Below are 55,257 nucleotides of genomic sequence, written 5' to 3'. Positions count from 1 at the left end.
CCGTCGTCGAGGCGGCGGCTGCCGAGCCGGTCGCCGAGGCGCCGGTGCGCGAGGAGTCCTCCTACGACCGTCCGCGTCAGCAGCGTGACGACCGTGGCAACTACGAGCGCCGTGACCGTCGTGACGACCGTGGCGGTGACCGCGGTGGCCGTTCTTTCGAGCGTCGCGATGACCGTCCGTCCGGTGGTTTCCGTGGTGGCAACGACCGTGGTGGCCGTTCTTTCGACCGTGACCGTCGTGACGACCGTCCGTCCGGTGGTTTCCGCCGCGACGACCGTCGGGACAACGACCGTCCGTCCTCGGGCGGCTTCCGTCGCGACGACCGTCCCTCGGGCGGTTTCAACAACGACCGTGGCGGCGACCGCGGTGGCCGTTCTTTCGACCGTCGTGACGAGCGCCCCTCGGGTGGCTTCCGCCGGGACGACCGTGGCGGCAGCAACGACCGCGGTGGCGACCGTGGCGGCCGTTCTTTCGAGCGTCGTGACGACCGTCCGTCCGGTGGCTTCCGCCGCGACGACCGTGGCACCGGCAACGACCGTCCGGCGTCGGGCGGCTTTCGCCGCGACGACCGTCCCGCGACCGGTCACCGGGGCAGCGACCGCCCGTTCAACCGTGACCGCCAGGGCGACCGCCCCGGCTTCCGCGCCGGCGGCCACGACCGTCCGGGCCACCGCGGCACGACCGGTACGGGCACCGGCACCGGTACCTTCGGCCGCCGCGACGACAAGCCCCGCTGGAAGCGCAACGGCTGAGGTCACGTGACCTGACGTAGTGGAGTGGCCCCTGCCCGGGAGATCGGGCGGGGGCCGTTTTCTGTGTGGCTCCCGGCGATTTCTGGCCACATCGAGTCCTTATCGATTCCTTAAGTGGCGCATGTCACGCCCGCGGTGAGGGAATCGCTGGGGGCATGACAGATGACGCCATAGCGAGTGGGCTGTCAAAGGGAGACGCTCCCGGTCTCTCCGACGAGGAACGCCTTGCCCAGCTCGGCTATACGCAGGTTCTCGCCCGCCGCATGTCGGCGTTCTCCAACTACGCGGTCTCCTTCACGATCATCTCGGTCCTGTCCGGCTGCCTGACCCTCTACCTCTTCGGCATGAACACGGGCGGCCCGGCCGTGATCACCTGGGGCTGGGTGGCCGTAGGCCTGATGACGCTGTTCGTCGGCCTGTCGATGGCCGAGATCTGCTCGGCCTACCCGACGTCGGCGGGCCTCTACTTCTGGGCCCACCGCCTCGCGCCTCCGCGCACCGCGGCGGCCTGGGCATGGTTCACGGGCTGGTTCAACGTGCTCGGCCAGGTCGCGGTGACCGCGGGCATCGACTTCGGCGCCGCGTCCTTCCTGGGCGCGTACCTGAACCTGCAGTTCGACTTCAAGGTGACGCCGGGCCGCACGGTGCTCCTGTTCGCAGGCATCCTCGTGCTGCACGGCCTGCTGAACACGTTCGGCGTGAAGATCGTCGCGCTGCTCAACGACATCAGCGTGTGGTGGCACGTGGTGGGCGTCGGCGTGATCGTGGGCGCGCTGACCTTCGTCCCCGACCACCACCAGTCGACGAGCTTCGTCTTCACCAAGTTCGTGAACCACACGGGCTGGGGCGGCGGGGTTTATGTGGTGTTGCTGGGCCTCCTGATGGCGCAGTACACCTTCACCGGCTACGACGCCTCCGCCCATATGACGGAGGAGACGCACGACGCGTCGACAGCGGGCCCGAAGGGCATCGTCCGCTCCATCTGGACGTCGTGGATAGCCGGCTTCGTCCTCCTCCTCGGCTTCACGTACGCGATCCAGTCCTACGACGCGGAGCGGAAGTCACCGACGGGGGCGCCCCCGGCCCAGATCCTCCTGGACGCGCTGGGAGCGACCACGGGCAAACTGCTCCTCCTGGTGGTGATCGGCGCGCAACTGTTCTGCGGGATGGCGTCGGTGACGGCCAACAGCCGCATGATCTACGCCTTCTCACGCGACGGCGCACTGCCGTTCTCCCGCGTCTGGCACACGGTGAGCCCGCGCACCCGGACCCCGGTCGCGGCGGTGTGGCTCGCCGCGGCGGGCGCACTGCTCATGGGCCTGCCGTACCTGATCAACTACACGGCCTACGCGGCGGTGACGTCCGTCGCGGTCATCGGCCTCTACATCGCGTACGTCATCCCGACGCTGCTGCGGCTGCGGAAGGGGGACGAATTCCAGCGCGGGCCGTGGCATCTGGGCCGGTGGTCGCGGCTGATCGGGGTGGTGTCGGTGATCTGGGTGGCCGTGATCACGATCCTGTTCATGCTGCCGCAGGTCTCCCCGGTCACCTGGGAGTCGTTCAACTACGCACCGGTCGCGGTGCTGGTGGTGCTCGGCTTCGCGGCGGCCTGGTGGATGGCCTCGGCCCGCCACTGGTTCCTGAACCCGGAACACGCCCGCACGAAGGCGCGGGAGGCGGCGCGGGCGGGGGCGCCTGAACCGGTGGATCCGTGACGATGCCTGCATGGGGCTAGGCGAGGGAGGGGGGAGGAGGGCGGCGCGTTCCGGCTTGCCCGAACCGGTAGATCCGTAACACTCCGGACCCGCTCGGCCGCCTTCCCTTCATCTGGCACGGCCGTGTCCCCGATACCCGATCGGAGACACGGCCACGTCCCGCTATGCTCGGGGAGGCAACATCGCTAGGACCCTTAGCTCAATTGGCAGAGCAGTGGACTTTTAATCCATTGGTTGTGGGTTCGAGTCCCACAGGGTCTACGGATGTAGGCGAGGGGAAACCCCTTCTGACCTGCTGTGCAGCGCCTGAGTCGGCTTCGGTCGGGTCGGGCGTTGTGGCGTTTTCGGGCCCGTGCGTGAGCGATGCGTGAGCGGATGTGCCCGTGACGGCTGTCTGCCCGGCTAGCGCGGTGCCCAGGAACGGAGGTGGCGGGAGGAGCTAAGGCGGCCTCACCCTCTTCGGCCTCGTACTCCACCCCGTCCAGCACCTCCTCCAGCAGGGCGGTGGCCCGCTTCCACAGGTCCGGATCCGCCACGTACTTGTTGCCCTCCCCGGGCAGCGACAGCCGGTACCAGGCGGCCCGGATGCCGAGGTCGGCGTAGGCACGGCGGATGAGGTCGAGCGCGGCATGAGCCTCGTCCACGGCCTGCTCCAAGGTGCAGAAGATATGCGCGCCGTTGAGCTGGATGGCCCGTACGCGGGTGAGGCCTCCGAGCACACCGGACAGCTCTGAGCGGTACGGCCGCCCAACTCGGTCATCCTCAGTGGCAGTTCGCGATAACTGTGCGACCGGGAGCGGTAGATGAGAGCGTGGTGCGGACAGCGGCTGGGCCGCAGGACCGCCCCTTCGCTGCCCAACTCCATGGGCGGGAACATGTCCTCGCTGTAGTGACCCCAGTTCCCCGAGATCTCGTACAGCTCCCGTTTGCCGAGCACGGGCGAGGACACATGCCGATACCCTGCGGCCTGCTTGGCCTCACGGATGTACTCCTCCAGGGTGTGCCGTACGACGGCCTCGTCGGGCAGCGAGTACGGCAGCCCCGCGCCCATCAGCGGGTCGGTGTCGAACAGGTCTAGCGGTGGTTTGTTGACGGCGGGTCAGGGCCGCAGTAGGCCAGTAGCAGAGGAACGTTGCCTCGCCGCCTGGGAGCTGTGGTGACCCGCCGTGTGCCATGTCCGCCCGCTCCGGGCCCGCTGGAAGCCTACGCCGGACGCTTCGATGACCTGTTTTCCACGCTGGCACAGCGCCGCAGGTTCCGCGAGTACCTCGCGGGGCTGCTGCTGCCGCGAGACCGCAACAAGACGCTGACATGCCTGGCCGGCACCGAACCCGTCGTAGGTGCCCACCATGCTTCGGTGCAGCGGCTGCAGTTCTTCCTGTCCGAGTCGACGTGGGACCACGAGCAGGTCAACGCCCGCAGGGTGGCACTGCTGCTGGCCGATCCCGCGACCTCGCCGCACCCTGGCGGGGTGCTGGTGATCGACGACTCGGGAGACCGCAAGGACGGAAAAGCAACCGCGCACATCGGTCGGCAGTGGCTGGGCCGGCTGGGCAAGACCGACAACGGCATCGTCACCGTGACCACCTGCTGGGCCGACGAGAACCTCTACTACCCGCTGCACGCCGTGCCCTACAGCCCCGCCCATCACTTTCCCAAGGGCAAGCGCGACCCCGGTTTCCGCACGAAGCTGCAGATCGTGGCTGAACTGGCCCGCACAGCCAAGGCCGCCGGAGCGACCTTCCGAGCCGTGGCCGCCGACTGCGCCTACGGCGACCAGGACGGCTTCCGCAGACAACTCGCCTCGGCGGGACTGCCGTTCGTCATGGCCCTCAAGCCGAGCCACGGCACCTGGGCCTACGGCAAGGACGCCTACACCCCCGCCGACGCCGCCCGTGCCCTGACCTGGACGGACCCCGAGTACCCAGGCGACTGGACCGCCGTCGAGCGGACCTTCCACGACGGGCACACCGAGACCTGGTGGGCCGCCGACGCACACCTCGGATGGTGGGGACCCGACGGAAACGTCCGCCTGGTCGTGGCCACAGCGGACCCGGACACACTGCCCGCGCAGGCCACCTGGTACCTGGCCACCGACCTGCCCCGCCCCTACGGCCCCCGAGAGGCCGACAGCCCCGAACCCGCCGCCGACTTGCACGAAGTCGTACGGATCTACGGCATCCGACACTGGATCGAACAGAGCTACAAGCAGGTCAAGGACGAACTCGGGTGGGCCGACTTCCAGGTCCGTTCCGACACCGCGATCCGCCGCCACCAGACCCTGGTCACCTGCGCGTTCACGTTCTGCTGGGACACCTGGTTCGCCCGACCCCCAGAACGCGAGCCCGTCGTCGTCCCCACGGTCCCGCCGACCGCCGGAGCGGCTGAGAGGGGGCCCAAGCGAAACCCACCAGCCCCATCCAGCCAGCTGGCCCAAGGCGATCCGCGCCGTCCGCGCCTGGCTCGACCCCTGGACCACCCTCCAACGCTGCTGGCGAGCCTGGACCAACGCACCCCCGCCACCCGAACTCCAAGCCCTGATCAACGCCGTCGGCGCAGGCCACCCACTTGATCTCTACTCCCCGGTCTAACAAACCACCGCTAGCGCGTGAGGGTGCCGAGGACCTTCCCGAGCGTGATGGCCACGTCGAAGTCCCGATCCCATGTGAGTGCGACGAGGTCGTCGAACTCCGCCTCAGGGCGGAGCAGATTGAGGACGTCGGCTTCGAATACTGAGCCCGGTTCTGCGAGGGCGAGCGCCTCGTCGTGGAAGCAGCGGTACGTGTTGCGTGACCGGAACATGACCGAGTACCCACCGTCTACGAGCTCTCCCACGGAGACATCCCATTTCGCTTCAAGCGCCTGCAGTGTGCCGGCGACGCGGTCGGCGTTGAGCGGCTCGGTCAACAGATCCACTCCCACCGCTTCTCGGGCCGAATCCAACGGAAGCGTCTTGTCCCAGAGCACCGAGAGGTGGCGCTCGAAGCCGATGTCCTCGCGAACTGCTTTGTCGAACTCCAGGTAGTCGGTGTCCAGACTCGTACGCATCCAGCGGGCGATCCAGAGGATCGGGGCGTCGATCAGATTCGCCCGCAACGAGCGATTGCCTTCACCGTAGACAGATTCACGGATGCTCGTCAGCAGCTCTTCGCAGTGGTAGTCCTTGCAGAACCGGAACAAGTGAGCCGACCGCCGTGGCAGACCGTCCCAGCGCGAAGACTGAGGGAGGGGGAAATCAGCCAGAATCGTCTCCAGCTCGCGTTGGAGTCCCTGCTTGGCGGCCGACAACACGAGAGCGTCGTCGTTCTCGTCCCACCGCCCGGCGCCCTCATAGTCGAACTTTGCCTTGCACGAGGCATACACAACGGCTTGAGCACACGTATTGAACAGCTCCGTGCTCACCCGGTACGCAACCTCGCAGTGATAGTTGAGGTTGAATCGGTCGAGCTCTCCGTCGGCGACCCGCTCGAAGACATGCTTCGCCGACAGCACGTCTCTGGCGGCACGGCCGAGGATCCGCTCGACCTCGCCGGACGAGCTGTCGGCGGGCGCTTCGTTGGGGCGCAGATCATCGGAGATCTCCTCGATTGTCGAGTCGAGCCGCTGAAGGGTTACCCGAAGCATGCCGCGTACGGTGTCGATGCGGAGCCGCTGCGCCTCGTCTTGGAGCAGCATCTGTTCAATGATCAGGTCGAGGTCGGCCAGGAAGGGGTAGCGGTCGCGCACAAGCGCGTGTCGTCGCCCTCGGGCGTTCTGCTTCGTGAACATCTCGGTTATGACGAGGCCGAACGCAAAGATGTCCGCCGGCTTGCCGATACCGAGGGCGTTGTTCCTCACCATCTGCTCGGGAGCGAGGTAGTTCCGGTTCACTAAGAGGTCCCCGCGATTCGTGAGCGAGGAGTCCTTGAAATGCGCGATGCCGAAGTCGGCCAGGACGAGCCGGCGCGCATCAGGGTCGACGAGGACATTCTCAGGTTTGATGTCGCGATGCACTATGCCGTCGCCGTGCACGTACGCGAGCGCATCGCAGAGCTGGCGCGCGTAGTCGAGAAGCACGTCAGCATCGGTTTCGTCGTTGATCACGTTTCGCAGCGTCATCGGGTAGAAGTCCATGACGTAGTAGAAGAAGTTCGCGTCCTCTGAGCGCGCGTGGATACTCACGACGTTCGGGTGGCTCGATTTCTGCCCGTACTCGATCTCCTGCTTGAAACGCTTGTTGCGAGCGGAGTCCGCGTCGCGGTCCTTCTTAATCCGTTTGACTGCGAACACCTGACCGTCGGGCTTACGGCGGACCTTCCACACCACGGCTGATCCGCCCTCTCCCGGAGCTGAATCGCGCTCGTAAGTGACTCCGTCGATGATGAACGGTTCGTGCTTCGGCATGAACCCACCCTACTGACCTCCTCGGGGCGGTGACGTCGGCCAATTGCCGCCAGGACCAGAGCGTTCTCCGGCGGGGCGAGGTAGATGCCCGCCACGTCGCGGACCTTGGTCACGAACTGCGGGTCGGTCGACAGCTTCCAGGTCTCCACGATGTGCGGCTTGAGGCCGAACGCCCGCCAGATCCGCGAGACGGCCGACTGCGACATGCCCTCCGCCTCGGCCATCGAACGTGTCGACCAGTGCGAATCACCCGTCGGTGGCGCCTGGCCGCCTTCAGTCACTCTGTGGCAGGCGAATCGGTGGCTGCCGGACGCGACCGGGGGATCAGCTTCGCGGCCTTCTCTGCGATCTCACGGTCCAGCTCAGGGAGCAGGCTCGTGTACGTGTCCGAGGTCAGCGTGATGGTGGAGTGCCGCAGCGTCTCCTTCACCGTGTGGATGTCGCCACCACCTCCGTGCATGAGCGTCGCGGTGACGTGGCGTAGGTCCCGCAGGGTGATGGGTGGCAGGTCGGTCGTGGCGAGAATGCGGCGGAAGGTCTCGGATACGGTCCCCGGGTGCAGCCAGGAGCCGTCCTCCTTGGTGAAGACCTTGCCTGTGTCCTGCCAGGCATCGCCCCACTGCGCGCGGTCCTTCTCCTGGCGGGCTTTGTGGTCGCGCAGTTCGGAGATGGTCGTGCTGTCGAGAGCGATCGTGTTCGCGCTGCCGTCCGTCTTCGGCTCCGACTCGTAGATGTCCCAGCCGTCCACCACGATCTCCTTGGCGGGAGTGATGAGGCCGACGTCGAGGTCGATCTCGTGCCAGTCCTGGCCGACCGCCTCGCCGCGCCGGAGGCCACGGGTGCCCATGAGGTGGAGTATCGCGTAAAGCCGGTCGCCCTCGGCTGCGTCGAGGAAGGCGCCGAACTGCTGTGGCGTCCACACCATGACCGGGCCGGGGATCTGACCGGTCTCTCGCCACCGCCGGACGCGTTCATCGGTCCACAGGAGGGGCTTCGGGCGCCTGCCGGACTCCAACTCGACGTGGGACGCCGGGTTGAAGGTGATCAGCTGCTGGGCGATCGCGGAGTTCAGGGCCGCGCGCAGGGTGCGGCGGATCGCCTGACGGGTGGCCGGGCCGGTGATCTTCCGGAACGGTTTCATCTCTGCCAGTTTGGCTCGTTCAGGGGCGAGCCGCTTCCGTTCCGCCCCGACAGGGCGACCGGGCGTGCTCGGCTTGCAGCGGGTGATCTGCTCGCGGCGGGCCTCGTTCTCGGCTGAGATCACCTCGTTGTCGTCAGCTATCGCGTCGAACATCTCCACCAGGTGGCCGACGTTGAGCCGGTCGAGGCGTACGTGGCCGATGCGCGGCTTCAAGTGGACGCGGATGTGGGAGGCGTAGGCGTTGAGCGTGGTCCTGCGGCGCTTCTTCGCGGCGAACCACTGGTCCAGCCACTCGCCGACGGTGAGGTTGCCACGGAGGGCCAGGCCCGCCCTCAGACGGCGTCGGGTCTCCTCGATGGCTGGGAGCGGGGCCTTCTCGACCGCGACCTTCTCCAGCATGTCGACGAGGCGCCGGAGGCTGTCGGGGTCGTCCTTCTCTGCCAGCGCCAGCAGGGAACGGATGTAGTCGAGGTCCGTCTGCGCGGCCTTGAGGGACTCGTAGCCGGCGCGGCTGAAGGAGCGGCGGGCGCCGTCTTCGGTCGGCGGGAGTTCCTGGCGTATCGAGTACGAGCCGTGCTTGCGGCTGGAGAGTTTGGGGCAGTTCTTGCCGAGCGGCTTGCCGGTCTCGGGGTCACGGCAGTAGCAGCGGCGGTGGGTGGAGCCCTTCAAAGGCGTTCCTCCGGGGTGGTGTTGGGGCTGGGTTCGGGTGGGTCGACGTCGCCCAGGGCGGGTGGCAGGTGGGGTGGGGTGGCGCCTTCGTCGCGGATGTCGCGGCGGAGGTGGCGGAGGTTGTACTTGGCGGAGACGGCCTCGTCGGTGTACTTGGTCCGCCTGCGCTCGGCTTCTTCCTGCTGGGCGCGGTTGGTCGCCGTCTTGATTGCGAACCGCGCCCGTTCTTCCTCTTCGAGGGCGGCCAGTGCGGTGCGTACGAGGCTGGCGTGCGCTTCGAAGTCGGGGACCAGCCCCGCGTCGTACAGGGGCATGTCCTCGTCGCCGGTGAAGCGCCGCAGGGCGTCCCAGGTGGGCACGAGGCTCTGGAAGGGGAGCTCCTGGGTCCTCTCGACGTAGCCGACCGGGAAGATCAGGCAGACCGGGTACGTCTCCAGGGCGGCGGCCAGGACCATGACGTCCACCAGGGGAAGGCTGGCCCGGCGGCCGGACTCCATGTTGGCGATGACGTTGCGAGGGATGGGATGCCCGAGCTGCTCGCACGCGTCGGCCAAGTCCTGCGCGCTCCATCCCATCTCCTTTCTTCTGCGCCGGACTTCGCCGGCGACGTTGGCCTTGATCCGGTCCGCCCATTCCGGGACGTCGTCCTCATCAGCATCCACACTGCGTTGTGTCATGGAGACACATTAGCTTGGTCATCCTGGTAGGTAGACGCCTGGAGCCGGACGTGACGGTCACGTTCGCCGAGGGCTGTACCGAAAGGGGCGCGCTGTATGCGCGAAGACGCGACGGCCGGGCGGATGACGGGCGCGAAAGGGATGAGTCGGGAAGAGCTGCTTGCCCTCCCTGTGTCGGTTGACCTGGAAACAGGCAACCACGCTCTGGGGCTCGGGCGGAGCAAGGGGTACGAGCTGGCGAAGCGCGGCGAGTACCCGTGCAAGGTGCTGAGGCTCGGCAACGCCTACCGGGTCGTGACCGCGGATCTGCTCGATCTGTTGGGCCTGGCGGCGTGATGGGGCGGCGGAGTAGCAAACCGTTCTGCGCTGAGCTGACACAGAAGCGCTGGACTGTTGCCGGGTGTGGACGTACCGTCCGTGTTCCCTCGCGATGGCCTGGTGCCCGCGAGAAGGGGGCGGGTCCCCGGCGATGCAACGCCGGAGACCCCAGCAACCCCGACCGGCCCTGGAAGAACCAACCCGGCGGCAAGGGCGCACAAGCCCGCCACCGCCAGACGAGGAGCTGCCCCGTGGAACATGCGGGAGCCGAGCCCTATTCCGACTCCGACACGCCCTCGTGGCCGCCCGTCACCGTCCCTGGCCAACTCGGCCACCACGCCAGTGAAGCCCCGATGTCCGCCAACGACGTTGCGCCTGAAGCCACTTCGGCGGATCAGTCCGCCGAGGAGGCGGCGCCGGATCCGGTGCCGACCCATGGCTCGGCGTTGCTGGACGAACTTCGTGCGCAGATAGCCAAGTTCGTGATCCTGCCCTCGCCGGAGGCGCTGGACGCGGTCACGCTGTGGGCGGCGGCGACACATCTGCAGCCCGCATGGCAGCACGCGCCCCGTCTGGCGGTGGTGGGGCCGGCGAAACGGTGCGGCAAGTCACGGCTGCTGGACGTGCTGACCGAGACGGTCCACGAGCCGATGCTCACCATCAACACCACCCCGGCCGCGGTCTTCCGGTCGATCACCGAGGAGCCGCCCACGCTCCTGGTGGACGAGGCGGACACCATCTTCGGCACGCCGAAGCAGGCGGAGAAGAACGAGGAGATGCGCGGCCTGCTCAACGCCGGCCACCAGCGCAATCGGTACGTCACCCGGGTCGTCGGCAACGACCACACCCCGCACCGGTTCGCCACCTTCGCCATGGCCGCGATCGCGGGCATCGGTGACCTGCCCGACACGATCATGGACCGGTCGATCGTGGTCCGCATGCGCCGTCGCGCCCAGGGGGAGCACGTCAAGCCCTTCCGCTCCCGCCGCGACATCCCCGGGCTCCACGAACTGCGGGACCGCATCGCCGCATGGGCCCGGCCGTTGCTGGACGAGGCGGCGGAGGAGGAACCGGTCCTGCCGGTGGAGGACCGGGCCGCCGACACCTGGGAACCCTTGGTCGTCATCGCCGACCTCGCTGCCGGGTCCTGGCCCCGTCGGGCCCGTACGGCGTGTGCGCGGATGGTGGCCGCGGAGGTCGAGGCAGAGGAGGAGCGGCCCGGCGGAGCCCGGATTCTCGCCGACATCCGCAGGGTCTTCGCCGCCCAGCGCGAGGTGGACAGCCTCTCCACGGACGAGCTGCTGTACCACCTGCGCCAGGATGTCGAGGCGCCGTGGGCGGAGTGGGGGCGCAACGGGCTGGATGCCCGCGAACTGGCGAGGATGCTGAGCCCGTACGTCATCAAGCCCGGCAACGTCCGCCTCGTCGACGGGACCCAGCGCAAGGGCTACATGCGCAACAAGTTCCTCGACGCGTGGCGGCGCTACTGCCCTGCCGTCCACCCGGTGGACCCTGAGCTCGCCGTCACCGCTTCGGGCTGAGCCCCGCGTCCCTCGGTGGCCGTCCCTGGCGTCCCTGCCGTGATCTCGCAGGTCAAACGGCATGGCGACAAGACGGCAACCGGGGCCAAGACGGCAACGCGATCATGACGAGCGCGCTGCCTGGCCCGGACCACGTCCCGATCCGTCTTGTGCCGTCCCGCGCGTCCCCGCCGTATCGCCGCAGGTCAGGGCGTCAGCCGCCGGGACGGCACCACACCACCACGCCGTCCCGGCCGAACAGGTCGGAGAACGCCTCCGGCACCGGCCGGGACGGCAGACCGAACCCCATGCCGTACCTGCCCTGACCTGCGCTTGCAACGGCCAAGACGGCAAAGACGGACCACACCGCCAACGCCCAGGAGCACCCCGCTTGACCAAGCTCTCCACTTCCAGCCGCCGCCAGGACAACCGCCTCGACGAGGGACGGCCGATGCTGACCAAGCAGGCTGCCGAGCGATTCACGCTCGTCGCAGCGGGCGTGGTCATCGTGGCCCTCACAGCCGGCGGGTTCTGGCTCTCGTACGCGCATCTCGCGGAGGTCGCCGGACAACATGGCCTCAAGAACTCCCCGGCCCGCCAGTGGGCCTGGCCAGCGACCCTGGACGCGTTCATCGTCGCGGGCGAACTGCTCATGCTCCGCGCGGGCCTGCGCCGGGTGACTGACAAGGGGGCGATTGCTCTCACGGCCGCCGGATCGGTCGGCTCCATCGCGCTCAACGTGGCCGGTGTCAGCGGCACGGGTGGCACCGGCGCCGTGCCTCTGCTCGACTACGTGGTCGCCGCGGTTCCCCCGACCGCCGCGCTGCTGGCCTTCGGCGTCCTGATGCGGCAGATCCACCAGCTCGTAGATCAACCCGCAGGCCATGCGGACACCCCTTCCGCACAGCCCGCCGACATGGTGGCGATCACGTCCGCCGGGCCGCCGGAACCACCGGTCCGGGTTTCGGAGAGCAGGCCGCGCGGTGGCCGTCCTGCAAGCGCCACGGTTGAGGAACTTGTGGAGATCGGCCGGATCGCCATCGCTGAGCACGGCACGCTCAGCCGGTCCCTTCTCCGGAAGGCCGTCAAGGACAGGGACTTGACGATCGGCAGTGAGCGGCAGACCGAGGTGATGGAGATCCTCCGGCCCGAAATCGAAACCGCGGGAACAGGTGCGGACGGCAACTGACCGGAATCCCGACGGGGTGGCCGGAACCGCTTCCGGTCACCCCTGCCCGTCGGCCAGCGCCCCACCCGCCCTCCGTTTATCCACACCTGTGATGGGGCCCCGATCGCCAACACCTTGCCGACTCCTCCCCGGCGTTCAACCTGCCCTTGCGACCACTTCCGGAGAACCGCTCGTGACGCACCACCCGGACCACCCCGACCGCATTCCCGACGATCCCCTGCCCCAGGTGAAGTCCCCTACGCTGCTGGGGCGTTTGCAGCAGGCGTTCGGACGGGCTGCCCCTGGCGGAGCCAGTAGTACCCCGAGTCCGACTCATGGCCGGTCTTCGGGGGTCTCCGCCCCGGGGGTGGCGGAGACGGCCCGGCGCCAGGGGGCGCCGGAGCCGGGGGTCGGGGCCGAGGGCGGCTCCGACCTGGACACGCTTCACTCCGTCCAGCAAGCCGTCCTGCGCCCCGCCGACACCGCAGCCGCCGCAGCCGGCGAGCCTGCTGTGAAGAGCGTGCAGCCCACGATCCGCCGCTTCACCGGCACCAAGCGGGTCGTACGAGTCGGCCCTCTACGCTTCACCGGCGACGAGCACACCCAGCTCCAGGAGGCATCCGCCGAGCACGGGTACAAGGGCGACTCCGGCTTCGCCGCCGACATCGTCCTCGCCTTCGTCACCGGCCGGTTCACCGCCAACCTGCCCCTGTCCGAGGACCGCCGCCGCACCCACATGTTCCGCGCCCAGGTCCTGCGCCAGCTCAACCGGATCGGCGTCAACGTCAACCAGATCGCCCGCGCCCTCAACAGCGACCACACCCCACCCGACATACGTCAGCGCCTGGACGAACTCCACGACCTGCTGGAGCTGATCGCCGAGGCCCTGCGCGAGCCTGCCGACCCGCGGGAGGTCTGACCAGCGTGATCGCCGCCATCAAGCCCGCCGGGGCCAACACCCGGGGCCTGCTCGCGTACCTCTACGGCCGCGGAACCCACGACGAGCACTTCGACCCGCACATCGTGGCGGGTTTCGCGATGCTCGGCATGCCCGACCCCGGCCGCGACGAGAACGCCACCCTCACCGAACTCGGCCACTACCTCGACGAGCCGGTCTCCTTGCGCAACGGCGAGTTCGGCAAGCCGGTCACCGACCACGTCTGGCACTGCCCTGTCCGCGCCGCCCCCGAGGACCGCCACCTCTCCGACGCAGAGTGGGGCGAGATCGCCCAGCGCATCGTCCAGGCCGCCGGCATTGCCCCGGCCGGTGACGACCTGGGCTGCCGCTGGATCGCGGTACGCCACGCCGACGACCACATCCACATCCTCGCCACCACCGTCCGCGAAGACGGACGGCGTCCCAAGCTCCACGACAGCGGCCTCCGCGCCGGCGACGCCTGCCGCGAGATCGAGAGGGACTACGGGCTGCGCCGCTTGAAGAAGGGTGATCGCACCGGCGAGCGCCGCCCCACCCAGGCCGAGATGCACAAGGCCGAACGCCTCGGCTGGGAAGAGCCCAGCCCCGAGTGGCTCCAGGACCGCATCCGCGCGGCCATCCCCCACGTGACCAACGCCGAGGAATTCATCGCCTACCTCGAAGCCAGCGGCATCGAGGTCCAGGTCCGGCGCGGCCCGTCAGGGGACCTCCTCGGGTATGCCGTCGGTCGCCCCGGCGACGTCAACGAGGCCGGCGAGCAGATCTACCACCCCGGAAGCAAGATCTCCCCCGACCTCTCCCTGCCCAAAATCAAGGCCCGCCTCGAATCCAGCCGGCCCGAAGAACACCCCACCGCCCGCCGCAACCACCCCAGCACTCCCTGGCAGCAGGCCACCGACGCCCTCGACATTCTCCACACCGAGATCACGGACACCGGCACCGACGACGATGGTGATGCGCGCGCCCAGGCCCACATCACTGCCCTCGGGGAACTGATGGAAGCCACTGCCCAGAAGGCCCCCGCAGACCTGCGCGTCCAACTGCAGGCAGCCAGCAAGGCATTCGCTCATGCCCAGCGCTCTCAGATCAGGGCGGAAGATCGCGCCGCCCATGCCCTGCGGGCCGCAGCCCGCGACATCGTCAACACCGCCACCGGCCCCGACGGCAGCGCCCTCGCCGCCCTCATCGCCGCCATGGTCTGGGCCGCCATCCTCGCCGGCCGCTGGCACGAAGCGAAGGGCCACGCCCACCAGACCGACGCCGCCCGGCAAGCCGTCCAGCACCTTCAGACAACTGCCGACCACGCCCTCACCCCCACGCTCACCGAACTCGAAGCCCGCCGACCGAACGAAGAGACCCGTCGCACTCTGGCCAACGACGTACGCGCGGCCGTTCCCGAACACGCTGACCGGATTCTCGCCGACCCTGGCTGGCCCGCCCTCGCCACCGTCCTCGCCGATGCCGAAGCCGGCGGCCACAAGCCCCACCGACTCCTCAAAGAGGCCGCCGCCCAACGCGAGCTGACCACCGCTCGCCAACCTGCCCGCGTCCTGATCACCCGAATCCAGCACACCAGCCGCGACCCCGCACCCAACCGTCGCGCCGAAGCAGCCCGCCGACGCTCGACCATCACGGCCTCAGTCCCCGCCCAGCAGGCCCGAAACCCCCAGCCCTCAGCGGCAGCCCCGACATCCGCAGAACAGCAGCACCGACAGCGCCGGTAGACCCCGTCAGAACCACAGGGGTGGAGCGACCTGCAGTATCCGGGCGGGTCACCGTGAAGGTTGTTTTGTGCGGGGATGGAACGCGTATCCTGCGCCGGGTGACCGACCTCGCAGCAGTGGATGACGCCCGGGAGACCTCCCTCAGCAGGGATCTTGCGGCGATTACCAACGCCTTCGATCTCGGTGAGCTCACGGAGCCGCCTCAGTACCTGGCGGACGGCCTGATGAACCGCAACTGGCGGATCGGTACCACCCGGGGCCGCTTCGCGGTGAAGCAGATCATCGACGTGCCGCTGGAGGCGGCCCGCCGCAATCTGGGGACGCTGTCGGCGCTGGCCGCGGACGGGATCCCGGTCTGCACACCGCTGGTCAGCGGTAGCGGCGACACCGTCGCCGAGGTCGAAGACCACGGGTACTGCGTCATCGAGTGGGTGGACGGCGAGCACGTACGCGGCAGCGACCTGCCCCTGGACCATGTGACCGACCTGGGTGAGCGGCTCGGCCTCATTCACCGCGCGTTGGCTGAGAACGCCCCCGCACCGGTGCCTGCCGTTCCACCGTCGGCGGAGGTTGCCTCGGTGGCGAAGGCTTTGGAGGCGGCGGACCGCTATCTGGCCACCGTCGCTGCCCTGGATTCCCCTTCCGCGTTCGACCGGTCCGTTGCCGAGGCGATGGAACAACGCAAGCAGCTGCTCGGGAAGTACGGCGATTTGTACCCGAAGGGCGATGTACCAGCAGGCCCGTACGGCTGGACGCACGGTGACTTCCAATACCGCAACATCCTGTGGCAGGGCGGCCAGGTGGCAGCAGTTTTGGACTGGGACCGGTTGCGGGTGCGTCCGTATGCCGAGGAGGTCGCGCGGACGGCGCAGGTGCAGTTCGGTGTCGAAGGACGGTTCGATCTGGAGCGGGTGAGCGCGTTCGTCGGCGGCTACCGCCGTGTGGTCGACCTGTCCGTCGAGGATCTGGCCGACGGGGTAAGCCGACTGTGGTGGAAGCGGATGACCGATTTCTGGCAGTTGAGCTTCCACTACAAGCGCGGCGATCACGGCTTCGACGACCTGTTCCTGGACGACGAGGCACTCTTGCACTGGTGGACGGATCGCCTGGATGAGGTCCGGGCCGCTATGACGGGATGACCCCGGCCGCCTTGAGCTCGGGCAGGCACGGTCGGGTGAACGGCAAGGACTGCTCGCGCGCTCGCTTGCCCAGCAGCGGATCGGGGGCTGCCCTGATCGCTGCGGCCCACGCCTCCGTACCAGCGTCGCCGGGGATGATCATGCCGCTGTCTCCGATCGCTTCGCGGATGCCGCCGCGGTCGGCGCCCAGGCTTGTCAGGCCGTGCAGACCGGCCTCGATGATCACGCGAGGGAAGGCGTCCTCGACAGTGGAAGGCACCAGGAGCAGCCGGTGAGCTGCGTAGAGCGGGCTCATGTCGTAGGTGCGGCGCGCATAGGTGACGTTCGGATACGTGGCGAAGTCGCCGGAGGTGTCCCACCAACCCTCGACCAGCGTGAACCGCTGACCGGGCAGCCGGCGGATGAGCCGGTGGAGCAGGGCGGCGCCCTTCTGGGGCACTGGGTTGACCATGAGGATCGCGTCCCCGGACGGCTCGGGGCCCGGCGCCGGACGGGCGAAGGGCGGATACAGCAGCACCGCCCGCGTTCCTGACTGCACACGCGCCCGGGACAGGACGAACCGGGAGACGGCCAGCGCGGTTTGCGGGCTGCCGTGGAGAACGTTCAGGCTGGTCGGTGAGACGGAGTGCAGCCAGGCGGCCACCTGTGTGGTGCGGCGTGCCTGGGCGGCGAGGTCGGCTGCGCCTTCCTGCGAGGTGATCACCAGGTCGGGTGAGAGTTCGCCGAGGGCGGCGGCGAAGGCGGAGTGGATCCAGTCCTGGGCTACGGCCCGGCAGTGCACGCCGTTCCACTCGTAGCGCACTTCCTGATGGCGCACCTCGTACGGGACGTCGTGGGCGCCCAAGTGCCCGCGCAAGGCGGGCAGTTCGCTGGCACGATTCCATGGCGTCTCGTGGGAGCCGAGGTAGGTCACCTGCCAGCCAGCGGCGGCGAACTCCTCGGCGAGGAGCTGTTGGGACACCTCGGCCCCGCCGATCAGCAGTGGCGGCGGGGTGCGGCGCCAGGCGAACAGTACGGTCGGCATGGTCACCGGCTCCAGGCTTCGACCAGGTCCTGCACGGTTTTCGCGATGCGGCCCGGTGGTGCGTCGGCGGGGAGCACGGTGATCTGGCGGGTGATCGGCGGCTGGGGCTTGTCGAGGAAGTAGGCGCGAGCCTGGGCGAGGAATGCTGCGTCGTGGAGGAAGTACTCGCTCTCGGCCAGGGAGCCGGCCTCGGTCCGGCGACGGCGCCGCAGCGTCTCGGCAGACACGTCGAGGTAGATGGTGTGGTCCGGCCGCAGGTGTGGCAGCTCCTCAAGGCGTCGGCGGACCTGGGCGTGCACCCGGAAGCCGTAGAGCTGATCCATGGCGTAGGCATGGGCCATGAGGGTGTCCACCGAGCGGTCCAGGATGACCAGGCGGCCTGGGTTCTCGGTGGCCTGGGCAACTCGGTCGATCTCAGCGGTCATGAATGTCTCGAACGCGGCGAACTGTTCGGAGGCCGAGTAGGTCCGAGCCGGAGGGATCGGGTGGGTACGCCGGAGGTGGCGGACGTAGCAGCCGAGGAACACCGCCCTGTCGGCCAGTTCGGGGGTGGTGCGCAGGTGTCCGATCGCGGTGGTCTTGCCGCCGTAGGAGGGGCCTTCGAGGCAGATGATCGTCACGACGTCTCCTGGCGGTAGAAGCGTTCGGCGTACGCGGGACCGGCCCGGTTCGGGGTGCCGGGGCGGTCCTCGGCGACGGTCCAGGCATGGCGGATGGGGCGGTACATCTTGGCCGCGGGGTGCATCTGGGAGCCGTGCAGATGCAGCAGCGTGACCTTGTCGAGCAACACGTCTGTGATGTCGGCGAGTTCGGGTACCAGGCTGGTGCCGGTGCGGACACGGAACAGGTGCTGGTCGCAGCCGGTGAGGGCGTAGGTGGACCAGAACGCGAGGTCCTCGAAGAACCAGCGGCAGCCCAGGCGACGGGCGGCCTCGTGGACCAGCAGGTGGTCGGGATGGCGGGTCACTGCGGCCGGCGCCAGCAGTTCCGCATCCGGATGCCCGGCCAACAGCGCGCGCAGTTCCTCGGTGATCTTCTCGAGGCGCAGCGGGTCGTACTCCCGGTAGGGAGGGGCGGCGTCCTTGTGGCCCAGCAGATGCTGCGCCGCGCCGAAGGGCCGCAGGGTCTCGGCGCCTTCCCATTCCCGCAGGGTGGAGACCGCCTCCACGGTGGAGTAGGCGGGTTCGAGTGCCGGGTGGACGCTCAAGGAGCGGCTAAAGACCGTGATCACTGTCAGCGGGCGGGGCCGGTCCAGGAACAGACCGGAGGCGGAGAGCGCGAAGTCGTCGTGGTGCGGTTCGATCACCACCACCGGGCGGCCGGCGGGTCGGCGCTCTTCGATGACGTAGCGGGTGCCGCTGTGCGGCGCCGTCACCTCCAGCACCGGGGCCTTGGCTTTGCGGGTGGCCGTCTCCTCCTGCCAGTTGAGGTGGGCGGTCATCAGGTCGGTGGGGAAGGTGTAGATCCCCTGGGCGTCTGGTGCGGGCAGCATCGGCACGCGGGTCGCCTCCAGGTCAGCGGACGGTGGACTGGTACCAGTGCCGCCAAAAGGTGGCGGATGCCGGCAGGAGACGCGCTGTGATCGGGTTTTGCCACCACACCATTCGCCAGGTCGGCCACTGGTCGTAGCGGCGGGTGGAGGGCCGAACGCGCAGTTCGTCGACGAGGACGACGGGCCGGTGGGTGGCGTCGCCGAGCTGGCGCAGTCGGGCGAAGAACTCCACGTCCTCGCTCATGAACCAGTCGGTGCGGTACCCGCCGAGCGTACGGAAGGCCGCGATGGTGCAGAACTGGTCCACGCCCTGGGCGCCACGGTGCCTGCGTCGGTAGGCGTCCCAGTACCGGCACAGCAGCCGGGCACCGAGCCGCTTGGGCGTGTAGAGCGGGGGGATCGCTCCGCCGACGTGCAGGCCGGAGACGAGCAGACGCATCACAGTGGTGATGCCCTCGACCGGGACGGCGACGTCGGCGTCGATGAAGAAGAGGTACTCGCCCCGGGCGGCTTCCGCGCCGGTGTTGCGGACCTGCCCGATGTTGCGGACGTCTTCGTGCACGACGCGGGCGCCGAAGGAAGCGGCGACCTCGGCGGTGTCGTCCACGCTGGCGTTGTCCACGACGAGGATCTCGCCGCTCTCGCCGGTCGTCTCCTCCCACATCTGGAGGGACTTGATGACGGTCGGCAGATACTGCGGCAGGTAGGCGCCTTCGTTGAATGCCGGGATCACGATCGACAGAGTCGGAGTACTCACCGCCTGCTCCTTTCGTCCATGGGGGTGGGGGTGCGGAACAGGTGCGGGGTGCGTTCTGCCGCGCGGTGGAGCTGGGTTGCCCACAGGGCGCGGCTGGGCTCGTCGCCGGACACGACGGCATGGGCCCAGCAGCGCACGGTGTGGAAGGCGACGGACGCTTCTACGAGCGCCTCGTCCAAACTGCGGCCGTAGGCGGCGGTGACGTACTGCCGCTCTCCCGGCTCCACGGCGCTGGTGACGGTCAGGGTCTGGGCGACGTCGAACTCCGGTACGCACAGCGTGGTCTGCGCGAAGTCGATGACGTGGAGGAGACCGGCGTCCGGGCCGTACTCGGGGATGACGATGTTGTCGCCGTGCAGGTCGCCGTGGCCCAGCACCATCCGGTCCTGCTCCGCGCACGGGTCCGCCATGGCGTCCAGGGCCGGTTCGAGCCGGTCCATCACCTCGCGCGAACAGCGGCGGGCCAGCCACGCGACATGCTCGGCAAACGGCCGCACCGGGAGTCCGGCCCGTCTGCCGGGGATCTGGTGGAAGCGGGCCAGCAGGATGCCGAGGTGCTCCAGAGCCTGCTGGCGTGTGATGCGGCCCGCCTTGATGGCCCCGTCCAGCGTGAGATCGCCGAGATCCGTGGTGACGAGCGCAGTCGCTGGGTGCCCGGGAACCCGGCCGCAGCCCAGTACCGCGGGGACGGGGACGATGCCCGCTGCGGCCTCGATCACTCGGCCTTCGCTGATTGCGTTTCGGCTGGCGGTATCCGAGAACACCTTCACGATCACCCGGCGCCCGTCGGCCAGGGCCACGCGGTAGACGGCCGAGCGCGATCCCGCCTTCAGCCGCCGGGAGGAGACTGCGCCGACCGACAGGAGTCCCGAGCAGGCCCGGGCGATCACGGGCTCCATCTCCGTACCTGTCATCGGGCACCGCCAGCCGCTTCGATGCCCAGTTCACCCATGCTGTTGACGTGGCGGACGGTGGCCCGCAGATGGGCCCGGTACTCGCGGACGTCCTCCGTCGCCGGGCAGTTGGCCAGCCACGGCTTTTCGGGCCCGACGAAGTGCACCAGGACCGCATCCGGGTCCGAGCGCACCGGCCGGTCCACCACCCGCCGCACCCAGTTCCCGCGCTCCCAAAAGCGCCCCAGCTCGAACCGGTTGAACACTGCATTGACCGGACGCACGGCTTGGGAGGACAGCAGCCACAGGTTCAGCGCGTCCTGGTCGTTGTGAAGGATGTGCCGCCGGCCGCGGATGAGTGCCTGCTCGACGCCGGCGCGGATGGACGCCAGCATCGCCACCGGCATCCACAGCACGCCCGCGTTGAAGTAGACGCGCTCCCGCAGCTGCGGCCACCGCTCGGCCACTCCAGGCAGCGCGTGCCCTGTTCCGCCGACCTGCGGGATGAACTCGTCCTGCACGGCACCCATTTGCCCGTCCGGCAGGTCGTGGAGCGGGACCGAAAGGTCCCCTCGCGCCAGGACGTCCGAGTCGACGTAAATCAGGTAGGGGCGGCGGACGAACGCCGGCGTGAACTGAAATCGCAGGTAGGTGGTGATGCTGATGTACTCGGCGTCTACCAGCCGGGACGCGGCCGATGGGGTACACCACCGGATGTCGAACGATCCGAAACCGAGCCGCCGGGCGAACTGCGCCAGCGTCACGGCATGCGCGGCCGTGAGGTCCAAGGCCAGAACGCGCAGCGCCACTTCTTTGCGCTCTCGTGGCGCCAGCCCGTTCGCCAGTGAGGACACCGTGGCCAGCGCCGGAAGCATGTACCGCTCGTCGATGCATAAGCCGATCGCGTACACCGAAGTCCTCCAAGGGACGAGCCAAGACAGCGACGGGTGATAACCGCACGGCACCCGTGCATGGTCCGGAGGCCATACGAGGGTGCGAATTACAGGTGCTGCAGGTGGCGTTGGAGCCCTCGCTCACCCCGCGGATTTGTTGGGGGCGGGGGGCGCCGTGCGGAAGGGGAAGGTGCGCCGTGGCCGGGGTCTTCACGAGCCGTCCTCGATACGGAGTTCGGCCCAGACTTCTTTGCCCCATGGGCGCCCGCCCGAGCTGCGCAGGTCGTATCCCCAGCGGTCAGCGACTGCGTCGATGAGGAGCAGCCCGCGGCCCGACTCGTCATCGGCATCGGCCTGGCTGAGAGTCGGCAAGCGCGCCGGCTCCCGGTCCAACACCCCCACACGTAGCCGTGTCGCGCTCGGCCGCTCGACCAACAGGCGAATCTCGTGGCACGGGGTGTGCCTGGTGGCGTTCGCGATCAGCTCTGTGACGATCAGCGCGGCGTGGTCGGCGAGGTTGTCGAGGCGCCATATGCCGAGGACGTCCCGGAGGAGCCGGCGGCCGATCTCGGCCGTGGACGGCTCGCAGGGGAAGGTCTGGCTGTAGGCGGGGTGGCCGACGGAGACGACGTGAACTGGCGTAGTGAGTCTCGTCATTGGGGGGAGCCTTCGGGTTGTCTCGGCGCCCGGCCCACCCCCGCGGGGGAACCTCAGGGGCGGGCCGGGCCGTCAACAGCCGCCCGCACGGTGGGGCGTGGCGAGCGACCGACAACAAGACAACTCCCTTTCTGAGCAAGGTGATTAGGGCGATCAGCCCTCCTTGCGCTGGAAGGACCTAGGGCGATTTGGCCTTCCCTTTACCTGGTGGGTGATGGGGCGTGAGAGCTACCGTGCGGACATGGACACCACGCGCAACGCCGTTCTTGAGGCGTGGATGGCCGAACACGGCTACAGCTCCAACGGCCTTGCTGAGGCTGTGAACAGGGCTTTAGAGCAGCTGACTGGGAGACACGGCGGCCTCGACGGCTCATCGGTCCGGGACTGGAAAGCAGGCCGGGTCGCGTGGCCCAAATCGGCTACCCGCACGGCACTTGAGGACGTCAGCGGCCTGCCCGCCGTCGCTCTAGGGTTCGTGCCACGGGGTCGGACTCCGTCCACCCCGGCCCCACCGCAGCAGGAGGACCCCGACATGAAGCGCCGTACCCTCGTCGGCGGGATCGCGGCGGCTGCCGCTGCGGCAGCCGCCGCTCCCGGCACCGCATCCCCGCGCCGCATCGGCATGAGCGACGTCGACCGTCTACAGAAGCGCTTCGCCGAGATCATCGCCAGCGACCACCGCCACGGCGGCCAACTCGGCATCGAGCAACGGGCCGCCGCGCTCGCCGACGAGGCCCTGAACCTCCAGAACGCCGGCAGCGCCAGCCAGCGTGTACGCAGCAACCTCTACGCCTCCGCAGCCGCGTTCCGTTCCTCGGCGATGTGGGCGGCCATCGACGGCCGCCGCTACGACGTCGCGAAGGCGCACATGCGTGAGGCGCAGGCCCTCGCCGAGATGTCCGGCGACCAGGAGATCAAGTTCCGCATCTGGAGCCACGCGGGCACCATGTACCGCCACATGGGCCGCCCCGCCGACGCGTTCGCCGCCAACGACGTCGCCCGCAACCTGCACCTCACCCGCCGAGACCCCCTGTTCGCATCCCTCGGACTGGCCCGCCAGGGCGCCATCCACGGCGCGGCACACGACCGCACCGGCACCCGCCGCGCCTTCGAGCAGGCGCAGGACGCCATGCTGCGCGCCAACCCCGCCGACTACCGGCCGGTGTGGATGCTCGCCTTCTACGACCAGGCCGAGCTGGACTCCCTGGCCCTGTCAGCGCACTTGGCGCTCGGCGACTACCCGGCAGCCGAGTACCACGCCCACCGCTGCCTGTCCGCCCTCCGCCCCCACATGATCCGTTCCCGGGCCATCACCACGACCCGGCTCGCACACGCCCAGCTCGCCCAGGGTGCGCCCGAAACCGCCACGGCCACCGCCATGAAGGTCCCCGCCGACGCCGCAACCCAGCACGCCCGGGTGACGCGCATGCTGCAGGAGTTCGGGGCCGCGCTACGCGCCACCGCACCGGGCACCACCACCGTGCAGACCTGGACCGAGCACGCCGCCACCTGGAGGATTGCCGCATGACCACGGCGCCCGCCATCGACCTGCGCACCTTCACCACGCTCGACACCGCCCGCGGCGACCTCCTCGACGTGTACGCCGACGTACGCGCCCCGCTGCTCCACCTGCCGAACTACGCGGTCACCGCTTTCGGCGAGCGCCTGGACCGGCACAGCACCGAGCTGGGGTTCACAGCCGTCCTCGCATACGCGGACGGGCATCCGGTCGGCTACGCCTACGGCAACTCCATCGAGCACGGCGACCGCTACTGGCAGCGCACCACACCCGCGCCGGCGGACAAGTACACCGAGCGTCCGGCCGTAGCCCTGAAGGAGATCGGCGTCCGCCCGACCTGGCGGAAGACCGGCACGGCCCGGCGTATCCATGACGCCCTCCTCGCCGCACGAGACGAGCCGTTCGTCACGCTCATGGTCAACCCGGCCGCTGGGGATGGAAAGGTCCACGCGCTCTACGAGTCGTGGGGGTACGAGGACATCGGGCAGAGCCAGCCGTCACCGGCCTCGCCGGTGCTCACCGTGATGGTCCGCGCCAGCCACTGACCAGCAGCAGCCCCGTCCACTTGTCGTCCGCAGTCGTGCCTCTCGTGTACCGGATTCAGGTGGGCCCCATAGGAAGTTGGCGCCCTCATAGGCTGCTATGTCAGCACTGCTGCGCATGTGTGGGTCACCGTGCAAGGATCTACAACAGGGTCAGGCGTGAGACAGGTCGGGGGCAAGTTGTCTGAACAACCGGAGCTGACCGCCGCGGAGCTTGTAGTTACGGTGCCGCAACCCGATGACTCGGGAGCCAACACACTTGATCGCTACGACTGGCAAGCGTCCATGGCCGCAGCAGATGGTCTGGAGCTATACCTTCAAGCTCTGGGCACCGACAAACGCGTGCAACATGGCGACTCTCGGAGAATCCTCTGCGAGTACCAGGAGGACTGGGTAGCTCTTAGTGGCGACACTGCCGAACTCGTCTCTGCCAAGCATCGAGACCCGTCTGCTGACGCCTACCGAACTGTGAACCAGCTCGCCCACGAAGGGGGACTTGCACACCTTTTCCTCCGGTGGCGGGAATTGCAAGAGAAGCCTACCTGCAGGCTTGCGACGACTGGCGGCCTTGCAAGCGGAGACCCTCAAGGTTTTGCAGCGACAATGCGATCTTTGCGGGAAGTCCGCCTATCAGGGCAAGAAATTGTAATTACCGACGATCACCGCCCGTCTATCGAAAAATTCCATTCCGCCATCCATGCCAATAGTGGAAAGCATTTGCCCAAAGAATGGATTAAGGGCAGCGAGGGCGAAGTTGCACCGCAGGATCAGATGCAACAGGCGGCCCGATTCATCTCCATGCTGAACATTCAAGCCGAGCTAACGAGACGAGCAGACATCGGCTTTGCGGCGCCAACGAGATACGCGAAGCCCGTCGTCGAACATCTCGGCTTTGACGTACCTTGGGAGGCCATCTGGAATGTCGTGTACGGACTTTTCTTTACGCGCATGAAGGCAGCTGGTCCCCGAACTGACGCGGTAATTTCTCCTGTGCTGGCCTTTGCGAACGGTTCAGGGTCTCCTACCTCGGCAGACAGGGAACGCGAACTTTCGTCGCGAATCGTAACGATGCAGGATATCGATCTCGCGATAATCACCGCTGTAGCGAACCCTTCGGCTTATGGTTCGCTAACCTCCCCCATCAGGCTGAGTCGGGCCGCGATCAAGATGCGGAAAGGGAGTTGCTCAGACAACAGCGTCGAGCGCGGAGAACAGCTCAGGCGGGACTATCAGCGCTACTGGCGCAGCCGTCTAAGTGGGGATCCCACCGCCCTCGCTGAGCGTGAAAAGCTGCGACGGCTTCTCTTGCGCGTAAGCGACAGATCTGATACCCCAGCTATGCGCTCAAAGAGTGGGTGGGGGGCAGACTTCTGGATTGCCCTTCAAGACGCGCTTGAGAATATTCCTGTGGATCAACTGCCAGCAGGAATGGATTCAGACCTTTTGCTGGGAGGAATTAGCGACCTGGCCAACGAGTGCAAAATTTGGTTCAGTGAGGGTTTTGATGTAGCAGCTGAGATTGACAGGATCCGCCAAGAGAATCGGGGGAGCGCGGCATGAGCATCACATACGATGATCTAGAGCTTGCGTTGCTTCGTGATGACTTGGCCTATCATCAAGCACGCGTTCTCCTACTGGTGAATGCAGTGTCTAAAGAGCCAGGGCATGCGAGAAAACTGGACGGTCTAACAAAGCTGGCCAAGCTGGATTTCTTGCTCAGGTATCCGGCCCTGGCTCCCATAGTGCTTGAGCAACTCTCAGAGTCCGACCCACGCCTAAATCTTTCACCAGAGGAGATTGAGGCGCCGACAGAGGTAGAAGCCCCCATGGTGCGCTATAAATACGGACCCTGGGACGATCGATACTATGCAATCATCGGCGCATTGGTTGGGCGCGGGCTTCTAAGATATACAAAAGGCAGGAAGGGGAGTGTTGCACTAGCGACGACCAAAGAAGGGCGGCGCCTCGCAGAGGATATGGGAAAGGTCCGCGATTGGAAAGCGTTGGCTGAGCGTAGCGAGGCTATCGCAAGTGCTTCATCAGGAATGACCGGAAACGCTATTAAAGACCTCGTTTACGAAAAGCTTGAAACCTTGATGGATCGTCCGCATCGGCAGGTAATCCAGTGACGCTAAATTTCCGCCTCCGCGCAGTTAGCTTGCACACCACTGAAGGCACTGTCAGCTACGATTTTGAATCCGATCTCACGGTTCTTGAAGGCCCCACGGGCGTCGGTAAGACGACTCTTCTGGAATTGATCAGGTACGGCTTCGCTGCTGGAGAGCCTCGACTTGCCACAGTCGCAACAGAGGCTGTGAATGATGTTGCAATTGATATTGCTGTCGGCGCAGACGAGTATCTCATCACGCGCAGTCTTGATGCAGCAAAGAGTAAAAATGTGCGCATCGTCGATAAGCGCACCGGCGAACGTCTTCCTGACCTTCCTGTCGATGGAGAGTCAAGTCTCAACACATTCTTCCTGGCAAAGCTAGGGCTCCCTGATGATATCAAGGCCCCGGCGCAGAAGGGAAAGAGCAGTAAGCCTGGAAGTCGAGTGACGTTCGGTGACATTTTTAAATTTATCTACATCCCGCAGTATGCCATCAACCGGGACATCGCAGACAGCCGGGAAGGCTACTATGACCCGAAGAGAAAAGCGGTATTCGAGCTGCTTTTCAAGCTGACTGACCCCGAGATTCTTTCCATGCAATCGCGAGTGAATGTGTTGAACGGGGAGATTGACGGCGCAGACGTGCATCTGAAAACAATTCTAGAGTTTTTGCATGATAGCAATACCAGCAGTCGAGAGGAAGTCGAACAACAGCTTCAGGAAGCTATAGATGCCCAAGAGGCCGCCCAAGATGAATTGAACTCTCTCCGAGAAGAACTTGATCCCGTAATCGACCGACAAACTCAAGCCTATCGTGATCTTCTAACGGATGCCGAGCGATCTTTGGCTGATGCTCGCGCTACCGTGCAAGACCTTGTCCGCGAACGTGATGAAATCGGCTTGGAAGAGCGGAGGGTCAAGGCTGATCACGCCCGCCTCGAACGTATGCGAGACGCCGGCGCTCGACTAGCCAACATCGAATTTTCCGTGTGTCCTCGGTGCATGCAGTCTTTGAGTAATCGCCCTGTCGAGGAAGACAGGTGCCGCCTGTGCTTGCAACCGGATCCAGTTTCACCCGAGCGTGCTGCTGATAGCTACGAGCTTCAGCAGCTTGAGCAGCAACTTGCCGAAATGGATGCGCAGAGGGAAGCGACAGAGCAGCAGTTCGAGAAAGCTCAGCGTGCCATCGTTGACCGTGAGTCGCTGATTAAGCATCTTACTGAGACGCTGGAAGCACGGACCTCGCAGCGCGTTACTCCTAGACTGCAGGCATTCAGTGATGCATCGGATCGTATGGCCACCGCCCGTACGCGACAGGAAAACTTTGAGGTAGCGCTCCAGCAGTGGGACCGTGTCGAAGACATTGCGGTACAAGTCAGGGAGCTCCGGGCAGAGCAGGATAGGCTGAAGGCAAGCATCGCGACGCGCAAGGCCACCTTGGCTATCCATAGAAACTCTGTATTCGCTCGGATCGAAGAAGAGTTCCGTGAGACTGTGACCAACCTCAGCATTGCTACAGTTGAATCCGCCGGATTCGACCGAGAGAACTACCTGCCGATCATCAACGGAAAGGTCTTCACCAAGACCCTGATGAGTGGTGGAGGTTCGATGACGGCGACTCAAATTGCCTACTGGGTTTCGCTCGTCAGCGTGGCGCGAGAAATGGACACCCGGTACCCGTCCATGCTCATCATCGACGGGCCTAGGTTGGCACTAAATACGGCAACCGAAACTTGTGCCGCAATTTACAAGCGACTCCTCAAGGCAGTTGAAGATGATCCCGGTGCTGTTCAGTTCCTAGTCTCTGACAACGAACTTCCAGACGACTACGAGGACGACTTCACACGCATCAAGTTCGACTACCAAAACCCGACTGTCGCGACAATTCGACATCCAGGTGAAGGGCAAGTAGACGTAATCGCCTCAGCTGATGAGTGATTGCTTGGCCAGAAAGGCGATGACGACATGCTTGAAAACCACCGCGACGCTAGCTATTTCGTCCCATCGCGACCGTCCTGTGACATGGGGCGCTTTCCATAGCTTGACGTTATGCCTGTGCTCCCCAATGCTTCCGGTCAGTAAGCAAAAGGATCCCCGACGCGCTCTCTGCGATGTAAAGGTGCAGCGGCATGCGGAAGGCACCATGGCTGAAAACTATCGGCGCTGGTCGGCGATCAGCTCAAGGTAGCGGGCGTACTGGGTGTCGGCGATCTGGCGGTTGCGGACGAGACTTCCTTCTTCCATGCGGTAGGTGCGCTCGGGGTCACCCTTGAAGGAGAGCCAGTTGAAGGACGTGGTCACCCAGACATCGTCGTAGACGAGAACCTTGGCGTGGGTGCTCTTCAGGCGTGTGAAGCTGAGTTTGTCGCGGTAGCGGTCGGCGAGGTTGGTGAGTTTGCGGACGGAGGCTGGGTCGGTCTTGGTGTCGTTCTCCTCGTAGCCGTAGGCAATGTCCACTTTGACGCCCTGTTTGACCCGTCGTTCGAGTTTACCGAGGAAGTCGGTGGTGATGATCGCGTTCTTGATCCACGGTGAGATGATCAGGATCCGGCGGCGAGCATTGGTGAGGGCGTCGTCGAGGACGTCCGGGTGCTCGAAGACGCCGATGGCTCGGATCTCGTCTGCCTGTGGCTGCTGAACTGCTGGCGGACCAGGCGTGGGGGCGTAAGCGCCGAGCTGGAATGCGGCCTGTTCTGCACGCTGCTGGGTGACCTCGTGCAGCGGCACGCGGGCCTTTTCAAGGTCGGGGTCCAGGAGAGGGCGTTCGGGGGGCGGCGCGACGGTGATGCCGAGGGCCTTGGCACCACCGTGGCCGATGAGGGCGAGTTCGTGGGCCTGACTGAGTTCGCCGTCGACGACGATGCCGACTTCGACGTCGGTACGGTCCGCGTCGGCGTACACCAGGAGTTTGACCGGCAGAACACGGCGGGCCGGGGCCTGGGAGATGCCTTTGACCTGGAGGACTTCGCGCTTGTTGTTGCCGTTCTCGCGGAGCAGAGTGGTGATTTCGGCTGCGGTGACGTCGCCGTCGTTGACGGGCCCGGACTGTGCCACGGGCAGCATGAGCAGGCCGTTTTCCTCGGCCTGTCCGCGCGGGATGGTGGTGCGGCGGTCGTAGGGGGCTACTTTCCACAGCATCTGGTCGTAGACGAGAGGCTGGTTGACCCGCACGGGCGCTATCGCGGCGGCCCTCTGAGCGGTGAGATGACCCTTGTCGGTGAGACGTAGGCCGGGGGCCCGGCCTACGTCTGCGGCGGTGGGGCGGGCCCATTTGAGGTCGTCCGAACCGAACAGCACGGCGACGGTCCGCTCGACCATGTTTTCGGGCAGGCCGAGCAGGCCGGCGATGCCACGCGCGCTGCTCACGTTGTGCTCGACCAGCCGCAGTACGAATTCCTCCATGAGCGGGAGGTCCTTGCTGTCCTGGGCGAGGACCTCGGCGGTGATCCGGGCGACGGGCAGCGCGGCGTCGGCGATCTGGATGAGTTCGAGTCCGGGACGGGTGTTGTGGAAGCGGAGGGCCAGGAGGCTGTCGTCGCCGAAGGCGGGACTAGAGGTAGGCATTGCGGATCTCGCAGTCTTCCGGGTGGCCGCTCATGTAGTCGAGGACGTCGCGTAGGGCGCCTGGCTTGCTGCGGCAGAAGCCGGCGTCGCCGACGATGATCAGGCCGTAGCGGGCGCGGGAGAGTGCGACGTTGATACGGCGCCAGTAGGGCTGGCCGAGGAATCCGAAGCGGCCGCTGACGTTGCTGCGGGTCACGGAGAACACGACGAGATCGCATTCTCGGCCCTGTACCGCGTCGACGGAGAGTACTTCTGGAGCGATGTGCTTGAGCCTCAGGGAGGCTAGGCGCTTGGTGAGTTCGTCGACCTGGCGGCCGTAGGGGGCGATCAGTAGGACGTCGAGGCGCTTGCCGTCGGGAGTCTTGATCACCCCCTTGTCGATGGCCCGGTCGATGACTTCCAGGCGTCGCATCGCGAGCTGGCCCTCAAGACGGTTGGAGATGCTGGTCTGCGCGGCGGACTGCTCATCCTCGCGGCGGTTCGGCAGGGCGCTGGTGTCCAGCCAGAGGACGGGTTTGTTAACCGTGCTGTAGCCGGGAAGGACATGGTCGTTCGGCGAGATCAGTTTGTTGTCGTAGAAGCAACTGCTGATCATGTTGCCGATAGCCGGGGTCATCCGGTACTGCTCGCGCAGCAGGTGTTTGACGGGTGCCTTGGTGGAGTTGGCGAAGTACTGGAACAGGGTGGTCTTCACCAATTCGGGGATGAGCTGGTGGTCGGCCATGATCTTTTCGTCGCGCAGCAAATCCTCATCGATGGGGGGCAGCTGGTTGGTGTCACCGACCAGCACCCACCGCTTGGCCCTGGCCATCGGCACCAGCGCCTCGGTCGCAGTTGCCTTGGACGCCTCGTCGAAGATGCACAAGTCGAATTCGAGATCCCGGGCCGCCGGGTGGCCGAAGAAGCCGAGCGCGGTCCCGCCGATAACGCGCCGGGTGCGCAGGAAGCCAGCGATCAGGTTCTGGTCGGTGCCGATACGCTGGAGCCATTCGCCCTGCAGGCTCAGCAGGTGCATCAGTTCCCGGCCGGGTCCGGCCGGGCCAAGGAGTACCTCGACGACGTCGCGGGCGTCTGCGGCGCTCATTTCCTCGCGGAGGGTGAGTTCGCCGTCGAGCATGGTCTGCACGTCAGCGAACAGCTCCGCTCTCTGTTCGAGGAGTTGTTCTCGGCGGGCCCGGGTGGTGACGACTTCCTCGCCGAGTTCCCTGGCGGAGGTGGTGCGCTCAGGCACAGGCTGGTTCGCCAGCTCGTCGAGTCGGGTTGTGACGTGGGCGAGGTTGGCGGCCACCGCGGCGAGTTCTTCCAGAGCCAAGGCCGCCTTGAGGTGGCTGGGCTGCTGGCCGCTCTTGGCAGCCACGTTCTCCAAATGTCGTTCTGCGCGCGTGCGGACGCCCTGGGTCCACTTCTTAACTTGCCGATCGAGCAGTAGCGGCTGGGCGCTTTCGGCGACGCGCGGATCGTCGACGCGGCCGAGGCGGACGAGTTCGGTGATGCCAGCGTCTTCAAGGCGCTTGAGTGCGTTGTCGATGGCGATGTGGGTCTGGCTGACGATGAGGATCCGGGCGGTGGGGTGCCGGCTGAGGGTTTGCTCGACGATCTCAGCGATCACGGTGGTCTTGCCAGTACCGGGTGGTCCCTCGACGAGCAGCAGGTCCTGAGTGCCCAGGGCGTGGGCGACGACGTCTCGTTTGCTCTGGTCGAGATCGGCGCGGACCCAGGTGGTGACTTCGGTGGGCGGGCCGACCTCAAGGACCGTGGGGTTGTCGATGATCTGCCGCAGGTCGGGATTGGCGGTCTGGCCGGCGGCGACCGCGGTGAGCGCGTCGCGCTGCCGGTTAATCGCATTCTGGCTGGGTCCGAGGAAGGGCAGCAGCACACCCCGAGCGGGCAGGACGGCCTGGGGACGCGTCATCCGCAGGACGACGGTGTCGTCGGTGCGGTTGGTGATCTCGCCACGGTCGATGGGCCGGCTGTAGGGGTACTCCGAGACTGACCACTCTTCGCCAATTTCTGCGGTGGTGTCGGGCGCGGCCAGATGGAAGACCCGGGTACGGCCGCCGCCTTCCATCCGCTCGTACTGGATCGGCTGCCGTCCGTTGGCCGCCGCCTCCTCACGGGCTTCCAGGACGCGGCGCCAGCCGTCGAACAGGTCGCCGAGCTGCTGGCGCTTGCCCTCCTTAGCCAGGGTCTCGCGCGCGTCCAGTTCCGCGTTGAGGCTGTCCAGCAGCAGGTTGAGGCCGTCGTACGCCGGGTCCTCACCCGGGTCGTTGAACGTCCAGGTGAGGATGGGGCCGAGTTTGAGGGCGGACGCACGGCGCTTGGCCATCCATTCCTCTGCTCGTTCCTCAGCCGAGACGACTACGCACCGGTCGCGTTGATCCTCGTCGTTGACCAGGCGCAGAAACAGACTCTGGCCGAACACCCGCACCGTGCCGGTGTCGACCTCGTCGCTCTGCGCGTTGTAGCCGTAGTCGACGTGAACGGTGCCGGAGATGTCCGCCAGCACCGTGTTCTTCACCGCATCCCAGTCGATCTCTTCTCCGGCCGGGGTGGTGCTGAGGCTTTCGGCCGCGCGACGGGTCATCTTCAGCCAGAGCGCGTTGCGTTGGCGGGCATCACGGTTCTCGCAGACCCGCTCGGCCTCCAGGAGCCGGTGTTCTAGGACGATGGCGTTGGCTGGCCGCTTCTTCGGGTCGAAGTCGATGCAGGTTCTGAGGACGTTGCGGATCTCGGTGTCGAGTTCCAGACCGTCGAGTACCGTCGCCAGATCGTGGTAGTCACGTGCCTGGCTGCGGGAGAGGACCTGAATGGCCAGGACCGCGTAGGCGTACACGTCACGCACGTACGGGACCGTCTCGCTCTGCTCAGGCGGCGAATACAGTGCGGACCGGAAGTCCGCGACCGTCTCGTCGGTCACGGCCGCGGCCTTGGATAAGATCTTGGCGATCCCGAAGTCGGCGAGCTTGACCGTGCCGTCACTGGCCAGCAGTACATTTCCCGGCTTCAGATCACGGTGCTCGATCTCCTTCTCGTGGGCATACGCGAGAGCGGAAGCTAGCGGTCCGCCTATACGCGTGAAGTAGGCCGGCCAGTCAAGGGGACGGCCGTCCGCCATCTCGTCCTTGAGGCTGCGGTCAATCCACTCCAGGGTGATGAAGTACCGCTCCAGCCCTTGATCCCAGCCAGAGTCGAGCATCCGCACGATGTGGGGGTGGTTCAGTGCCTTGAGCGCAGAGGTCTCCCGTTCCAGGAAGATCCGAGTGATCGCGTCGTCCTCGCGCTGTTTGAGCAGCTTCACAGCGACGTGGTCACCGCCAGCGCTCTTGATGTCCACGGCCTTGCGGACCTCGGACAAACCCCCCGGGCGGGCTTCCTGAGGGAGCAACAGAAACCGGCCGTTAATCGTCGTCCCCACCCACTGCTCCTTGCTCCCCCGGCTGCCGCGCAGCCCACACAAGCGGCCATCTTGCCAGCGGTCTCCCCTCGGATCAGCAGTTTGTACCGAGACGGTGCGGAGTTGGCGAGTAATGATCCTCGCGGAGTGGTTCTGCGAGAGGACGCTTCCCTTGGCCTACGCAACCGAGTTCTGTGAGGCCCTGGCCGATGCCCTGTGGGGGGCGGATGCCGGCCGACGGCGGAGCTTTCGTCCTGGACGGGGACCTGGATGCCGGGCAGCGGATGCCGGAGGGGCCGCAGACGCCGTGACCTGTCGGATTGAGTTCGCGTACTCGGCCGCCGCTGCCGTCCGTCTGGATGGCAGAGTTGCTCCATGCCCACTTCAACGTCCGTCCAGCACACGGTACTTGTCGGTGCGACCCTCATTCTGACGCTCGGTGCCTGCGGTCAGCAGAGGGCCTCGCACTCGGTGGCCGGAGCTGGAGTCGGCTACAGCGCCTCGCCCAGTGCCCCGGGAGCCTCTCCGTACGTGGAGCCGGGGGCCGGTGACGGCGCTCCGCACTACAACGAGAACAACGCCTACCGGCGAACGGGCGAGATGTCCCCCGCCCATGAGCGGGATGCCGAGCGGGAGGCCGCCCGTATCGAGCCGGTGCTCAAGCGGCTGTGGGAGCAGGGGAAGTGGGACCCCGCGACCGTGCGCGCGGCGCTGCTCGAGCTCGGGTACGAGGAGGGGGACGACGCGCTGACCGTCCGGGAGATGTTCCAGCGTTTCAAGAACGATGAGTACTACACCCCCGAGGGGGCCATGGTCGGCCTGAGGGTCCACCCTGACGCCTGCGTCACCGCGTTCGTGCAGAAGTCCAACTACGGCGTGCAGACCAACGGCCCGTACCTGGAGACAGGCTGCTTCGAGCCTCCCTACGGGCACTGAGCGGACCGAGGAAGAGGAAGGGATCATGCGGTGCCGCACGTGCTGAACCTCTGGCGTCAACAGCTGGGACAAGTACCTGAGTCTGTCTGGCGGCGCACCGAGCTCCAGGTGCTGATCCTCGCGGACAACGGGCTCACCGACCTCCCGTCCGAGATCGGACGGCTGCACCGGCTTGCCACCCTGGACCTCGGCCACAACCACCTCACCTCGGTGCCCGCCGAACTGGGCGACCTGGCCGAACTCAGCGGCTGCCTCTACCTGCACGACAACAAGCTGTCGGAGATCCCGGACTCGCTGGGGAAGCTGACGCGGCTGCGCTACCTCAATGTCGGTGAGAACACGCTCACCGTCCTGCCCGAGGCCATCGGCCGCATGTCCGGACTCATCGAACTCCGGGCGCAGCACAACCGGCTGACCACGCTGCCTGACAGCATCGGGGCCCTCCGCAACCTGCGTGAGCTCTGGCTCCGGGGCAACGCGGTCGAAAGCCTGCCGCCGTCCATTGCCGATCTCCGTGAACTGCGCCACTTGGACCTGAGGGAGAACGCCCTCACCGAACTCCCGGAGACGCTGGTCGGCCTGCCCCGACTGCGCCAGCTCGACGTGCGAAGCAACCGCCTCACGCGGCTGCCGGACTGGGTCGTCGACATGCCCGCGCTGGAGAAACTGGACGTGCGCTGGAACGCCTGCGAGCCCTCGCCGTCGCTGCTGGCCGAACTGGAGCGGCGAGGCTGCGTCGTGCTCTTGTAGACCGGAAAGCTGCTGCTCAGCGGCCCGCCGTGCGTGAGCGATGCGTGAGCGGATGGTGTGGCAGAGGCCGTCACGGCGTGGACTGAGCGCGGAGTGGCACCTGCCCTGACCAGGTGGTTCCGGACGCCGAAGAACAGTCCGGAACCACCCGGCAAGCTATGGCCAGGACTTTTAATCCATTGGTTGTGGGTTCGAGTCCCACAGGGTCTACCGGCGGTGGGCGGGGGTTATGGCCTCTGACCTGCTGTGCAGCGTCTGATTCGACTTTGGTCGGGTTGGGCGCTGCTTTGGTTTCGGGGCCTTGCGTGCCCGAGCGGGCCCAAGGGGGCAGCGCGGCCTGCGTCGACATCACGACCGCACGGACAGCCTCGGAGCGAGCAGTTCCAGCACTTCCTCCCAGCGATACCGGTCGGCCCCACCGCCGGCCTTCGGCCGATGAGGCTCGTACGACCCGATCAGGACGCCCATCTCGCCCAGCCGTTCCAGGCTCTGCCGGTACGCGGGGTGGGCGGCCTGGGCGGAGTTCAGGTACGGCAATACGGCGACTGGTACACCCATGGCGGGTGCTTCGCACAGGATGCCCAGGGCGAGGTTGTCGGAGATCCCGGCGGCCCACTTGTTGACGGTGTTGAAGCTGGCCGGGGCGACCGCGATCGCGTCCGCGGGCCGGGTCGGGCGCGGTTGGTCCGGAGTCCGCCAGGCCGAGCGGATGAGGAGACCGGTCTGCGCCTCGACCGCCTCGACGTCGAGGAAGCCGAGTCCTTGCGGGGTGGCGACGACACCGACGTCCCAGTTCCGTTCGTGCGCTGCGGTGATCAACTTGCCGACGTCGGTGGCGACTCCGGCAGCGCAGACCACGATCTGGAGGAACGGCTTGTCGGGCTGGTCACTCACGCGGGCACTCCCAGTTGGCGACTGAAATGGTGCAGCTCGGGCAGCGCCCGGCGGCGGTCGCGGGCCGCCATGTCGGCGACCAGTTCGCGTACGGCCGGGCGGCGGATGTCCTGGGCCGCACAGCTCTCGGCGATGCGCAGGGCCTGGTAGCCGTCGGCGAGTCTGCCCTGCTGACTGTAGGCGCGGGCGGTCTCCACCCAGAGCGCGGCCCGGCGTTCGGGGACGGGAATGTGGCGCCGCATGAGGGGGCGCGCGGTTTCCAGGGCGATGCCGGCGTCGCCGAAGGAGACGGCAGCGCTGATCTCGTGCAGGGCGACGTTGGTGGGGCTGAAGTTCGCCCAGGCGTCGGGTCGGTCGAAGGAGACATAGCGCGCCACCTCTTTGGCCTCGGTGAGGAAGTCCTGGGTGGTGGCGCGGTCGTCGTTTCTGCTGGCGGCGGTCGCCCCACGGAGCAACAGCAGACCGACCGCTGCCAGGTACCGGGGTGAGCGCTGGTCGTAGGAACCGGTGAGCTGGTCGGCAGTGTGGCGGACCATGTTCACGGCCTGGGCGGTGTGCTTCTCGCGCACGAGGACGTGGGCGTGAACGCGGACACTGGCGGCGAGGACGATGGGATCCTCGGATTGCTCCGCCTCGGCCATGGCCCGACCGGCCGCGAGCCAGGCGTTGCCCTGATCGGCTCGCTTCAGTAGCAGACTCACCGACGTCTGGTACGCGGTGGCGAGCAACCCGGACGCCTCCGCCGAGCCGGATGAGCCGTCGGCGGCATGACGCAGGTCGGCGACACGCCTCCACCCACGCCCAGAGCGGTGACGACCTGTTTCGAACCGCGGCTCATGGTGGCGGCGTCCAGCTGCTTCAGGAAGCGCCGCATGGCTGCCCGGACGGCGAGCACCGCGCCGACGTCGATCAGCAGGCACCCCGCGGCGCCCACCAGCACCTGGCCGTAGGGCAGTTCGAGCGCCGATGCCATCCAGTCCTGGGACTTCGCGTTGCCACTGGAACCCTGGCCGCTACCGGCTGTGTATGCGGCCGTACCCCAGCAGACGAAGGCGTAGAAAAGGGCCCGCCCGGCACCGCCCGTGGACTCTGGACGATGTCACGATGCCGTCCTCTGATCATGGGTGTCGGCCGGCATCTGGTGGCGCAGACGGGCGCAGGTGCGGATGATCAGGCGGGAGACGTACATCTGGGAGATGCCGAGTTGCAGGGCGATGCGGCTCTGTGTCATCTCGCAGAAGAACCTCATGTAGAGGATGTGCCGTTCGCGTTCGGGCAGGGCCCGCAGCAGGGGGCGGAGAGATTCGCGGTCGACGATCCGGTCGAAGCCGGGCTCCATGTCGCCGAGGGTCTCGGTCAGCGGGTTGCCCTGCTCGCTGCGGCCGGGCACGGCGTCCAGGGACAGGGCGGCGAAGCTCGCCGGCGCGCCCTGGCCCAGCCGTACCTCCGCCTCGGTCAGACCGGTGTGCCCGGCGATCTCCGGGACGGAGGGTTCGCGGCCGCCCGGCGCATCGCACTCCTGGGCGGCCAAGCGGACCTGGATGCGTAAGTCCTGTACGTGTCGCGGCACGTGCACGATCCAGAGGCTGTCGCGGAAGTGCCGTTTCACCTCGCCGAGGATCGTCGGTATGGCATAGCTCGGGAAGGCGGTGCCGAGACTCGGGTCGAACCGGTACACCGCCTTGACCAGGCCCAGTTGGGCAACCTGTTTGAGGTCGTCGAAGGTCTCGCCGCGATGGCGGAAGCGCCGGGCCAGCCGCACGGCCATCGGCATCCAGGCGCACACCACCTCCTGGCACAGCGCGGACCTCTCCGGACCCTCAGGGAGGGCGGCGATACGGCGGAACGCGGCGTCGGTGTCCGGGGCGTCGTCGTAGGTGGGTGCGCTGCGGCGGCTCTGCGTGCGGGGGTACGGCATGGGCGCGTGTCTCCCTGATCGGTGGAGTCGCTGTGAAGGCGCCGCAGCGCCCGGCGCAGTTCCTGTTGTACGGGTGCCGGGAGCGTCTCGTCGTTCGTCGTGGCGACCAGTGCCGCGGCCACGTCCCGGAGTTTGACGTTGCAGTGCTGCGACACGTCCACCAGCAGGCCCCAGGCCCCAGGCCCCAGGCCCCAGGCTCCAGGCCCCAGGCCCTGTCGCTGGAGCACGGCGCCAGGGCCATCACCATGCCGCGTGCCTGGTCGATCGCCGCACGACTTACCAGCGCCCGCTCCAACTGCTCATCCCTGGCTCGCAGTTGGGGGATCTCGATGGCCAACACCGGGTTCCCCGTGGACGTCACAGCCGTCGGCAGAGGCTGTTCTTCGCGGGGCGTGGTCAGTTGGTGCATGGTGCGTACCTCACAACGCAGTCCTCACAACGCAGTCGTCGTGCCCATGAGTCGTGCCTATGAACGGTCAGCGGCGGGCCAGTCGCCGTTCCCTGGTCGCACCGGGCCGGTAGGGCAGGCCGTAGTGCTTGAAGATCGCGTCCTGGACGGGGACGAAGAACAGGCGGTGCCGCGTGGGCAGTCCGGTCCGTACCGTCGCCACGGTCGGCTCATCCGAGGGTTGGTGCGTCGCACCCTTGGTCTTCCGCGTAGAGCTGCCGCAACGCATGCCGCAGCGCGCGCCGCATCAGCCGCGAGAGCGGCTCACCCTCCCAAGCGGCGACCACGGCGGCTGCCACGTCCGGAAGTTGGGCATTGCACTGCCGCGCGACGTCCACCAGCAGGCTCCTGGCCGGCCCACGGCGACAGGGGGCCAGGACCATCACCATCCCGCACGCCTGGTCGACGACCGTCCGGCCGGCCAGCACGCGACGGAGCTGATCGTTCTCGGCGCGCAGCGCCACGGCATCCTGGCTCGCCGGGTCCTGCTCCGCTGAGGCTTCGGCCCTCGGATTCCACCAGTCCTTCGGAAGGAAGGCTGTGCGGCGCATGGCATCTGCCTCTCCACGGTTTCCGCGCGTCCGGTACGGCGAAAGCCGTCCCGGAACCTCTGGAGGTCGGGCCGTTCATCGCTCACCCACGCCGTTCATCGCTCACCCACGCCGTTCATCGCTCACCCACGCCGTTCACGGTCCCTGCGGTCCTCGCGCCTCCAGCGCGCCCGGTGCCGACGGCTGTAGCGGCGGTCCCAGCGGTCCTGACGATCCCGGCGGTTCTCGTAGTCCCGGTACTCCCCGAGATCGGAACCGTCACCACGGATCCAGCCGCCACCACCGCGGCCGTGCCGGGTGGCGGCGAAGACCAACACGGCCGCGGCCACCCACCAAAGGGGATTGAGGAAGCCGAGGCCGAACAGGACCACGATGAGGATGAGAAGCAGAACGAACACGGCGGGCCTCCCCGGGGCGGAACAACGCGTCACTGCCGGGGGCCGGGGCCTGTTCCAACAGCGTAGCTCTGCCCAGAGGTTGCGGACAGCGACCCGTGTAACGGTCTGCCAGCCGGAACGAATGGCCACTTGACGCCTGTCGCGGGAGTGCGGCGAGGGGCTAACGTGCGTGGTACGGCCCGAGCCCCCGGCAGCGTTGATCACCTCTCGCGCTCCTTCGGGGGCGCATCTCGCGCATCAGTGCCGGAACCCGTCCCGCCCCCACGGGCCGCTCCCGCACCCGCCGTCGCCACCGGCCCGGCGCGGCATCGATGCGCCCCCGGCGGGCACCTTTCCGTTGTCCGCCGCCTCGCACGCATACCACCGCAGGCGGCACACATGTACGCCCTGATCGTTCCGGCCTCGACTCCCTTCGTCCTCCTCGCCACTGTGCTGGGCCTGTCCTGGTGGGAGGACCGCATCCTGCCGACACCAGAGCCGGTCGAAGCCCTCATCGAGGATCTGTTGGCCCCAGTGGCACCTGCCCGGCTCTCCGAACTCCCCCGTATCGACGCCGCGTTGACACGGGAAGTCGCCGGGCGTTGACTGACGGCAAGGTGTAGGGCTGTGCCGCTCCGGATCGTTCGGGCGGCATTTCCCCTCCCTCGCTTCGCCCGGCCCCCGCGGAACTCAGGAACTTCCCGCGATCCGGAGGCCTGGCAATGATCCTGTGGATCCTTCTCTTTCTGCTGATCCTGGTGGTGTTCGGGTTCGGCTTCACCACGCAGGCTCTTTGGTGGGTCGCCGCCGTACTCCTGGGCGTCTGGATCTTCGGCTTCGCGAGGCGCGGGCGCGGCCGTGGCAGGCGCCGCGGTGGCCGCCGGTACGGCCGTAGCCGCGGGTAGTAGTCCACGCTGGCGCGCTCCTCCGCCCGCAGGAGCCCATCCAGCACCAGAGCAGAGGACAGTCATGAGCATCGGACAGACCATCAAGCACCGGACCCAGGCGTTCAGGGGCCGGGTCACCGAACGCATCGGCCGCACCACCCGCAACAGGCGACTGCAGCGGCACGGCAGGACCGACCGGATCTCCGGAAACCTGAAGCAGTTCGGCGACAGGGCCAAGAACGCCTTCAAGCACTGACCGGCACTGACCCGGGCGGCGCCGTCATCGACCACGAGAGCTCAGTGGGCCAACCGTCACCGCGCAGACCACAGGGCCTTCATCGGCGCGACGGTGTCGGCTGCGGCGGCACGAGTGCCGCCCCTCCGCGGGCCGTAGCCTCCGCCTCCCCGACATGTGCCCATCGGCCGACGGGACGCAACAGTTGTCCCAGCGCCCGGTAGAAGCGGTCCGGCAGGAACGCGGCGTCCGCGATGATCATCGCGCCGGAGAAGAGCGGCAGTCCCATGAGGACGGCGATGCCCAGGTGCATGCCCAACAGCACGGTCAGGACCGGGTACTTGAGCCGTCCGAACAGGACGAACGGGAAGGCGACCTGCACCAGCACGGTCAGATAGCAGGCTACGGCGATCAGCACGTCGTGCTCGTCCGCCACGAGGGAGAGCTCGGGCCAGGGCCGGAACAGGTCGAGGTTCAGGACGTAGTGGAGGGCGGTGCCGTTGCCCCAGGAGGCGCCCTGCACCTTGTAGAGGCCCGCGGATCCGTAGAGGAAGCAGACCTGAGCCGCGATGACGAACATGCCGCAGTTGTGGAGTACTGCCGTCAACGTCCGGCGGGACGCCGCCAGTTGATGTCGGAACTCGCCCGCTCCCGAGCCTTCCGAGCTGCTCTCCCCCTTCCCCGCGGAGGCTCGGCGACGGGTTCTGCGCGCGTCCAGGGACCAGCGTCGGCCGCATGTGGTGAGGACGAGGTACAGGGCCATGAGGAGGATGAGGTTGTCTCCTCCGTCGGTCATGAAGATCGCCCTGGCGTGGAACGACGCCACCACGACCGCGAACAGCACGGACACCACCCGGGTCCGCCAGCCGAGCATGAACAGCGCTGACGTGACGAGGGCCAGTGCGTAGCACGTCTCGAAGTACGGTCGGCTGTCGGACAGGGTGAGGATGCTGGCCCACCCGGTCTGGTCGAACAACTCCCTGGCCAGCTCGGGCGTCCACGGTGACCCGGGCCCCCAGATCTCGTCGCGGTACGGAAACTCGCGCAGCAGGAAGACGAGGTAGAGGAGGCCGTAGCCGATGCGCAGAACGGCCGCGGCGTAGAGGGAGACCGGCCGCTCGGTCAGGACGGTGAGAAACGCACCGACCCGCGCCGGTCCGCGGCGTGGCGGGCCTGCGTCCGCCCCGTCGGGGATACGGGAGACACCTCGGTGCGCAGCGAGTGCCTGCTCAGTTTCCATGGGAGGTCACCTTCCACCAGGGCAGATACCGCGTCTCGACAGGCTTCGGCGCGGCAGCGGACGAGCCGGGGCCGGGCCCCTCGGCCGGCGCGGCGATGGGGATGGTGATCACCCGCAGCTGGACGGACTCGAACGTGCCGTCGCGGTGGTCGGTGATGCGGTCCGCCGCGATGTCGGTCAGGTACTTCTGCATCATCAGCGCCCGCTCCGAGCGGGGCCGGTCGTCACCGCCATGGGTTTCGAGGTACGAACTCCAGGCCCGCCGCAGCATGTTCTGCGCGGTGTGGCTCGGGAAGACGTCGTGCCTCACCGCCGAGTCGTCGACGCCGCTCAGATCGAACCAGCCGCTCACGTGCACCCTGCCGTCCGGGGCGGTGTGCATGGTCCGTGCCGAGATCTGCCGGTTGACCGACTCCGGATCCGGTGCGAAGAGCCGCCAGTTCTGCTCGAACAGGGGGAAGACCCACGCGTTGACCTGCCGGCTGTACTGCTGGGAGAGGGGGTTCGGGGGCGCCACGTGCAGAAACACCAGGAGAACGTGGACCAGGGCTGTCGCCAGGCACAGGGCCACGACGGCGTTCGTCCCCACCCTCAGCAGGAGGGGCGGAGGCTTCGAATTCCCTTGGCGGGGAAGGGTGGTCCCGCCCCGGTCCGGTTCGTCGACGTCCACTGTTTCGATGCTGCTCGGCACGTCCCCACCCAGCCTTTCCGTCCTGGCTTCTCTCACTGTTTCTCCTGAGATTTCGCCAGCGGCGCGCGACGGAATCGACAGCGATTCGTCGCGCGCCGCTCGTCCTGCTCGCCCAAGTGGAGCTGGAGCTAGGCAGACTTCTTGTGGTGACCTTCGTGATCGCTGCCATAGCCCTCGGGCTTGTCGGGCTTGCCGTGATCCTGGCCGTAGCCGCCGTGCTCTTCGGGCTTCCCGCCGTGGTCGTGGCCGTTGGGCTTCCCGCCGTGGTCATGACCGCCGGGCTTGTGGCCGTGATCGTGATCGTGATGGCCGTTTCCACCGGTCGAGCCGCCTGTCGCACCACCGTTCGTACCGCCCGTGGTGCCGCTCGTACCGCCCGTCGTACCGCTAGTGGTAGCGCCCGCGATGACACCACCCAGTGCGCCGCCGGTGGTTCCGCCCGACGTCAGGACACCGCCGACAAGGCCGCCGGTTCCGCCACCCGTCGGCACGCCGCCGATGACGCCGACCGTGGTGCTTCCCGTCGTGCCCGCGGTGGCGCCGCCCGACGTGGCACCGGCCACGACACCACCCGTGATCAGACCACCGGTGGTTCCGCCGGCGGCACACGTACCACGGTTGATCGTGTTGTTGTCCAGCGTCACGGCGCCGGTACGGGCCAGCGCCCGGCCGGCGATGGTCGTTCCCGTCGTGACGGTGATCGACTCCTGGGCCATGATCGTGCCCACGAACGTGGAGTTGGTGCCGAGGGTGGCCGAACTGCCGATCTGCCAGTACACGTTGCACGGCGAGGCGCCGTTGACGAGCGACACGTTGCTGCCGGACGCCGTCGTCAGGGTCGAGCCGATCTGGAAGACCCATACGGCATTGGGGTTGCCGTGCGCGTCGAGCGTGAGCGTGCCGGTGATACCCGCGGAGATGGGTGCCTTGTAGACGCCCGGATCCAGCGTCCTGCCGCCGAGTTCCACGGGGTCGGGAGCGGTCGGGTAGGTGACGTCCGGTGCCTGTCCGGCGGCGTTGTTGTACCCCGTGACCAGGTCGCTCTTGGCCTGGAGCGCCACCGCGTCGGCGGAGTGCTGGGCGCCGATCACGGTGCCGGGCGGGAATCCGGTGATGGCCGTACCCGGCGACACTCCGAGATCACCGGTGATCGACGAGGGCCCGGTGTTCGTGACTTGTGAACCGGCCAGTACGGCGAAGCTGGTCGCCGTACCGAGAGGTACGGGTGTGGCAACGGCGCTTGCGCTTGTCGGCGTCATCGCGAGCACGACAGCGGCGATCACCACGGCCGTCAGCGCCGCGATCCATACCGACATGGTGCGCCGTAGTGGAGCGTCAGGGATATTCAGCGTCATCGAGGGGCCAACTCCTTTTAGCGGATGTTCTTGGCGGTTCCCGGTCGCACGGAATCGCCTGTTTCCGGCGTTGGCATATTACCTAGGAGTGTGCCGACAGATTTTTTCCGCAAGTGGTCCCACGAAATACATAGAAATGCCTAATGGGCCGGGTGGTTGCAAAACCATAATTCTCGCCAGGTGTGACCGCCCGGCATGGTCGGCGGGACGGAAGGCCACCGCGAGAAGATCACTCATGCCCCCCACAGAAGGCAGCCATTTCGGTGGGTGTCGGTCGAGGCCGGCCCACTTCATGATCTTGGGGAACTCGGCGAGGATCCGGCCACCGCCTGCACTTATTCGATGCGCGAGGACCTGATCGCGACAGACCGGCCGTGTGTGATCCACCCGGCACGAGCAAGTCGCCGTATCGCGGTATTCCGTGCCTGACAGGCCGAAGAGAAGTGCGCGGTCGGCGCATTGCTCGGGATATGCCCGAGCTGAGCTATCCGCAGTATTATTGTCTGCGGGTTGGTTCACTCGCATGTGCAACCGCCCGGAAGGGGGGCTCCGGCGTGTTTGCGCCCAGGAGACGTCGGCTCTCGGCAGTGGAACAAACGCAAGCGCTACGAGAACGACACCAATCATCTCGCCTGGAAAGGGCACCACATCGCGCCCCTGCCTATCGACGCGATGCGTGAGCGGACGGTGTGGCGTGCCTGCTACCGGCTGGCCGTGAGGAAGTCCTCCAGGATCTCGGCGAACCGTGTCGGCTGCTCCTCGGCCGGGTAGTGGCCGCAGTCGTCGAGGACGACCCCCGTGACGTCGTCGGCTGCCAGCCGCATCGTCTGGGCGGCATTCTCGCCGCTCCACAGCGCGCCGCCGACGGCGAGCACCGGGAGTGTCAGCCGGGTCTTGGCGCGCTGTTCGTTCTGCGCGATCGTCTCGTCCAGCGCCCGGTAGTACGCGAAGCTGGCCCGCAGCGCGCGAGGATCCGCGGTGATCGCGTCGACGTAGACGTCGACGGCGTACGCGGGGATCGCGGTCGGCGTGGCGGCCTTGGTGGCGAACTGCCAGCCGAAGAAGAGCTGTTCCCGTCCGCGGACCAGTTCCTCGTTGAGGTCGTCGAGCCGGTTGAAGCCGAACTGCCAGAGCTTCAGGTTGGCCGCGGCCGGGGCGAAGAACGGCGGGGACGGCGTGAGACCGGGGATCACCGCTTCGACGATGGCGAGCCGGCCCACCCGCTCGGGGTGATCGGCGGCGAGGGCGTATCCGGTCCACGTGCCGATGTCGTGGCCGACCACGTCGAACCGGTCGTGCCCGAGCGCGGCCATCAGCGCGACCAGATCGGCGGCGAGCGTGCCGGCGTCGTACCCGTCGTCGGGCTTGTCGGAGAGCCCGGCCCCGCGCGAGTCGACGGCGACGACGGTGTGACTGCGGGCGAGTGCGGGCATCACCTCCCGCCAGGCGTACCAGGTCTGGGGCCACCCGCCGATCAGCAGCAGTGCCGGGCCGTCCCCACCGGTGACCGCGTGCAGCCGCAGTCCGTTCACCTCCACGAGCCGGCTGGTGAAGACGTCGAGGAATCCGTCGGGCAGTCGCGGCGAACGCAGGCTTGTCATGTTGGCGACCCTACCCATCTTTGAACGATCGTTACAAGATGTGTAGGCTGACGACCATGGCAGGCCGCAAGCAGTTCGACGTGGACGAGGCGCTACGACGTGCGATGCACGTCTTCTGGCGCTGGGGTTATTCGGAGGCCTCGATCGATCGCCTGACCGAGGGCACGGGCCTGGGACGGGGCTCGCTCTACGGCACCTTCGGCGACAAGAGCGCCCTCTTCCGGAAAAGCCTCCAACGGTACGCGGAGACCTACCACCCGCTGTACGAGCAGGCACTGTCCGGCCCCCACCCGGGCCCGAGCGCCGTTGTGGCCGCCTACCTGCAGGTCGCCCTGAACCGCATCGCCGACCCGACGGTCCCGGACGGCTGCCTGCTCACGGTGTCGGCCACGCAGTTGCCGGCGCTCGACGCGGAGGGCCGGGCGATGGTCCGCGCCATGATCGACGGTCTGCGGGCGATGCTGGAGCAGGCGTTGCTGGCGGCGGGGGCCGGTGAGCAGGAGGCGGTAGAGCTGGCGTTGTGCACGCTGGCGACGAACAAGTCTCTGGCGGTGCTGAGCCGCGCCGGCTTCTCGGGCGAAGACCTGGCAACCGTCGCGGCAGCCGCCGCCAAGAATGCGAAGGCTGTGCCGACCCTGGCGACGAAATCGTCCCACCGGGGGAAGAAGCTGACCTGAGCCGCCTCGGCCCGGAGTTCGCGAGCACCGGCGAGACATACGAGAGACGTACGAGGCGCACGAGACGTACGAGGCCCTTGAGCGCGCACCAGCCCGACAATCCGATCAACCCAAGCGCAACAGAAAGCCCTCGCTGTACCCTGTCGCCACTGTGCGTGAGGAGCTGCCGACGCTACGCGGGGGATAGGCGGATGAGTCTCCAGAGATCGCGGTTCGAGGCCGAGGACGAGCAGCGGCGGCTGTCGGTGTTCCATCTCGTCGGTCTTGCCGCGGGTGGTGTGATCGGTTCGGGCTGGATGCTGGGGGCGAACGAGGCTTTCGGGAAGGCCGGTTCGGATGCCTGGCTCGCCTGGCTGTTCGGTGGGCTGCTCATGTTGCTGATCGCGGGAGTCATGGTCGAACTGGGGACGGCCGCGCCCAAGACCGGAGGGCTGATCTTCCTGCCGCTGCAGAGCAGCGGTGCGCTCGTGGCGACGGTGGCCGCGGCGGGGCTGTGGCTGGTCTACACGATCAACCTGGCCAGTGAGGCCGTAGCGATGACGAGGGGTCTGTCCTGGAAGGTCGAGGGGCTGCTGGCCTCCTCCGACTCCGACGGACTGACCACCAAGGGCTGGTGGTACTCGCTGGCGTTCATGGTGGTGATCTCGATGGTCAATCTGATCGCTCCGCGGATCTTCTTCCGGATCAACTCCTGGCTGACGGTGCTGAAGATCGTCGTTCCTGTCCTGACCGTGGTGCTGCTGATCGTCGCCGGGTTCGACCGGCACGGCCCCGGGGCAGGTGAGCACGCGGCGGGGAAGGGCGCCTCCGCGGCGATGACCGCGGTCGTGACCAGCGGTGTGATCTACGCCTACGTCGGTTTCCAGGGGCCGTTGGACTTCGCCGGGAACGTCAAGCAGCGGTCGCCCGGTGAGGCGGCGAGGCTGCGCCGGGCGGTGTTCGGGACCATCGTCGGCTCGATGATCCTGTACATCGCGCTCCAGATCGTCTTCACCAGGTTCCACGACTCCGGGTGGAGCACCGCCCACATGGCGTCGTCGCCCTACGCCCACTTCGCCAACGCCGTCGGGCTGTTGTGGCTGGGAGTGCTGCTCAACATGAATGCCGTGATCTCGCCCATGGGCGCGGGACTCGTCTTCACCCACGCCCTCACCCGCGAGGTCGCGGCCTTCAGCCGGGCCCATCTCACCCACCGGGGGCTGCAGACGGCCCGCAAGGCGTCCCTGAACCGGCGGTACGACGTCTACTGGCTGGTGCTGGTGGTCGACTTCTTCGTCGCGGCGTTCGTCCTGTGGGCGATGGGCGGCAGCTGGAAGACCCTCGTCGCCGTCACCGGAGTCCTCACCCTGGTCGTCTACGCCGTCCCGGGCGTCACCCTCGTCGCGCTGCGCGCGCACCTGGAGGGCTACTCCGATCGGCGGCGCGATGCCCACGAGGTGCTGGCGCGCGCGAGTTTCGCCCTGATCGCGCTGATCCTCTACGGCGCCGGCTGGACGTCCCTGTGGGAGGGCATGGTGACCCTCGCGGTGGCGTGCGTGCTGCTTTTGTTCCTGCCGAGTCTGGCCCGGTGGCAGCCCGCCTTCGGGCGGATATACGACGCCAAGGTGCATGTGACGCAGTTCCGGGACGTGCGCGAGAGCCCCGCGGCCCAGGCGGCGCTCTGGCTGCTCGGCCATCTCGCGGTGCTGTTGTCGCTGACGCTGCTGCTCGGTGATTCCCCGATCGGCTTCCACCAGAAGCTCTTGGGCGGCTTCCTGGCCGTCGCCACGGCGCTCGTCTCCTTCGAAGGGCTGGTCAGGGCGTCCAAGCGCCATATGACCGGTGTGCCGCCGATGCTGCCGACTCCGGCGCCCGCCACCGCTTCCGCTTCTTAGGCCCGCGCTTCTTAGTCCCACGCTTCGTAGACATGTGCTTCTTAGGCCCAGGCCGTCAGCGCAGTGAGCGGATGACCTCCCGGGCCTCCTCCTCGTAACCCTTCTCGGTCAGCACCGTGACCGCCTCCTCCCGGCGGCGCGCGTCGGACCAGCGGCCCACCGTGGCCCGCAGCAGGAAGAGCCGGTCGTCCGTCTCCAGCCTGGGAGCGCCGCGCAACCGCTCGACGACCAGGGCCACTTCCTCGGGGGTGACCCGCTGCTCGTTCTCCAGGCAGCGTTCGAGCAGGTCCCAGCCGTCGCGGTCGAACCCGGCGTCGTACAGCCCGGCCGCGATCTCGGCGATGACCGCACCCGAGCCGGCGGGCGGTCGCACCGGGTCGGCCGGGTCCGCCAGTTCCTTGCAGGCCAGGTAGACGGCGTCGGCGCGGCCGGCCGTCCGCAGCCCTTGGACGTAGTCGACGAACAGGTCGGCCTCGTCGCGGTGTTCGAGGACGTGTGCCGCGACGCGCTGGGCGATGGTCTGGGCGGCGCGGTTGCGGTCCCGCGGTCGTTCGATCTTGCTCAACAGGGCCACCAGTTCGGCGCCGGAGCGGCCGTCGGTGTGCACCGCGGCGGCGATGCGCAGCAGGCGCCGGCACTCCGGCGGGGCGTTGACGTTGCTCAGTGCCGTGTCCAGGCGGTCGAGCTCGCGGGGGGAACGTGGTCCGGCGTGCGCCGCCGTCCCCCGGGCCACGATGTCGGCGAGCAGGTCCCTGGTCGTCCTGGTCAGGGCATCGGACTCGTACCAGATCCGGACGATCTCGGCGAGGTCCTCCATCGTGTCGCGCGCGGCGGCGTGCTTGCGGATCTTCGCGCACTTCTCGGAGTACGGCGGTTTGATCAACTGGCCGCAGATCTCCGCGATGTCGTGCCGGGTCCGCCACTTGCCGACGTGTTCCACCAGGGTGTCGTGGCTGTCCGTGCGGGTGGCGATCAGCTGGGCGATGATCCGCCTGGTCTCGTGCACACGGTCGTCGAGCTGCAGCTGTGCGTCGACCCACTCCTCCAGGATCCGCTCGGCGGGGCTGAGGTGGTGCAGTGCCCCGGCGAGGTCGTGGAACTCCTTCGGCACGCTCTCCGACGTCCGCGGCAGACCTTCGCCGGCGATCGCGACGAGGGCCTGGCGGAGGAACTCGGCCGCCTCCTCGGCGCACTCCTCGTCGCGCAGCGCGATGTAGAGCAGCGCCTTGTCGAGGTTGGTGCGGCCCGAGCCCCGTTCGGTGAACACGGTCATCGTCCGCTCCACCAGGTCGCGCTTGCCGGCGCGACGGCACACCCGGACGAACACGGCGACGTCCGTGACCGTCCGCTGGCACGCGATGTCGTGGACGACGCCGTCGGTCAGCCGGGGACGGTCGTCGTCCCCGCGCGCCCGCTCGGCGTCCCACTGCCTGATCGCGAGGTCCGCCGCCTGCCTGATGTTCCGGCACAGTGCCGCCGTGGCCAGGACGTTGACGGCGTCGCGGTAGTCGAAGTACCGCGCGGACTCGATGAGTTGGTCGATGGGGCGCTTGAGGGCGAAGGCGTGCAGGGCGCGGATCGCGGTGGCCGGGCGCGGCAGCTCACCGCCCTCGGTGTCCCGCTCCCCCTCCCGCATGGCCTGCATGCGCTTCACGAACGCCTCGACGGTGCAGGTGGTCACCCATTCGTAGCCGAAGCTCCATGCCTCGCCGTCCTCACTGTTCTCGCTCTCGGGAGCGCCGGTCGTTTCGGAGCTCGCGACCGTCCAGCCTTCTGTCATACGCGCAGTGCCTTCTCCACCTGGTTCCAGTAGCGGGCGAAGGCGTGGGGTTCGCTGAACCTGTTGTTGGCCTCGGCGTCGATGCGCCGGGCGAGGTGCCTGCTGGCGTCGTCCGTCCGGGAGCTGAGGATGGCGACGACGTCACCGGTCTTGCGCTCGTCCTTGAGCAGGTCGTCGAGACCGGAGTCGCGGTCCAGCATCAGGGTCCTGGCCCAGTCCTCCGGGGCGACCGGGAGGTACGGGGCGCTGTCGCGGCGGTTGGCCGCCATCTGGTTGGTGAACAGCCGGGTGCCGTCGCGGGCGTCGTTCAGTGACATCCGCGGCACCTGGTGCCGGGCGCCGGCGCAGCTCTCCATCTCCCGCTTGACGGCCTCGCGCAGCAGCCCGATGGTCAGCTGGTCCTCGTGGTCCTTGGTGCCTTCCTGCAGTATGCGCAGCAGATGCCCGCTGAACGGCGTGCATCCGGCGAGATCCCCGGGCAGGGCCGAACAGCCTTCGGCGGAGGCGTTGGCCGAGTTCTTGACGGCCGTGAACACGCAGGTGCCCTCGTCCAGGTCGCCCAGTACTCCGGGCAGGACCGGCTCCTCGCCCAGCTGCGGCAGCAGGTTGGAGTAGCAGCAGTCGGCGATGAGGACCTTGAGCTTCGCCCGGGCCTGGCGCATCACGCGGTAGACGTACCAACTGGACAGCCAGGTCCAGGGATTGTTCTCGCGCGAGGAGCTCACGGAGAAATGCACCTGGGCGCCGGGCAGATCGCTCCAGTACTGGCCGTGGCCGACGTAGACCACCAGGAAGATGTCCTCGGGCTCCGTCTCGTCCGCGGCCTTCTTCAAAGCCCGCATGACGCCGTCCGCGGTCTGGACCTCGTCGGCCCCGAGGACCCGGCAGTTGTCGGCACCCCACATCGCGTCGCCGGCCAGGACCTCGCCGTACATGCGCGCGCTCTGGGCGATCGAAGCGTGACTTTGGATCCCCGAGTCGTCGGCGTACGCCGCCGGTCCGATCACCACCGCCCTGGATGCCATGTCAGCCGTCCTGGTCTGCCGAGTCGGGTCCGGGTTCCGTGTCGACGGACGTGTCCAGCCCGTCCAGCCGCTCGCCGCGCCACCGCTCGACGATCCGCTTCGCGGAATCCACCGCCGCCGATACGGTCATCTCGGCGGTCTTGGAGACCACGGCCACCAGGATGATCTCGACGATGCCGCCGCTGAGGACCGCGTCCTGGTCCGCGAGCGCGACCTCCTGCGGACGCCAGGACAGGCCGGTCTCCGCCTCCAGCTCGCCGCGCATACGGGCCGGATCGTCCAGCCCGATCAGCCCTTTGACGGACACCACGATCTTCGTAGCCATGCGAACGCCCCCGCGTCAGGTCAGGATGCCGATCAACGCCCATTCCAGATTACTCACTTGAGCAAGCCCCGCTGATCAGCCGTTGTGCCGCGGGCACGGTTTCGGCGGGCCGCTCCTAGGTGATGACGAGCTGGGCGCCGCTTCGGTTTCCGGGGAGCTTGTGCGGGCGGGTCGTCGGCTTACGCGATGTCCGCGGCTCCGACGGGAGTTCAGGCGGTCGGGGGCGTGGACGGGGCGGTGCCGAGTTCGGTGAGATCGCCCCGGGTGATGGCGTCGGTTTTGCGGGCGTGGAGGATCTCATCGGTCATCGGCTGCCTGATCATCGCGTTCACTTCGAGGACGACGTCGGCCGGGTGCTGAAGAACCTCACCGACGACCCGGCGGATGACATACGCCCGTGCGCACTGGACGGGCAACGGGGTTTCTTGCGGTCCGCGATTCGCCTGCGGGCGGACAGCGGAGCGTTCAGGCACCCGGAGCGGTCAGTTCCGCGCTGTGATGCCCAAGGAGCGGGTGAGCTGGGCCAGTTCCTCGCGGAAGAGTTTTTCGGGGCTGAGGGCCTGGGTCCGCAGGTGGCCGTAGATCTCCAGTGACACCAGGCCGTGCAGGTGGCTCCAGACGCGCAGGGCGAGGGCCACGGCGGCCGGGGGCAGGTCGGGGAAGGCCGGGCGGACCTTGTCCAGGAGGCCGGGGTCGAAGTCGGACCATGTGAAGTCGCTGTCCGCGTAACGGAGTTCGGCGTTCGGCCAGGCCGTGGCCGCGAGTGCGGTGATGCCGGTGCAGACCCGGCGGGCGGCTTCCGGTGCGGCGCCGCCCTCGGGCGGTCGATAGCCGGGGACGGGGTCGCCGTAGATGAGGCGGAAGCCCTCGGGGTTGGCCAGCGCCCAGTTTCTGAAGGCGTGGGCCCATGCCTGGATCCGGGCGGCCGGGTCCTGGGCGGGGGCGGTGTCCCACGCGGCGTCAACTGTGTCGGCCAGCGAGGTGTAGACGTTGTTGATCAGTGTGGTGACCAGGTCGTCGCGGGTGGCGAAGTAGCCGTAGATGGCGTTGGCCGTCATGCCCATCTCGCGTGCGATGGCCCGCAGGGTGATCGCGTCCGGTCCCCCCGAGGCCATCAGCCCCAGCGCGACCTTCTTGATCTCGGCGGTCGTCTCGGCCCTCAGCCGCTCGCGGCGTCCCCTGGTGCTTCCCACGCTTTCCATCGGCGCCCACTCTACAGCGTCACAATACTGCGAGCCGTATTAATACTTCACACCGTATAGTCTCTGCGTGCCGTGAAGGTAGATGGCGGTACGGCCGACTATCCAGGGGGAGCCATGCGCATCGGAGTCATCGGGGCCACAGGCGGCATCGGCAGCCGCGTCGTCACCGAGGCCCTCGACCGGGGGCATCACGTCGTGGCCTTCAGCCGTGACGCCACGCGGATCGACGAGGACCGCGAGAACGTCGTCTGGAAGAGCGTCGACGTCCTCGACGCCGGCGCCGTCGCCGCCGTCATACCCGGCCTCGACGTACTGATCAGCGGATTCCAGCCCGGAAACGCCGCCAAGGACATCGCGGACACCGTGGCCCGCTCGATCGCCGATCCCACGGTGTACGCCACGGCCGCGCGGGTGCTCCTGAAGGCGCTGGAGAGCCACCCGCGGACCCGGCTCATCGTCATCGGCGGTGCCGGCAGCCTGGAGATCGAGCCCGGAGTCGTACGGGCCGACTCCGACGAAGTCCTGCACGAGACCCTCGACGGGATCGGTCTGCCGAGGGAGTACGCCGCGGCGGTGCGCGGTCACCGCGACGCCCTGAACGTCCTGCGCACTTCCAACCGGCTGTGGACCTACTTCAGCCCCGCGGAGGACATCGCACCCGGCGAACGTACGGGCCGGTTCCGCATCGGTGGCGACCAGCCGGTACTCGACGCGGAAGGGCGCAGCCGTATCTCCATGGAGGACTCCGCCGTCGCCCTTGTCGACGAGGCCGAACTGCCGCGCTTCGTCCAACGCCGCTTCACCATCGGCTACTGACCGACACCGACGGAACCCCGAAACGTAAGGGCTTGCCAAAGACTGGAGTGGCGGGAGGTTGTGGTCCGTGCGTGTGGATACCTGAGTACAGCGTGTCGCGGGACGCCGGTTCCAGCGGCGGGGAGGGGATTGTCCGTGCGGTCGGCTTCGGTCGGGCTTCGGCGGAACACCGCCGGGACGGCGCTCTTTCTCGTCATGATGATCGACTCGGTGGTCAACGGGCTCTTCGTGCCGCTGTCCATGCTCTATCTGTCGGCCAGTTCGGGTGCGTCGCTGGTGAAGGTGGGGTTCCTGCTGAGCCTGGCCGGGCTGGTGTCCCTTCCGTTGCCGTTGTGGATCGGGCGTCTCGTCGACCGGCTCGGGCCCAAGCCGATCGTGCTGGTGGCGCAGTTGCTGCAGGCGGCGGGATTCCTGGGGTACCTCATGGTGCGCGACACCGGTGCGATCCTCCTGGCCGCGACCGTCGCGTCGCTGGGGCAACGGGCCTTCTGGTCCTCCGCCTTCACCCTCGTCAGCAACCTCTCAGACCGCGATCCCGGTGGGCACTCCCGCGAGCGGTGGTTCGGCGTCATCGGCTCGCTGCGCGCGGTCGGCTACGGACTCGGAGCCGTCGTCGCGGGAGTCGCCCTGTCCGTGAAATCGGGCCTGGTGTACCGAGGGGCGATCGGCGCCTGTGCCTGTCTGCTGCTGGTGGCCGCCGTGCTGCTCGAACGGGGAGTTCCGCGGAGCGTGACCGTGGCGCTGAAGGAGAAGCCGGGGAACGAGGACGCGGGCAGCCGTGGTTACCGGGTGCTGTGGGCCGATCGTCCCTATCTGGCGCTCGTGGGGCTGAACACGGTGTTCGCGCTGTGCAACGTCATGCTCAGCATCGCCTTCCCGCCGTTCGTCGACCGCCGGCTGCCCGCCGTGACCTGGGTGGTCGGCCCGCTGCTGGCGATGAACACGGTGGTCCAGGCCGCGCTTCAGACGACGGTCGTCCGTCTGATACGGCGGCTGCCCAGGCATGTGTCCCTGTGCCTGGCCGGAGTCCTCTGGGCGTCATGGGCGGGCCTGACCGCCGGCCCGCTCTGGATGCCCCGGGCCTTGTGGGTTCCCTGTCTCACCGTGGCCGTACTGTGCTACTCGGCCGCTCAGCTCGTGCACTCTCCCGTGTCGAACGCGCTGTCCGCCGATGCCGCGCCCGTCGACATCCGCGGACGCTACATCGCCGTGTTCCAGTACTCGTTCGCGATCGCCACGGTCGTGGCACCGCTGCTGTTCTCGGCGCTGTTCGCCCTGTCGAGCGCGGCTCCCTGGGCTGCCCTGGCGGCGCTCGCCCTCCTGACGGTTCCTGGCATGCTGGCCCTCGCCCCGCGCCTGCCGCGGTCCGCGCGGGCGACGGACGGGGGGCCGGACGGAGGGCCGGACGGAGGACCGCCTGAGACCGGACGGAGCGGCGCCTGAGGCCGGGCGGAGAGCTGGATAGCCGGGGAGCCGGGGAGAACTCCCCGAGGAGGGACCGAGCCGTGTCGCACGTGCTGAACCTGTGGCGTCAACAGCTGGGCAAAGCACCGGAGTTCATCTGGCAGGACACCGAACTCCGGGTACTGATCCTCGCCGACAACGGGCTCACCCACCTCCCGCCCGAGATCGGCCGACTGCACCGGCTGACCACCCTGGACCTCGGCCACAACCACCTCACCTCGGTGCCCGCCGAACTGGGCGACCTGGCCGGCCTCAGCGGCTGCCTCTACCTGCACGACAACAAGCTGTCGGAGATCCCGGACGCGCTGGGAAAGCTGACGCGGCTGCGATACCTCAACGTCGGCGAGAACACGCTCACCGCCCTGCCCGAGACCATCGGCCGCATGACCGACCTGGTCGAACTCCGGGCGCAGCACAACCGATTGACCACCCTGCCCGACAGCATCGGGGAACTCCCCGGCCTGCGCGAGCTCTGGCTCCGGGGCAACGCGGTCACCGCTCTGCCGCCGTCCATGGCCGGCCTCTGTGAACTGCGCCACCTCGACCTGAGGGAGAACGCCCTCACCGAACTCCCGGAAGCACTGGCCGACTTGCCGCTGCTGCGCCAACTCGACGTACGCGGCAACCAGTTGACCCAGCTGCCCGACTGGGTCGTCGACCTGCCCGCGCTGGAGAAGCTGGACCTGCGCTGGAACGCCTGCGAGCCCCGGCCGTCGCAGCTGGCCGAGTTGGAGCGGCGGGGGTGCGTCGTCCTGTCGTAGACCGGGAGCAGTTGCACGGCCCGTCACGCGTGGATCGTCCGTCCGCGGTGCAGTCGGCCGGGAACGCCGGTGAACTCCAGGTCCAGGCCGAGGCCGTCGCGTTCGGCGTGGAGGTGCAGGTGGGGTTCGGTGGTGTTGCCCGTGTTCCCGATCTCGCCGAGGAGCTGGCCCACGCGGACGGTGTCGCCCTGTGTCACGGTCACCGAACCGGGGCGCAGATGCGCGAGTTTGACGATCTCGCGGCCGGTGTCGAGGAAGACGTGATTGCCGTACGGCGGCTGGTAACTGACCCCACCGGGCTCCTGGTCCCGGACGGTGTCGGCGGCGGAGATCACGCGGCCGTCGCAGGGGGAGCGGACCGGGCGGCCGTACGCGGCGTAGGCGGCGAGGTCGTGGCCCCGCCGGGTGCGGGTGCCGAGGGCGCCGAGGGCGACCAGATCGAGGGCACCGCGCTGCTCGGGC

Annotated in this window: 51 protein-coding genes, 2 tRNA genes and 5 pseudogenes; 26 read left to right on the top strand and 32 right to left on the bottom strand. The window is 67.6% G+C overall.

The genetic code is table 11. The features are described from left to right. From R6V09_RS01820 to R6V09_RS01810, 3 genes and pseudogenes are all read left to right on the top strand, one after another. A pseudogene (locus R6V09_RS01820) lies at positions 1-752 on the top strand (DEAD/DEAH box helicase); the annotation flags it as partial. A 155-nt stretch (positions 753-907) separates the two neighbouring features. Beyond that, positions 908-2,467 carry an amino acid permease gene (locus R6V09_RS01815; RefSeq protein WP_317879532.1) on the top strand — a complete coding sequence of 520 codons (1,560 nt, stop codon included), beginning with the start codon at positions 908-910 and terminating at the stop codon, positions 2,465-2,467. A gap of 188 nt (positions 2,468-2,655) precedes the next feature. Then, positions 2,656-2,728 (top strand) — tRNA-Lys (locus R6V09_RS01810). Between the two features lie 158 nt (positions 2,729-2,886). Here the strand turns inward: R6V09_RS01810 and R6V09_RS01805 are convergent. Next, a pseudogene (locus tag R6V09_RS01805) lies at positions 2,887-3,518 on the bottom strand (aminoacyl--tRNA ligase-related protein); the annotation flags it as partial. Between the two features lie 105 nt (positions 3,519-3,623). Here R6V09_RS01805 and R6V09_RS01800 point away from each other — a divergent pair. Next, on the top strand, positions 3,624-5,039 hold the full coding sequence (locus R6V09_RS01800; RefSeq protein WP_317879531.1) for an IS701 family transposase: 1,416 nt from the start codon (positions 3,624-3,626) through the stop codon (positions 5,037-5,039). A 29-nt stretch (positions 5,040-5,068) separates the two neighbouring features. Here R6V09_RS01800 and R6V09_RS01795 read toward each other — a convergent pair whose 3' ends face one another. From R6V09_RS01795 to R6V09_RS01780, 4 genes and pseudogenes are all read right to left on the bottom strand, one after another. Beyond that, positions 5,069-6,850 carry a serine/threonine-protein kinase gene (locus R6V09_RS01795; RefSeq protein WP_317879530.1) on the bottom strand — a complete coding sequence of 594 codons (1,782 nt, stop codon included), beginning with the start codon at positions 6,848-6,850 and terminating at the stop codon, positions 5,069-5,071. Between the two features lie 50 nt (positions 6,851-6,900). Then, positions 6,901-7,098, bottom strand: a pseudogene (locus tag R6V09_RS01790) (IS630 family transposase); the annotation flags it as partial. A gap of 29 nt (positions 7,099-7,127) precedes the next feature. After that, positions 7,128-8,660: a site-specific integrase gene (locus tag R6V09_RS01785; RefSeq protein WP_317879529.1), complete on the bottom strand. Its 1,533-nt coding sequence runs from the start codon at positions 8,658-8,660 to the stop codon at positions 7,128-7,130. Beyond that, positions 8,657-9,337, bottom strand: coding sequence for a helix-turn-helix transcriptional regulator (locus tag R6V09_RS01780; RefSeq protein ID WP_317879528.1), 681 nt, complete (start codon positions 9,335-9,337; stop codon positions 8,657-8,659). The genes R6V09_RS01785 and R6V09_RS01780 overlap by 4 nt, the downstream gene beginning before the upstream one ends. A 96-nt stretch (positions 9,338-9,433) precedes the next feature. Between R6V09_RS01780 and R6V09_RS01775 the strand changes: the two genes are divergently transcribed. The 6 genes from R6V09_RS01775 to R6V09_RS01750 all read left to right on the top strand — a co-directional run bounded on the left by R6V09_RS01775 (position 9,434) and on the right by R6V09_RS01750 (position 16,143). Then, on the top strand, positions 9,434-9,673 hold the full coding sequence (locus R6V09_RS01775; RefSeq protein WP_317879527.1) for a hypothetical protein: 240 nt from the start codon (positions 9,434-9,436) through the stop codon (positions 9,671-9,673). Between the two features lie 233 nt (positions 9,674-9,906). Continuing rightward, positions 9,907-11,196, top strand: a complete 1,290-nt coding sequence (locus R6V09_RS01770) for a DUF3631 domain-containing protein (RefSeq protein ID WP_317879526.1) — start codon at positions 9,907-9,909, stop codon at positions 11,194-11,196. A gap of 370 nt (positions 11,197-11,566) precedes the next feature. Beyond that, complete coding sequence (locus R6V09_RS01765; protein WP_317879525.1) at positions 11,567-12,364, top strand: DUF2637 domain-containing protein; 798 nt, start codon at positions 11,567-11,569, stop codon at positions 12,362-12,364. A 346-nt stretch (positions 12,365-12,710) separates the two neighbouring features. Beyond that, positions 12,711-13,262, top strand: coding sequence for a MobC family plasmid mobilization relaxosome protein (locus R6V09_RS01760; protein ID WP_317879524.1), 552 nt, complete (start codon positions 12,711-12,713; stop codon positions 13,260-13,262). Between the two features lie 5 nt (positions 13,263-13,267). Then, complete coding sequence (locus R6V09_RS01755) at positions 13,268-15,004, top strand: relaxase/mobilization nuclease domain-containing protein (protein WP_317879523.1); 1,737 nt, start codon at positions 13,268-13,270, stop codon at positions 15,002-15,004. A 98-nt stretch (positions 15,005-15,102) separates the two neighbouring features. Then, entirely contained in the window at positions 15,103-16,143 is a 1,041-nt protein-coding gene (locus R6V09_RS01750; protein WP_317879522.1) for a phosphotransferase, read from the top strand. Here R6V09_RS01750 and R6V09_RS01745 read toward each other — a convergent pair. The 7 genes from R6V09_RS01745 to R6V09_RS01715 all read right to left on the bottom strand — a co-directional run bounded on the left by R6V09_RS01745 (position 16,130) and on the right by R6V09_RS01715 (position 21,859). Continuing rightward, positions 16,130-17,167: a glycosyltransferase gene (locus R6V09_RS01745; protein WP_317879521.1), complete on the bottom strand. Its 1,038-nt coding sequence runs from the start codon at positions 17,165-17,167 to the stop codon at positions 16,130-16,132. The genes R6V09_RS01750 and R6V09_RS01745 overlap by 14 nt on opposite strands. 2 nt (positions 17,168-17,169) lie before the next feature. After that, complete coding sequence (locus R6V09_RS01740; protein ID WP_317879520.1) at positions 17,170-17,787, bottom strand: hypothetical protein; 618 nt, start codon at positions 17,785-17,787, stop codon at positions 17,170-17,172. Continuing rightward, complete coding sequence (locus R6V09_RS01735; RefSeq protein WP_317879519.1) at positions 17,784-18,659, bottom strand: PIG-L deacetylase family protein; 876 nt, start codon at positions 18,657-18,659, stop codon at positions 17,784-17,786. The genes R6V09_RS01740 and R6V09_RS01735 overlap by 4 nt, the downstream gene beginning before the upstream one ends. 22 nt (positions 18,660-18,681) lie before the next feature. Then, positions 18,682-19,416: a glycosyltransferase gene (locus R6V09_RS01730; RefSeq protein ID WP_317879518.1), complete on the bottom strand. Its 735-nt coding sequence runs from the start codon at positions 19,414-19,416 to the stop codon at positions 18,682-18,684. After that, the gene (locus R6V09_RS01725) at positions 19,413-20,330 is read right to left on the bottom strand and encodes a phosphotransferase family protein (RefSeq protein WP_317879517.1); all 918 of its coding nucleotides are present in this window, start codon (positions 20,328-20,330) and stop codon (positions 19,413-19,415) included. The genes R6V09_RS01730 and R6V09_RS01725 overlap by 4 nt, the downstream gene beginning before the upstream one ends. After that, positions 20,327-21,220, bottom strand: coding sequence for a glycosyltransferase family 8 protein (locus R6V09_RS01720; RefSeq protein WP_317879516.1), 894 nt, complete (start codon positions 21,218-21,220; stop codon positions 20,327-20,329). The genes R6V09_RS01725 and R6V09_RS01720 overlap by 4 nt, the downstream gene beginning before the upstream one ends. Positions 21,221-21,412: 192 nt before the next feature. After that, on the bottom strand, positions 21,413-21,859 hold the full coding sequence (locus tag R6V09_RS01715) for an ATP-binding protein (RefSeq protein ID WP_189151681.1): 447 nt from the start codon (positions 21,857-21,859) through the stop codon (positions 21,413-21,415). Positions 21,860-22,100: 241 nt separating this feature from the next. On the opposite strand from R6V09_RS01715, the gene R6V09_RS01710 reads away from it, so the two are divergent. The 5 genes from R6V09_RS01710 (at position 22,101) to R6V09_RS01690 (ending at position 27,968) form a co-directional block, all read left to right on the top strand. Further along, positions 22,101-23,387 carry an XRE family transcriptional regulator gene (locus R6V09_RS01710; RefSeq protein WP_317879515.1) on the top strand — a complete coding sequence of 429 codons (1,287 nt, stop codon included), beginning with the start codon at positions 22,101-22,103 and terminating at the stop codon, positions 23,385-23,387. Then, positions 23,384-23,923 carry a GNAT family N-acetyltransferase gene (locus tag R6V09_RS01705; RefSeq protein ID WP_317879514.1) on the top strand — a complete coding sequence of 180 codons (540 nt, stop codon included), beginning with the start codon at positions 23,384-23,386 and terminating at the stop codon, positions 23,921-23,923. Before R6V09_RS01710 ends, R6V09_RS01705 begins: the two co-directional genes overlap by 4 nt. A 282-nt stretch (positions 23,924-24,205) precedes the next feature. Beyond that, positions 24,206-25,480, top strand: a complete 1,275-nt coding sequence (locus R6V09_RS01700) for a hypothetical protein (protein WP_317879513.1) — start codon at positions 24,206-24,208, stop codon at positions 25,478-25,480. Beyond that, positions 25,477-26,049: a hypothetical protein gene (locus R6V09_RS01695; protein ID WP_317879512.1), complete on the top strand. Its 573-nt coding sequence runs from the start codon at positions 25,477-25,479 to the stop codon at positions 26,047-26,049. Before R6V09_RS01700 ends, R6V09_RS01695 begins: the two co-directional genes overlap by 4 nt. Positions 26,050-26,078: 29 nt before the next feature. Next, positions 26,079-27,968 carry an AAA family ATPase gene (locus R6V09_RS01690; RefSeq protein ID WP_317879511.1) on the top strand — a complete coding sequence of 630 codons (1,890 nt, stop codon included), beginning with the start codon at positions 26,079-26,081 and terminating at the stop codon, positions 27,966-27,968. Positions 27,969-28,184: 216 nt separating this feature from the next. Here the strand turns inward: R6V09_RS01690 and R6V09_RS01685 are convergent, their stop codons facing one another. Together R6V09_RS01685 and R6V09_RS01680 are read right to left on the bottom strand one after the other, a co-directional pair. After that, the gene (locus R6V09_RS01685; RefSeq protein WP_317879510.1) at positions 28,185-29,594 is read right to left on the bottom strand and encodes a hypothetical protein; all 1,410 of its coding nucleotides are present in this window, start codon (positions 29,592-29,594) and stop codon (positions 28,185-28,187) included. After that, positions 29,581-33,009, bottom strand: coding sequence for an AAA domain-containing protein (locus R6V09_RS01680; RefSeq protein WP_317879509.1), 3,429 nt, complete (start codon positions 33,007-33,009; stop codon positions 29,581-29,583). The genes R6V09_RS01685 and R6V09_RS01680 overlap by 14 nt, the downstream gene beginning before the upstream one ends. A 354-nt stretch (positions 33,010-33,363) precedes the next feature. Here R6V09_RS01680 and R6V09_RS01675 point away from each other — a divergent pair, with 354 nt between their 5' ends. The 3 genes from R6V09_RS01675 to R6V09_RS01665 all read left to right on the top strand — a co-directional run bounded on the left by R6V09_RS01675 (position 33,364) and on the right by R6V09_RS01665 (position 34,884). Next, the gene (locus R6V09_RS01675; protein ID WP_317879508.1) at positions 33,364-33,924 is read left to right on the top strand and encodes a hypothetical protein; all 561 of its coding nucleotides are present in this window, start codon (positions 33,364-33,366) and stop codon (positions 33,922-33,924) included. Between the two features lie 30 nt (positions 33,925-33,954). Continuing rightward, a complete protein-coding gene (locus R6V09_RS01670; protein ID WP_317879507.1) occupies positions 33,955-34,674 on the top strand; it encodes a leucine-rich repeat domain-containing protein in 720 nt (239 codons plus the stop codon). A 140-nt stretch (positions 34,675-34,814) separates the two neighbouring features. Then, a tRNA-Lys gene (locus R6V09_RS01665) sits at positions 34,815-34,884 on the top strand. Between the two features lie 138 nt (positions 34,885-35,022). Here the strand turns inward: R6V09_RS01665 and R6V09_RS01660 are convergent. The 8 genes and pseudogenes from R6V09_RS01660 to R6V09_RS01630 all read right to left on the bottom strand — a co-directional run bounded on the left by R6V09_RS01660 (position 35,023) and on the right by R6V09_RS01630 (position 38,883). Then, on the bottom strand, positions 35,023-35,568 hold the full coding sequence (locus R6V09_RS01660) for a flavoprotein (protein ID WP_317879506.1): 546 nt from the start codon (positions 35,566-35,568) through the stop codon (positions 35,023-35,025). Beyond that, a complete protein-coding gene (locus tag R6V09_RS01655) occupies positions 35,565-36,536 on the bottom strand; it encodes a heavy metal transporter CzcB (protein ID WP_442809948.1) in 972 nt (323 codons plus the stop codon). Before R6V09_RS01655 ends, R6V09_RS01660 begins: the two co-directional genes overlap by 4 nt. Next, positions 36,497-36,589, bottom strand: a pseudogene (locus R6V09_RS54510) (DUF1206 domain-containing protein); the annotation flags it as partial. The gene R6V09_RS01655 and the pseudogene R6V09_RS54510, both read right to left, overlap by 40 nt. 78 nt (positions 36,590-36,667) lie before the next feature. Then, positions 36,668-37,486 (bottom strand): SigB/SigF/SigG family RNA polymerase sigma factor, encoded by an 819-nt coding sequence (locus R6V09_RS01645; RefSeq protein ID WP_317879505.1) that lies wholly within the window; start codon positions 37,484-37,486, stop codon positions 36,668-36,670. Further along, a complete protein-coding gene (locus R6V09_RS54405) occupies positions 37,389-37,895 on the bottom strand; it encodes an ANTAR domain-containing protein (RefSeq protein ID WP_327094573.1) in 507 nt (168 codons plus the stop codon). The genes R6V09_RS01645 and R6V09_RS54405 overlap by 98 nt, the downstream gene beginning before the upstream one ends. A gap of 67 nt (positions 37,896-37,962) precedes the next feature. Further along, positions 37,963-38,112: pseudogene (locus tag R6V09_RS01640) on the bottom strand (PRC-barrel domain containing protein); the annotation flags it as partial. Beyond that, positions 38,105-38,485, bottom strand: coding sequence for an ANTAR domain-containing protein (locus R6V09_RS01635; RefSeq protein WP_317879504.1), 381 nt, complete (start codon positions 38,483-38,485; stop codon positions 38,105-38,107). The pseudogene R6V09_RS01640 and the gene R6V09_RS01635, both read right to left, overlap by 8 nt. Positions 38,486-38,607: 122 nt before the next feature. Further along, positions 38,608-38,883, bottom strand: a complete 276-nt coding sequence (locus tag R6V09_RS01630; protein WP_317879503.1) for a hypothetical protein — start codon at positions 38,881-38,883, stop codon at positions 38,608-38,610. A 378-nt stretch (positions 38,884-39,261) separates the two neighbouring features. On the opposite strand from R6V09_RS01630, the gene R6V09_RS01625 reads away from it, so the two are divergent. The 3 genes from R6V09_RS01625 to R6V09_RS01615 all read left to right on the top strand — a co-directional run bounded on the left by R6V09_RS01625 (position 39,262) and on the right by R6V09_RS01615 (position 40,005). After that, the gene (locus R6V09_RS01625) at positions 39,262-39,468 is read left to right on the top strand and encodes a hypothetical protein (RefSeq protein ID WP_317879502.1); all 207 of its coding nucleotides are present in this window, start codon (positions 39,262-39,264) and stop codon (positions 39,466-39,468) included. 116 nt (positions 39,469-39,584) lie between these two features. After that, positions 39,585-39,767 (top strand): hydrophobic protein, encoded by a 183-nt coding sequence (locus tag R6V09_RS01620; protein WP_317879501.1) that lies wholly within the window; start codon positions 39,585-39,587, stop codon positions 39,765-39,767. Positions 39,768-39,831: 64 nt separating this feature from the next. After that, the gene (locus R6V09_RS01615; protein WP_317879500.1) at positions 39,832-40,005 is read left to right on the top strand and encodes a CsbD family protein; all 174 of its coding nucleotides are present in this window, start codon (positions 39,832-39,834) and stop codon (positions 40,003-40,005) included. Positions 40,006-40,084: 79 nt separating this feature from the next. Here the strand turns inward: R6V09_RS01615 and R6V09_RS01610 are convergent, their stop codons facing one another. The 4 genes from R6V09_RS01610 to R6V09_RS01595 all read right to left on the bottom strand — a co-directional run bounded on the left by R6V09_RS01610 (position 40,085) and on the right by R6V09_RS01595 (position 44,871). Then, positions 40,085-41,224 carry an HTTM domain-containing protein gene (locus R6V09_RS01610; protein WP_317879499.1) on the bottom strand — a complete coding sequence of 380 codons (1,140 nt, stop codon included), beginning with the start codon at positions 41,222-41,224 and terminating at the stop codon, positions 40,085-40,087. Beyond that, a complete protein-coding gene (locus R6V09_RS01605) occupies positions 41,214-41,915 on the bottom strand; it encodes a DUF5819 family protein (RefSeq protein WP_317879498.1) in 702 nt (233 codons plus the stop codon). Before R6V09_RS01605 ends, R6V09_RS01610 begins: the two co-directional genes overlap by 11 nt. A gap of 128 nt (positions 41,916-42,043) precedes the next feature. After that, complete coding sequence (locus R6V09_RS01600; RefSeq protein WP_317879497.1) at positions 42,044-43,270, bottom strand: ice-binding family protein; 1,227 nt, start codon at positions 43,268-43,270, stop codon at positions 42,044-42,046. Between the two features lie 701 nt (positions 43,271-43,971). Beyond that, positions 43,972-44,871 (bottom strand): alpha/beta fold hydrolase, encoded by a 900-nt coding sequence (locus R6V09_RS01595; RefSeq protein ID WP_317879496.1) that lies wholly within the window; start codon positions 44,869-44,871, stop codon positions 43,972-43,974. 56 nt (positions 44,872-44,927) lie between these two features. On the opposite strand from R6V09_RS01595, the gene R6V09_RS01590 reads away from it, so the two are divergent. Next, positions 44,928-45,548 (top strand): TetR/AcrR family transcriptional regulator, encoded by a 621-nt coding sequence (locus R6V09_RS01590; protein ID WP_317879495.1) that lies wholly within the window; start codon positions 44,928-44,930, stop codon positions 45,546-45,548. Positions 45,549-45,739: 191 nt separating this feature from the next. Then, complete coding sequence (locus R6V09_RS01585; RefSeq protein WP_317879494.1) at positions 45,740-47,422, top strand: APC family permease; 1,683 nt, start codon at positions 45,740-45,742, stop codon at positions 47,420-47,422. A gap of 55 nt (positions 47,423-47,477) precedes the next feature. Here the strand turns inward: R6V09_RS01585 and R6V09_RS01580 are convergent, their stop codons facing one another. The 5 genes from R6V09_RS01580 to R6V09_RS01560 form a co-directional block, all read right to left on the bottom strand. Next, the gene (locus R6V09_RS01580; protein ID WP_317879493.1) at positions 47,478-49,202 is read right to left on the bottom strand and encodes a hypothetical protein; all 1,725 of its coding nucleotides are present in this window, start codon (positions 49,200-49,202) and stop codon (positions 47,478-47,480) included. After that, positions 49,199-50,227, bottom strand: coding sequence for a caspase family protein (locus R6V09_RS01575; protein WP_317879492.1), 1,029 nt, complete (start codon positions 50,225-50,227; stop codon positions 49,199-49,201). The genes R6V09_RS01580 and R6V09_RS01575 overlap by 4 nt, the downstream gene beginning before the upstream one ends. Before the next feature lies 1 nt (position 50,228). Continuing rightward, the gene (locus R6V09_RS01570; protein WP_317879491.1) at positions 50,229-50,552 is read right to left on the bottom strand and encodes a hypothetical protein; all 324 of its coding nucleotides are present in this window, start codon (positions 50,550-50,552) and stop codon (positions 50,229-50,231) included. Between the two features lie 209 nt (positions 50,553-50,761). Continuing rightward, complete coding sequence (locus tag R6V09_RS01565; protein WP_317879490.1) at positions 50,762-50,968, bottom strand: hypothetical protein; 207 nt, start codon at positions 50,966-50,968, stop codon at positions 50,762-50,764. Positions 50,969-51,034: 66 nt separating this feature from the next. Further along, positions 51,035-51,754: a TetR/AcrR family transcriptional regulator gene (locus R6V09_RS01560; RefSeq protein ID WP_317879489.1), complete on the bottom strand. Its 720-nt coding sequence runs from the start codon at positions 51,752-51,754 to the stop codon at positions 51,035-51,037. A gap of 114 nt (positions 51,755-51,868) precedes the next feature. Here R6V09_RS01560 and R6V09_RS01555 point away from each other — a divergent pair, with 114 nt between their 5' ends. From R6V09_RS01555 to R6V09_RS01545, 3 genes are all read left to right on the top strand, one after another. Then, the gene (locus R6V09_RS01555) at positions 51,869-52,570 is read left to right on the top strand and encodes an NAD(P)-dependent oxidoreductase (RefSeq protein WP_317879488.1); all 702 of its coding nucleotides are present in this window, start codon (positions 51,869-51,871) and stop codon (positions 52,568-52,570) included. Between the two features lie 135 nt (positions 52,571-52,705). Then, on the top strand, positions 52,706-54,013 hold the full coding sequence (locus R6V09_RS01550; protein ID WP_317879487.1) for an MFS transporter: 1,308 nt from the start codon (positions 52,706-52,708) through the stop codon (positions 54,011-54,013). Between the two features lie 62 nt (positions 54,014-54,075). Beyond that, positions 54,076-54,795, top strand: a complete 720-nt coding sequence (locus R6V09_RS01545) for a leucine-rich repeat domain-containing protein (protein ID WP_317879486.1) — start codon at positions 54,076-54,078, stop codon at positions 54,793-54,795. Between the two features lie 23 nt (positions 54,796-54,818). Here R6V09_RS01545 and R6V09_RS01540 read toward each other — a convergent pair. Further along, a partial coding sequence (locus R6V09_RS01540; RefSeq protein ID WP_317879485.1) for a M23 family metallopeptidase occupies positions 54,819-55,257 on the bottom strand: 439 nt, incomplete at its 5' end.

The sequence above is a fragment of the Streptomyces sp. W16 genome, from assembly GCF_033194735.1.
Lineage (GTDB): Bacteria > Actinomycetota > Actinomycetes > Streptomycetales > Streptomycetaceae > Streptomyces.
Note: the sequence above shows the minus strand (reverse complement) of the source record. Positions and strands in the feature narration are given on the sequence as shown.

Excerpts from the sequence above, each read along its gene's own strand:
- R6V09_RS01815 (WP_317879532.1), top strand. The coding sequence starts at position 908 with ATGACAGATGACGCCATAGCGAGTGGGCTGTCAAAGGGAGACGCTCCC.
- R6V09_RS01795 (WP_317879530.1), bottom strand. The coding sequence starts at position 6,850 with ATGCCGAAGCACGAACCGTTCATCATCGACGGAGTCACTTACGAGCGC.
- R6V09_RS01780 (WP_317879528.1), bottom strand. The coding sequence starts at position 9,337 with ATGACACAACGCAGTGTGGATGCTGATGAGGACGACGTCCCGGAATGG.
- R6V09_RS01775 (WP_317879527.1), top strand. The coding sequence starts at position 9,434 with ATGCGCGAAGACGCGACGGCCGGGCGGATGACGGGCGCGAAAGGGATG.
- R6V09_RS01745 (WP_317879521.1), bottom strand. The coding sequence starts at position 17,167 with ATGCCGACCGTACTGTTCGCCTGGCGCCGCACCCCGCCGCCACTGCTG.
- R6V09_RS01735 (WP_317879519.1), bottom strand. The coding sequence starts at position 18,659 with ATGCTGCCCGCACCAGACGCCCAGGGGATCTACACCTTCCCCACCGAC.
- R6V09_RS01725 (WP_317879517.1), bottom strand. The coding sequence starts at position 20,330 with ATGACAGGTACGGAGATGGAGCCCGTGATCGCCCGGGCCTGCTCGGGA.
- R6V09_RS01715 (WP_189151681.1), bottom strand. The coding sequence starts at position 21,859 with ATGACGAGACTCACTACGCCAGTTCACGTCGTCTCCGTCGGCCACCCC.
- R6V09_RS01710 (WP_317879515.1), top strand. The coding sequence starts at position 22,101 with ATGGACACCACGCGCAACGCCGTTCTTGAGGCGTGGATGGCCGAACAC.
- R6V09_RS01705 (WP_317879514.1), top strand. The coding sequence starts at position 23,384 with ATGACCACGGCGCCCGCCATCGACCTGCGCACCTTCACCACGCTCGAC.
- R6V09_RS01700 (WP_317879513.1), top strand. The coding sequence starts at position 24,206 with ATGGCCGCAGCAGATGGTCTGGAGCTATACCTTCAAGCTCTGGGCACC.
- R6V09_RS01695 (WP_317879512.1), top strand. The coding sequence starts at position 25,477 with ATGAGCATCACATACGATGATCTAGAGCTTGCGTTGCTTCGTGATGAC.
- R6V09_RS01685 (WP_317879510.1), bottom strand. The coding sequence starts at position 29,594 with ATGCCTACCTCTAGTCCCGCCTTCGGCGACGACAGCCTCCTGGCCCTC.
- R6V09_RS01675 (WP_317879508.1), top strand. The coding sequence starts at position 33,364 with ATGCCCACTTCAACGTCCGTCCAGCACACGGTACTTGTCGGTGCGACC.
- R6V09_RS01645 (WP_317879505.1), bottom strand. The coding sequence starts at position 37,486 with ATGCCGTACCCCCGCACGCAGAGCCGCCGCAGCGCACCCACCTACGAC.
- R6V09_RS54405 (WP_327094573.1), bottom strand. The coding sequence starts at position 37,895 with ATGCACCAACTGACCACGCCCCGCGAAGAACAGCCTCTGCCGACGGCT.
- R6V09_RS01635 (WP_317879504.1), bottom strand. The coding sequence starts at position 38,485 with ATGCGCCGCACAGCCTTCCTTCCGAAGGACTGGTGGAATCCGAGGGCC.
- R6V09_RS01625 (WP_317879502.1), top strand. The coding sequence starts at position 39,262 with ATGTACGCCCTGATCGTTCCGGCCTCGACTCCCTTCGTCCTCCTCGCC.
- R6V09_RS01620 (WP_317879501.1), top strand. The coding sequence starts at position 39,585 with ATGATCCTGTGGATCCTTCTCTTTCTGCTGATCCTGGTGGTGTTCGGG.
- R6V09_RS01615 (WP_317879500.1), top strand. The coding sequence starts at position 39,832 with ATGAGCATCGGACAGACCATCAAGCACCGGACCCAGGCGTTCAGGGGC.
- R6V09_RS01610 (WP_317879499.1), bottom strand. The coding sequence starts at position 41,224 with ATGGAAACTGAGCAGGCACTCGCTGCGCACCGAGGTGTCTCCCGTATC.
- R6V09_RS01600 (WP_317879497.1), bottom strand. The coding sequence starts at position 43,270 with ATGACGCTGAATATCCCTGACGCTCCACTACGGCGCACCATGTCGGTA.
- R6V09_RS01595 (WP_317879496.1), bottom strand. The coding sequence starts at position 44,871 with ATGACAAGCCTGCGTTCGCCGCGACTGCCCGACGGATTCCTCGACGTC.
- R6V09_RS01590 (WP_317879495.1), top strand. The coding sequence starts at position 44,928 with ATGGCAGGCCGCAAGCAGTTCGACGTGGACGAGGCGCTACGACGTGCG.
- R6V09_RS01585 (WP_317879494.1), top strand. The coding sequence starts at position 45,740 with ATGAGTCTCCAGAGATCGCGGTTCGAGGCCGAGGACGAGCAGCGGCGG.
- R6V09_RS01580 (WP_317879493.1), bottom strand. The coding sequence starts at position 49,202 with ATGACAGAAGGCTGGACGGTCGCGAGCTCCGAAACGACCGGCGCTCCC.
- R6V09_RS01575 (WP_317879492.1), bottom strand. The coding sequence starts at position 50,227 with ATGGCATCCAGGGCGGTGGTGATCGGACCGGCGGCGTACGCCGACGAC.
- R6V09_RS01570 (WP_317879491.1), bottom strand. The coding sequence starts at position 50,552 with ATGGCTACGAAGATCGTGGTGTCCGTCAAAGGGCTGATCGGGCTGGAC.
- R6V09_RS01560 (WP_317879489.1), bottom strand. The coding sequence starts at position 51,754 with ATGGAAAGCGTGGGAAGCACCAGGGGACGCCGCGAGCGGCTGAGGGCC.
- R6V09_RS01555 (WP_317879488.1), top strand. The coding sequence starts at position 51,869 with ATGCGCATCGGAGTCATCGGGGCCACAGGCGGCATCGGCAGCCGCGTC.